The sequence below is a fragment of the Pedobacter sp. MR2016-24 genome (assembly GCF_026239655.1).
In the GTDB taxonomy this organism is placed as follows: Bacteria; Bacteroidota; Bacteroidia; order Sphingobacteriales; family Sphingobacteriaceae; genus Pedobacter.
Map to the genome: position 1 here is coordinate 461372 of NZ_JAPIVO010000001.1, position 57671 is coordinate 519042.

The 57671-nt window shown below is 39.5% G+C and carries 59 protein-coding genes (2 of these 59 running past the window's edge); 38 read left to right on the top strand and 21 right to left on the bottom strand.

Annotation, left to right across the window (positions count from 1 at the left end):
• The 10 genes from cyoE to OQX62_RS02120 form a co-directional block, all read left to right on the top strand.
• On the top strand, positions 1-670 hold the 3' portion of the coding sequence (gene cyoE, locus OQX62_RS02075; protein WP_265829729.1) for a heme o synthase. The gene continues 233 nt to the left of window position 1, outside the view; only the last 670 of its 903 coding nucleotides appear in the window; its start codon lies off the left edge, out of view; its stop codon occupies positions 668-670.
• Positions 671-677: 7 nt separating this feature from the next.
• Entirely contained in the window at positions 678-1268 is a 591-nt protein-coding gene (locus tag OQX62_RS02080; protein ID WP_265829730.1) for a cytochrome c oxidase subunit 3, read from the top strand.
• A 29-nt stretch (positions 1269-1297) separates the two neighbouring features.
• Positions 1298-2005, top strand: coding sequence for a cytochrome c oxidase subunit 3 (locus OQX62_RS02085; protein ID WP_265829731.1), 708 nt, complete (start codon positions 1298-1300; stop codon positions 2003-2005).
• 19 nt (positions 2006-2024) lie between these two features.
• A complete protein-coding gene (locus OQX62_RS02090) occupies positions 2025-2378 on the top strand; it encodes a cytochrome C oxidase subunit IV family protein (RefSeq protein ID WP_265829732.1) in 354 nt (117 codons plus the stop codon).
• Between the two features lie 3 nt (positions 2379-2381).
• Complete coding sequence (locus OQX62_RS02095; protein WP_265829733.1) at positions 2382-3089, top strand: SCO family protein; 708 nt, start codon at positions 2382-2384, stop codon at positions 3087-3089.
• A gap of 15 nt (positions 3090-3104) precedes the next feature.
• On the top strand, positions 3105-3677 hold the full coding sequence (locus OQX62_RS02100) for a DUF420 domain-containing protein (RefSeq protein WP_322973667.1): 573 nt from the start codon (positions 3105-3107) through the stop codon (positions 3675-3677).
• A gap of 125 nt (positions 3678-3802) precedes the next feature.
• On the top strand, positions 3803-4042 hold the full coding sequence (locus tag OQX62_RS02105; protein ID WP_265829734.1) for a hypothetical protein: 240 nt from the start codon (positions 3803-3805) through the stop codon (positions 4040-4042).
• On the top strand, positions 4042-4440 hold the full coding sequence (locus OQX62_RS02110) for a DUF983 domain-containing protein (protein WP_265829735.1): 399 nt from the start codon (positions 4042-4044) through the stop codon (positions 4438-4440). The genes OQX62_RS02105 and OQX62_RS02110 overlap by 1 nt, the downstream gene beginning before the upstream one ends.
• A complete protein-coding gene (locus tag OQX62_RS02115) occupies positions 4437-5099 on the top strand; it encodes a DUF2461 domain-containing protein (RefSeq protein WP_265829736.1) in 663 nt (220 codons plus the stop codon). Before OQX62_RS02110 ends, OQX62_RS02115 begins: the two co-directional genes overlap by 4 nt.
• Positions 5100-5105: 6 nt before the next feature.
• A complete protein-coding gene (locus OQX62_RS02120; protein ID WP_265829737.1) occupies positions 5106-5948 on the top strand; it encodes an OmpA/MotB family protein in 843 nt (280 codons plus the stop codon).
• A 64-nt stretch (positions 5949-6012) separates the two neighbouring features.
• Here the strand turns inward: OQX62_RS02120 and rfbC are convergent, their stop codons facing one another.
• Genes rfbC through OQX62_RS02135 form a run of 3 tightly spaced genes read right to left on the bottom strand, consistent with a single transcriptional unit; the run spans position 6013 to position 8696 of the window.
• Positions 6013-6567 carry a dTDP-4-dehydrorhamnose 3,5-epimerase gene (gene rfbC / locus OQX62_RS02125; RefSeq protein ID WP_265829738.1) on the bottom strand — a complete coding sequence of 185 codons (555 nt, stop codon included), beginning with the start codon at positions 6565-6567 and terminating at the stop codon, positions 6013-6015.
• A gap of 5 nt (positions 6568-6572) precedes the next feature.
• Complete coding sequence (locus OQX62_RS02130; RefSeq protein ID WP_265829739.1) at positions 6573-6875, bottom strand: DUF4286 family protein; 303 nt, start codon at positions 6873-6875, stop codon at positions 6573-6575.
• Positions 6876-6890: 15 nt separating this feature from the next.
• Positions 6891-8696 (bottom strand): tetratricopeptide repeat protein, encoded by a 1806-nt coding sequence (locus OQX62_RS02135; RefSeq protein WP_265829741.1) that lies wholly within the window; start codon positions 8694-8696, stop codon positions 6891-6893.
• A 196-nt stretch (positions 8697-8892) separates the two neighbouring features.
• Here OQX62_RS02135 and OQX62_RS02140 point away from each other — a divergent pair, with 196 nt between their 5' ends.
• The 3 genes from OQX62_RS02140 to OQX62_RS02150 are packed head-to-tail and all read left to right on the top strand — an operon-like array spanning position 8893 to position 13156.
• Complete coding sequence (locus OQX62_RS02140) at positions 8893-10785, top strand: S9 family peptidase (RefSeq protein ID WP_265829742.1); 1893 nt, start codon at positions 8893-8895, stop codon at positions 10783-10785.
• Positions 10786-10793: 8 nt separating this feature from the next.
• Positions 10794-12461 carry a sensor histidine kinase gene (locus OQX62_RS02145; RefSeq protein ID WP_265829743.1) on the top strand — a complete coding sequence of 556 codons (1668 nt, stop codon included), beginning with the start codon at positions 10794-10796 and terminating at the stop codon, positions 12459-12461.
• A 5-nt stretch (positions 12462-12466) separates the two neighbouring features.
• Entirely contained in the window at positions 12467-13156 is a 690-nt protein-coding gene (locus OQX62_RS02150; RefSeq protein ID WP_265829744.1) for a response regulator transcription factor, read from the top strand.
• 56 nt (positions 13157-13212) lie between these two features.
• Here OQX62_RS02150 and OQX62_RS02155 read toward each other — a convergent pair whose 3' ends face one another.
• The 8 genes from OQX62_RS02155 to hemW all read right to left on the bottom strand — a co-directional run bounded on the left by OQX62_RS02155 (position 13213) and on the right by hemW (position 21764).
• On the bottom strand, positions 13213-14469 hold the full coding sequence (locus OQX62_RS02155) for a metallophosphoesterase (RefSeq protein ID WP_265829745.1): 1257 nt from the start codon (positions 14467-14469) through the stop codon (positions 13213-13215).
• A gap of 20 nt (positions 14470-14489) precedes the next feature.
• Positions 14490-15989 (bottom strand): sigma 54-interacting transcriptional regulator, encoded by a 1500-nt coding sequence (locus OQX62_RS02160; RefSeq protein ID WP_265829746.1) that lies wholly within the window; start codon positions 15987-15989, stop codon positions 14490-14492.
• A gap of 18 nt (positions 15990-16007) precedes the next feature.
• On the bottom strand, positions 16008-17105 hold the full coding sequence (locus OQX62_RS02165) for a vWA domain-containing protein (RefSeq protein WP_265829747.1): 1098 nt from the start codon (positions 17103-17105) through the stop codon (positions 16008-16010).
• Between the two features lie 124 nt (positions 17106-17229).
• Entirely contained in the window at positions 17230-18114 is an 885-nt protein-coding gene (locus OQX62_RS02170; protein ID WP_265829748.1) for a cupin-like domain-containing protein, read from the bottom strand.
• 80 nt (positions 18115-18194) lie between these two features.
• On the bottom strand, positions 18195-19076 hold the full coding sequence (locus OQX62_RS02175) for a cupin-like domain-containing protein (RefSeq protein ID WP_265829750.1): 882 nt from the start codon (positions 19074-19076) through the stop codon (positions 18195-18197).
• Between the two features lie 144 nt (positions 19077-19220).
• Positions 19221-19772: a fasciclin domain-containing protein gene (locus OQX62_RS02180; protein WP_265829752.1), complete on the bottom strand. Its 552-nt coding sequence runs from the start codon at positions 19770-19772 to the stop codon at positions 19221-19223.
• 48 nt (positions 19773-19820) lie between these two features.
• Positions 19821-20609 (bottom strand): SDR family oxidoreductase, encoded by a 789-nt coding sequence (locus tag OQX62_RS02185; RefSeq protein WP_265829754.1) that lies wholly within the window; start codon positions 20607-20609, stop codon positions 19821-19823.
• Between the two features lie 15 nt (positions 20610-20624).
• The gene (hemW, locus tag OQX62_RS02190) at positions 20625-21764 is read right to left on the bottom strand and encodes a radical SAM family heme chaperone HemW (RefSeq protein WP_265829755.1); all 1140 of its coding nucleotides are present in this window, start codon (positions 21762-21764) and stop codon (positions 20625-20627) included.
• Between the two features lie 427 nt (positions 21765-22191).
• Between hemW and OQX62_RS02195 the strand changes: the two genes are divergently transcribed.
• The 6 genes from OQX62_RS02195 to gldN all read left to right on the top strand — a co-directional run bounded on the left by OQX62_RS02195 (position 22192) and on the right by gldN (position 28841).
• The gene (locus OQX62_RS02195; protein ID WP_265829757.1) at positions 22192-23175 is read left to right on the top strand and encodes a DUF4271 domain-containing protein; all 984 of its coding nucleotides are present in this window, start codon (positions 22192-22194) and stop codon (positions 23173-23175) included.
• Positions 23176-23184: 9 nt separating this feature from the next.
• Positions 23185-23955, top strand: a complete 771-nt coding sequence (locus OQX62_RS02200) for a uroporphyrinogen-III synthase (RefSeq protein WP_265829758.1) — start codon at positions 23185-23187, stop codon at positions 23953-23955.
• Positions 23956-24145: 190 nt separating this feature from the next.
• Positions 24146-25507: an SUMF1/EgtB/PvdO family nonheme iron enzyme gene (locus OQX62_RS02205; protein ID WP_265829760.1), complete on the top strand. Its 1362-nt coding sequence runs from the start codon at positions 24146-24148 to the stop codon at positions 25505-25507.
• Between the two features lie 58 nt (positions 25508-25565).
• Positions 25566-26378 (top strand): gliding motility protein GldL, encoded by an 813-nt coding sequence (gene gldL, locus OQX62_RS02210; protein WP_265829761.1) that lies wholly within the window; start codon positions 25566-25568, stop codon positions 26376-26378.
• A gap of 45 nt (positions 26379-26423) precedes the next feature.
• The gene (gene gldM, locus OQX62_RS02215; RefSeq protein WP_265829763.1) at positions 26424-27962 is read left to right on the top strand and encodes a gliding motility protein GldM; all 1539 of its coding nucleotides are present in this window, start codon (positions 26424-26426) and stop codon (positions 27960-27962) included.
• 6 nt (positions 27963-27968) lie between these two features.
• Positions 27969-28841: a gliding motility protein GldN gene (gene gldN, locus OQX62_RS02220; RefSeq protein ID WP_265829764.1), complete on the top strand. Its 873-nt coding sequence runs from the start codon at positions 27969-27971 to the stop codon at positions 28839-28841.
• Between the two features lie 32 nt (positions 28842-28873).
• Here gldN and uvrC read toward each other — a convergent pair whose 3' ends face one another.
• The 3 genes from uvrC to OQX62_RS02235 are packed head-to-tail and all read right to left on the bottom strand — an operon-like array spanning position 28874 to position 35670.
• Complete coding sequence (gene uvrC, locus OQX62_RS02225; protein ID WP_265829766.1) at positions 28874-30670, bottom strand: excinuclease ABC subunit UvrC; 1797 nt, start codon at positions 30668-30670, stop codon at positions 28874-28876.
• The gene (locus OQX62_RS02230; protein WP_265829767.1) at positions 30671-32896 is read right to left on the bottom strand and encodes a penicillin-binding protein 1A; all 2226 of its coding nucleotides are present in this window, start codon (positions 32894-32896) and stop codon (positions 30671-30673) included. It lies immediately after the preceding gene.
• A 2-nt stretch (positions 32897-32898) separates the two neighbouring features.
• Positions 32899-35670, bottom strand: coding sequence for a tetratricopeptide repeat protein (locus OQX62_RS02235; RefSeq protein WP_265829768.1), 2772 nt, complete (start codon positions 35668-35670; stop codon positions 32899-32901).
• Positions 35671-35774: 104 nt separating this feature from the next.
• Between OQX62_RS02235 and OQX62_RS02240 the strand changes: the two genes are divergently transcribed.
• The 10 genes from OQX62_RS02240 (at position 35775) to OQX62_RS02285 (ending at position 42661) form a co-directional block, all read left to right on the top strand.
• Positions 35775-35993 (top strand): AtpZ/AtpI family protein, encoded by a 219-nt coding sequence (locus tag OQX62_RS02240; RefSeq protein ID WP_265829769.1) that lies wholly within the window; start codon positions 35775-35777, stop codon positions 35991-35993.
• 46 nt (positions 35994-36039) lie between these two features.
• Positions 36040-36426: a hypothetical protein gene (locus OQX62_RS02245; RefSeq protein ID WP_265829770.1), complete on the top strand. Its 387-nt coding sequence runs from the start codon at positions 36040-36042 to the stop codon at positions 36424-36426.
• 17 nt (positions 36427-36443) lie between these two features.
• The gene (gene atpB, locus OQX62_RS02250; protein WP_265829771.1) at positions 36444-37574 is read left to right on the top strand and encodes a F0F1 ATP synthase subunit A; all 1131 of its coding nucleotides are present in this window, start codon (positions 36444-36446) and stop codon (positions 37572-37574) included.
• Between the two features lie 34 nt (positions 37575-37608).
• Positions 37609-37809 carry an ATP synthase F0 subunit C gene (atpE, locus tag OQX62_RS02255; protein WP_090555667.1) on the top strand — a complete coding sequence of 67 codons (201 nt, stop codon included), beginning with the start codon at positions 37609-37611 and terminating at the stop codon, positions 37807-37809.
• An 82-nt stretch (positions 37810-37891) separates the two neighbouring features.
• Positions 37892-38386: a F0F1 ATP synthase subunit B gene (gene atpF, locus OQX62_RS02260; RefSeq protein WP_265829772.1), complete on the top strand. Its 495-nt coding sequence runs from the start codon at positions 37892-37894 to the stop codon at positions 38384-38386.
• A gap of 24 nt (positions 38387-38410) precedes the next feature.
• Positions 38411-38959, top strand: coding sequence for an ATP synthase F1 subunit delta (gene atpH / locus OQX62_RS02265; protein WP_265829773.1), 549 nt, complete (start codon positions 38411-38413; stop codon positions 38957-38959).
• A gap of 45 nt (positions 38960-39004) precedes the next feature.
• A complete protein-coding gene (gene atpA / locus OQX62_RS02270) occupies positions 39005-40579 on the top strand; it encodes a F0F1 ATP synthase subunit alpha (RefSeq protein WP_265829774.1) in 1575 nt (524 codons plus the stop codon).
• A 24-nt stretch (positions 40580-40603) separates the two neighbouring features.
• A complete protein-coding gene (gene atpG, locus OQX62_RS02275) occupies positions 40604-41482 on the top strand; it encodes an ATP synthase F1 subunit gamma (RefSeq protein WP_265829775.1) in 879 nt (292 codons plus the stop codon).
• 88 nt (positions 41483-41570) lie between these two features.
• Positions 41571-42353 (top strand): 5'-nucleotidase, lipoprotein e(P4) family, encoded by a 783-nt coding sequence (locus tag OQX62_RS02280; protein WP_265829776.1) that lies wholly within the window; start codon positions 41571-41573, stop codon positions 42351-42353.
• 92 nt (positions 42354-42445) lie between these two features.
• Positions 42446-42661, top strand: coding sequence for a hypothetical protein (locus OQX62_RS02285; protein WP_265829777.1), 216 nt, complete (start codon positions 42446-42448; stop codon positions 42659-42661).
• A gap of 55 nt (positions 42662-42716) precedes the next feature.
• Here the strand turns inward: OQX62_RS02285 and ruvC are convergent, their stop codons facing one another.
• Entirely contained in the window at positions 42717-43280 is a 564-nt protein-coding gene (ruvC, locus tag OQX62_RS02290) for a crossover junction endodeoxyribonuclease RuvC (protein WP_265829778.1), read from the bottom strand.
• A gap of 45 nt (positions 43281-43325) precedes the next feature.
• Between ruvC and OQX62_RS02295 the strand changes: the two genes are divergently transcribed.
• Genes OQX62_RS02295 through OQX62_RS02325 form a run of 7 tightly spaced genes read left to right on the top strand, consistent with a single transcriptional unit; the run spans position 43326 to position 50238 of the window.
• Positions 43326-44303 carry a hypothetical protein gene (locus tag OQX62_RS02295; protein WP_416276553.1) on the top strand — a complete coding sequence of 326 codons (978 nt, stop codon included), beginning with the start codon at positions 43326-43328 and terminating at the stop codon, positions 44301-44303.
• 31 nt (positions 44304-44334) lie between these two features.
• Positions 44335-45417 carry a glycosyltransferase family 2 protein gene (locus tag OQX62_RS02300; RefSeq protein ID WP_265830150.1) on the top strand — a complete coding sequence of 361 codons (1083 nt, stop codon included), beginning with the start codon at positions 44335-44337 and terminating at the stop codon, positions 45415-45417.
• Complete coding sequence (locus OQX62_RS02305; RefSeq protein ID WP_265829780.1) at positions 45417-46523, top strand: ABC transporter permease; 1107 nt, start codon at positions 45417-45419, stop codon at positions 46521-46523. Before OQX62_RS02300 ends, OQX62_RS02305 begins: the two co-directional genes overlap by 1 nt.
• A gap of 31 nt (positions 46524-46554) precedes the next feature.
• Positions 46555-47166: a ribonuclease HII gene (locus OQX62_RS02310; protein WP_265829781.1), complete on the top strand. Its 612-nt coding sequence runs from the start codon at positions 46555-46557 to the stop codon at positions 47164-47166.
• Positions 47167-47184: 18 nt separating this feature from the next.
• Positions 47185-48387, top strand: coding sequence for a glycosyltransferase family 4 protein (locus OQX62_RS02315; RefSeq protein ID WP_265829782.1), 1203 nt, complete (start codon positions 47185-47187; stop codon positions 48385-48387).
• Positions 48388-48429: 42 nt separating this feature from the next.
• Positions 48430-49509: a glycine cleavage system aminomethyltransferase GcvT gene (gene gcvT, locus OQX62_RS02320; RefSeq protein ID WP_265829783.1), complete on the top strand. Its 1080-nt coding sequence runs from the start codon at positions 48430-48432 to the stop codon at positions 49507-49509.
• Positions 49510-49524: 15 nt separating this feature from the next.
• Entirely contained in the window at positions 49525-50238 is a 714-nt protein-coding gene (locus OQX62_RS02325) for a 2-phosphosulfolactate phosphatase (RefSeq protein ID WP_265829784.1), read from the top strand.
• Positions 50239-50240: 2 nt separating this feature from the next.
• Here OQX62_RS02325 and OQX62_RS02330 read toward each other — a convergent pair whose 3' ends face one another.
• Positions 50241-51017: a patatin-like phospholipase family protein gene (locus OQX62_RS02330; protein ID WP_265829785.1), complete on the bottom strand. Its 777-nt coding sequence runs from the start codon at positions 51015-51017 to the stop codon at positions 50241-50243.
• 22 nt (positions 51018-51039) lie between these two features.
• Complete coding sequence (gene gldB, locus OQX62_RS02335; protein ID WP_265829786.1) at positions 51040-52068, bottom strand: gliding motility lipoprotein GldB; 1029 nt, start codon at positions 52066-52068, stop codon at positions 51040-51042.
• A gap of 54 nt (positions 52069-52122) precedes the next feature.
• Between gldB and OQX62_RS02340 the strand changes: the two genes are divergently transcribed.
• Together OQX62_RS02340 and OQX62_RS02345 are read left to right on the top strand one after the other, a co-directional pair.
• Positions 52123-52797 (top strand): porin family protein, encoded by a 675-nt coding sequence (locus tag OQX62_RS02340; protein ID WP_265829787.1) that lies wholly within the window; start codon positions 52123-52125, stop codon positions 52795-52797.
• A 4-nt stretch (positions 52798-52801) separates the two neighbouring features.
• Positions 52802-54442, top strand: coding sequence for an NAD+ synthase (locus OQX62_RS02345; protein WP_265829788.1), 1641 nt, complete (start codon positions 52802-52804; stop codon positions 54440-54442).
• Here the strand turns inward: OQX62_RS02345 and OQX62_RS02350 are convergent.
• The 4 genes in view from OQX62_RS02350 to rsmI are tightly spaced (at most 30 nt apart) and all read right to left on the bottom strand, a layout consistent with a single transcriptional unit that may run on beyond the window.
• Positions 54439-55065 (bottom strand): Pr6Pr family membrane protein, encoded by a 627-nt coding sequence (locus OQX62_RS02350; RefSeq protein ID WP_265829789.1) that lies wholly within the window; start codon positions 55063-55065, stop codon positions 54439-54441. The two genes, OQX62_RS02345 and OQX62_RS02350, sit on opposite strands and share 4 nt — an antisense overlap.
• 2 nt (positions 55066-55067) lie before the next feature.
• Complete coding sequence (gene lnt / locus OQX62_RS02355; protein ID WP_265829790.1) at positions 55068-56702, bottom strand: apolipoprotein N-acyltransferase; 1635 nt, start codon at positions 56700-56702, stop codon at positions 55068-55070.
• 13 nt (positions 56703-56715) lie between these two features.
• Entirely contained in the window at positions 56716-57363 is a 648-nt protein-coding gene (locus OQX62_RS02360) for a PH domain-containing protein (RefSeq protein WP_265829791.1), read from the bottom strand.
• Positions 57364-57393: 30 nt separating this feature from the next.
• On the bottom strand, positions 57394-57671 hold the end of the coding sequence (gene rsmI, locus OQX62_RS02365; protein ID WP_265830151.1) for a 16S rRNA (cytidine(1402)-2'-O)-methyltransferase. Its footprint extends 433 nt past the window's final position; 278 of the gene's 711 nt are visible here — the last part of the coding sequence; its start codon lies beyond the right edge, outside the window; it ends in the stop codon at positions 57394-57396.

A 57671-nucleotide genomic window follows, 5' to 3' on the forward strand; every position in this document is an offset into this window, starting at 1 on the left:
GACGCGGACAAAAGATCGTCCGATGCCGGCAGGCAGAATGACTACAGGACAGGGTTTGGTTCTTGGACTGATTATGGGAATGCTGGGTACCTGGTTATTAGGGAAACTTAATTTGGAAACGGGTTTATTGTCAGTATTTTCTATTCTGTTATATGCATTTGTTTATACGCCTTTAAAGCGCAAATCACCTATTGCTGTTTTCGTTGGCGCTATACCCGGTGCATTACCACCACTGATTGGTTACCTGGCTGCTTTAGGTCATATTAAACATTTCATGCCGGTTGATTATGAGATTGCTGGTATTCTTTTCCTGGTTCAGTTTGTTTGGCAGTTCCCGCATTTCTGGGCAATAGCATGGGTACTCGATGATGATTACAAGAAAGCCGGATTCAGATTATTACCGACCAAAAAAAGAGATAAGGTAAGTGCCTGGTTTGTTTTTTTAAGCACATTGGTATTGATACCTGTTAGTTTAATGCCAACTATTTATGGATTTGGCGGTTATTATATTGCCGGATTTTCACTTATAGCAAGTCTGGCCTTTACCTGGTTTGCATTTAAGCTGCTGGTAAAAATGGATATAGAAAGTGCCAGGGGAGTAATGTTTTGCTCTTTCTTTTATATTCCTTTAGTACAATTGATTTTATTATTTGATTTTATAGGTAAATAGGTTTTATATGGTACACACACTTAAACAAGAAGATTTAAAACAGGAGGCAGATCCCTCACTCAAGGCAAGGAAATTTGTGCTTTGGTTATTTGTAGTATCCTCTACAATTATGTTTGGGGGCTTCACAAGTTACTATATTGTGTTTGCGGCATCTAAGGGTAAGGGACATGGTCTGGTTCTTCCGGACGTGTTTATGTACAGCACTGCAGTACTTGTACTGAGCAGTGTTTGTTTGTTCTTAGGGGCTAAGGCAGTACGCAAGCAGAACATTCAGCAGCAAAAGATGTTCCTTTGGGCGGCTGTTGTATTGGGACTTGGATTTGGTTATCTGCAGGTAGATGCCTGGTCGGCCCTATTCCAGAGTGGTGCGGCATTGGTGAACAATAATGCGGCAATCTCAATTATTTATATCGTTTCGGGGATGCACCTGCTGCATATATTTGGGGGCTTGGGTATTATCGGCAACAGCTTATGGGGAGCTTATACGAATGTTTCTCATGAAAAAGCAGTGTATCGCATAGAAATAGCCTCTATATTTTGGCATTTTATAGATATATTGTGGATATATCTTTATGTTTTTTTACTTTTGAACAGTTAGACTTTTTAACAAACAATTACAATTTTAAAATGGATTCATTATCACAATTAGATCAGGTAAAAACTACTCCATGGAGTGGAGGCCGTTCACCGTGGTCGGTAGAATACGGAAAAATAATGATGTGGTTTTTCTTGCTATCTGATGCATTTACATTCTCTTCATTATTGGTATACTACGGAGCACAACGTTTCACTAAATTCACATGGCCTGATCCTGATTTGGTTTTCCAGTCTATCCCTGGTGTGGTTGACTCTGGTGCGCCATTGGTATTTGTAGGTATCATGACCTTTATTCTGATCATGAGTTCCGTAACCATGGTTCTGGCTGTTGAGGCAGGACACAGACGTGCTAAAAAGGAAGTTATAGGTTGGATGATCGCTACAGTAATTGGTGGTTTCATGTTCCTTGGCTGCCAGGCATTAGAATGGACGCACTTACATCATGAAGGTTTCTGGTGGGGATCTATTCCTGAGCCGGAAGAATTAAAACATTTTTTCAATGGCCCGGTATCTGACGTAGCTGCGCAACAGTTTGCTAACTTATTTTTCACGATTACAGGATTTCACGGATTCCACGTATTTACAGGAGTACTGTTAAATATCATCATTTTGTGCATGACCATTAATGGTACGTTCGAAAAACGCGGACATTATCTAATGGTAGAAAAAGTAGGTCTGTACTGGCACTTTGTTGATTTGGTTTGGGTATTCGTATTTACCTTCTTCTATTTAGTTTAATCCCTAGAATAATATTATTATGTCTGAACATAACATACACAATACAGAAGAGCATGCACATGATGAGCATGCTGGCTTAAGCAAAGCGAAAATCTGGCAGGTATTTTTTATCCTGCTGGGAATAACTGTAGTAGAATTCGTTATCGCATTAGTGATCTTACCACAAGGTATGGTTTCACATATGGCGGGTAATATCGCCTATATTCTGCTTACACTTTTAAAAGCATATTATATTGTTGCCTTCTTCATGCACCTTAAGTTCGAGAAGACAGGTCTGCAATTGTCTTTAGGCCTCGCGTTTATTTTTATCATCTATTTTATTACGCTGATGTTAATTGAAGGCGGTTATCTGCATACACACATGACCCTTTAATTCATGAAGCTAGCTTCAATAAAAAAAGTATTAATCCTGGTAGCCATTTTAGCGGTACCGGGATTTTTATATTATGAACTTGTTGAACAGGGTAAAAACCGGTATAAACCTTTACCTTTTTTCGGTCCCAAGAAAGTGGCCTCAACATTTCATAGTAAACGTGGAAAGCAGATTCCCGATACCATATACCATCAACTGGCAGATTTCAGATTTATCAATCAGCAGGCAGATACGGTATCATGGAATGACTATAAGGGAAAGATCATTGTATTGAATTTGTTCTATACAAAAGGCAATAACTATGCAGTTAATTTCGCCAATAAGGCAATGGGTGTATATGGGAATACCTATCGGAAAAACCCGTTGATTCACTTCATCGGCTTAAGTATAGATCCTGTGACAGATACGCCGGCGGCATTATTGCCATACGCCGCCAAATTGAATGCTAAAGCCGGTAAATGGGACTTGCTGACGGGAGATAGTACTGCCGTATATAACTGGATCAATAAAAGCCTTTATATTGATGCACAGCAACAAATTGATAAAGGGGAACGGAAGTTTACTTATAGTAATCTTTTTGTGCTTCTTGATCCGCAGCACCGCATCAGAGGTTATTATGATGCTACCAATCAGGAAGCATTAACTAAGCTGGATGACGAAATCAAAGTTCTTGTAGCCGAAGAGCTGAGAAATGTAAGAGACGGCCGATAGTACAATTTATTTATAATGAAACTGAACGATAAATTCTTTTTACGACTCATCTGGATCGTAACCGCAGTAGTTTTAGTGGTGGTAATTGCTTTAAAAATCGTACCGCCGCCGACTTACAAACCTTCTTTTATTTATATGCTGCCGCATATCATTGGTGGAATCAATGCTACCTGCGCTGTTCTGCTGGTGCTGTCACTTATTTTTATCAGGCGTAAAAACATCCAGGCGCATAAAATAACGAATGTAATTACTTTCATTTTGTCTGCCTTGTTTCTTGTTTTCTATATCCTTTTCCACCTTTATGAAAAGGATACTAAATATGGAGATATTGATCACAATGGAATACTTTCTGCGGCAGAGCTGGCATCAGTTGGTGTTTCAAGAATGATTTATTTTGTCATCCTGGTAACGCATATTATCCTGGCAGTAGTGGTACTCCCCCTGATCCTGATCAGCTTTTTGCGTGGATTCAGCATGCAGATTGAGCGTCATCGGAAAATAGTAAGATGGGCCTATCCGGTTTGGCTTTATGTAGCTGTGACAGGGGTAGTCGTCTATCTGATGATTTCTCCCTATTACAATTTTTAGATAAGTCATACGCTTTTCATTTGTAGAGAGGCAAGGCAATTGCGCGGAGGATTTTACGTTTTATCTGTATATTTGCAGGCAGCTGAAAATAATGAAAATGCTTCATAAAAATTAAATTTCCAATAATGAAGAAAGCACTGATAATATTCTTTTTAATCATCTCTGTATTTGCAGAGAGCGGCACTCAAACAGCATCTGCTCAATGTGCAATGTGTGCAATAAGTGCTGAGCAGGGTACTAAAAATGGAAATACACAAGGTAAAGGAATTAATTCCGGTGTGATGTACCTGATGGCCATTCCTTACCTGCTCATTGGTGGCTTAGGATTACTCTGGTACAAGAAATTCCGCACTTCAAAATCATAATGCAAAAAACATCTAAACTGTTTGCCCTGGTAAATGGCAAGTGCCCGCATTGCCGCAGGGGTGATATATTTACAGGAAGTTTATACGGTTTCAATCTACAGCGTACCAATGAATTCTGCAGCCACTGCGGACAGCGTTATGAAATTGAACCGGGTTATTTTTACGCTTCCATGTATGTAAGTTATGCGATGAATGTATCAGAGATGATTGCTGTCGGAATAGCCACTTATGTGCTTTCTGGTGGTAACCTTGAATTCGATTCCTTATGGCTCTATGTGACCTGTATTTTTAGTGGATGCTTTTTGCTTGCGCCTTTTAATTACAGATATTCACGGGTCATTTTATTACATTGGCTCTCACCAAAAATTAGTTATAACGCATTTTACGACCGACCATGATTAAGCCTGAAACACTCGCTTTTTTAACAGAGATAGTAGAAAACAACAACCGTGAGTGGTTTGCGGAAAACAAAGAACGTTACGAAACTGCCAAGGCAGATGTCCTGGGTTTCGTTGATCAGCTGATTCCTGTACTGGCAGCGACAGATCCTGAGTTTCCTTTGGAGACACAGGCAAAAAAGTGTTTAATGCGTATCTACAGGGATATCAGGTTTAGTAAGAATAAAGCACCGTATAAAAATAACTACGGGATATCTTTTGCCGTAAGGAACAAAAATGGTGGCGGACCGGAATACTATCTGCATCTTCAGCCGGGTAAATCTTTTTTCGCAGCCGGTTACTGGATGCCGGAAGCGGATAACCTGAAGCGTATCAGGGAGGAAATTGATTACAATACAGATGAGTTTCTGGAAATTACAAGAGCTAAAAGCTTCAGTAAGCTATTTGAACTGAGTCGTGAAGACACACTGAAAAAAGCACTAAAAGGATATGACACGGAACATCCGCATATAGAACTGTTAAAGTTAAAGAGTTTCATTGCCACATTTCCTATACGTGATGAGGAGTTATTCAAACCAACTATTATAAATCATTTAAAAAAGGCTTTTGCAGGCGCTTATCCGTTTGTTCAGTTCCTTAGAAAAGCCATAACGCAATAAATAATTATGAAGAAACTTATTTTGTTTTCGGCCATTATTTTACTGGCCAGTGCATTTAGTTCATGTGTAGTCTTATCGCCTAAAAAATACAAGGCATTATTGGCGAGACAGGATTCACTCAATACGGGCTGGAGCGGATCACAACTATCGAATGAAGAATTACAAAATGCAATATCGAGATTGCAAAGAGATACAGCAAACCTGAGCGGAAAGTTAAATGAGCTTAATGGTAAATATAACGAGATTGACGGCAATTACGCCAAATTAAGGACTAACAGCTCATCTGAGATCAATAAACTGTCTGAAGACCTTAAAAAACGGGAACAACGTTTAAAAGAGGTAGAAGATGTATTGCGGAAGAGAGATGAAGCATCTAATCAGTTAAAGGAGAAATTGCAGGAAGCCTTGCTTGGATTTACTAAAAGCGGGCTTACGGTAGAGATGAAGGATGGTAAAGTATATGTTTCCCTTACAGATAAGCTGTTGTTTCCTTCGGGAAGTATTGTGATCGATGAAAAGGGCAAACAGGCTTTAGCTCAGTTAGCTAAAGTGTTAAAAGAGCAGCCGGAAATCTTTATTGCTGTAGAAGGGCATACTGATTCGCAGAAAATAAATAACCTTGGACAGATAAAGGATAACTGGGATTTAAGCGTGTTACGTTCAACCTCTGTAGTGCGTTACCTTACAGAAGTTGAAAAGGTGCCGGGTATCAGGCTAACTGCTACTGGTAAGGGTGAGTTCCAGCCTCTGGGATCTAATGCTAACGCGGAAAGCCGTAGTAAGAACCGCAGGATTGAAATTGTATTGTCGCCTAAACTGGATGAACTCTATAATTTAATAAAGAAATAATAAGCTACAAAAAACGGGCGTATCATTTATTGTGATACGCCCGTTTTTTGTGCAGGTAGATTTCCTAAAAGGGACTTACGAAGTCTTTAAAAGAAGGAAGAACCAAATCTTTATCAGACAGCAGCAGCTCCTCTTGCGCAAGGTCTTTGCTCCAGTTAATGGCCAGATCTGGATCGTTCCACATGACGCCAACTTCAGCATCCTTATCATAATAGCTGGTCACTTTATACGTGAAAATGGTATCGTCCTCAAGCGTTAAAAATCCATGAAGAAAACCGGGCGGTACCCAAAGCTGTTTGTGATTTTCGCCACTGAGTTCAACACTGTAATGCTGCCCGTAAGTAGCTGAATCTTTCCTCGCATCAACAGCGACGTCCAAAACGCGTCCCTGTATCACACGTACAAGTTTTCCCTGAGCAAATGGTGCTTTTTGTGCATGTAAACCACGCAGCGTACCTTTTTGAGAGAAGGACTGGTTATCCTGTACAAAATCAGCCTCAATGCCGGCAGCTGTAAAAGCCCGTCCGCTAAAGCTTTCGTAAAAATAGCCACGGTTGTCTTTCCAGACTTTAGGCTCAATCAGGAAAAGATCAGCAATAGGTGTTGGTATAAAATTCATATTTATTAAGCTATATATTCCATTATAGTTCTGAAAGAAACGTATTTGTCTTTGAACTTTAGATCTGATTCGTGTTGTAAGGCAGGCTCGAAATTGTCACGATAGTTAGTGTAATCTTCCATTGTCTGTACAACATATTGTGTGCAAAAAGTTACGCCTTCGTTAGGTGATTCAAGGACTCGTAATAATCTGTTGGAGACAAACATTCCGGTGTCCATTATTTTTGGTATCTGTTCCTCTACCATCCAAAGCAGCCATGCTGCAGCAGATTCATCTTCAATGATTACGGTTACATTGTATAATAACATTTTGCAAAGATATAATTATGACCCCATATTATCTCCCCGAAGTTTTCTGAAATGTTTGCGTGCCTCGGCAACGTACATGCTACCCGGGAAATCAGTTATGAGTCGCTGGTAAAGGATTTTAGCCTGCTCAGGATTGTTTAGCTGTACTTCATTTAATCCGGCAAGCATAAATAATGCGTCATCTGTCCAGATATTTTTCTGTGGGTGTGCAATGAGCTGGTTGAGTAACACTGCAGCTTTATCAAATTCGCCATTCCTGATATAGATGCGTGACCTGGTCATTAATATATCATCAGCAAGCGTATTCTGAGGGTATTTGATAGTGATGCTGTCTAATCTGGCCAAAGCAGGCAAAGATAGATTTTTAAACTGCAGTAATTCTGCGGAGGCGAACATCTTTAATGCGAGTGTATCTGTACCTGTTTCAAGATGATCTGATAAGAGCAAGCTTAGGTTCATGGCATCATTAGCAATTAATTGTGCGGTTGAAGCCTTTAACACATCGGCCTGAGATTTTGCATAAGTAAAATTACCCTGGTAAAATGAGAGTCTGGCCGATCTGTATTTGGCTTCATTGCCAATGTTCTGATTTTCGAATTCTTTCGCAACCTGCTCATACATCAATATGGCTTCCCAGGGTTCCTGATTGAGTACATATATATCCCCCAGTTCCAGTTTCATTTCTCCAATTTCAACATTCGATATACCAGGGAATTTTAAGGCTGCTTCGAGTGACCCTTCTGCTTTATCCAGGTCATGCAGGTAATAAGCCTGAATGTTGGCTAGTTTTCTGATTGCAAAAAGTGTTCTGGCATTTTGTCCGTATTCGGTAAGAATAGTCTGAAACTGATCGGCAAGTATGATTATATCTTCTTTTTTTGATCCGCCCAATAATAACAGCTGATACCTTGCGTCTATCATCGCTAATTTAGCAGGTAGAAAATATTCGTTTTCCTGCCCTTTGGTGAGCAGATAAGTATAGGCCTTAATGGCGGTTTCATAAGCTTTATTTGCCATAAAGGTTTGTGCATTTTCAAATAAGATTGCTCCATTATCCTTAATACGTTTGTCCTGTGCGATTAACTGGCGAAGCGCCATCTCATACTCTTCCTGCTGCAAATATTGCCAGGTTAGTAATTTAGCGTACGATTCATTCTGGGGTTCCCTCTGTATTTTTTTGAATAAGGCATTCTGGAGCATCAGGTAATCTGAATTACCTTCGAATATGCTGGAAAATACGGTTTCGGCCTGTTGAAGCATTTGTGGCATCGTAGACAATGCATTCAAATACTCCTCGATGAGCATGTTTTTATCTTTTTTATAGCGATATAAACTCAGGAGTTCGAAAGTGAACATCTGCTCATTTTTGAATATTTTTCTGCCCTGCGTAAAAACATCCAGAGCGGTGTCATATTCACCCATCTGGTAAAGGTAGTTGGCAATTTCCCGGACTTTAGATTCTTCTTCAGGAAGTAAATTGACCAGCTGACTGAATGTTTTACGTGCATTTTCCAGCTCTCCTTTCTCCTTTTTTGTCTTACCAAGTGCAGCCAGGTATCTGAGGTCATCAGGCTGTTGTCTGACCAGCTTACTGGTTACTTTCTCTGCTTCGTCGAAACGTCTGGACTTTAATAATGCATTAAAATATAAATCAAAATAAGCTTCATTTCTGGTTCTGGAATATAGTTTTTCCATTACAACAGCAGCTTTCTCAAACTCTCCATCCTGGTAGTACTGCATAGCAACCTCATTTTCCTCATTGTATTGAGCAGCTAAGAAGAAGGGAACACACAAGAATAAAATAGTAATCAATGCTTTCATTAAATTGTCTTATCCCACTAAATTAACAAAGATTTATGATTGACCGTATTTTAATTGTTACTCGTATTTATTTCAGTAATGAGATAATATATCTATTTTGAAAGGCTTTCTTTCCTGTTGCCGTTTAAAGTAACAATGTTAGTGTATAGCACGTTTAGACAAGCGGTGTTATGTATTTTTGTCTGCTACTCATACTATGACCGAATTTAAAAAATATTTATGGTTGATGCTGATTGTTGTGCTTGCTGCTTGTCAGCAAAAAACGACTGTCAAAGTTATTCCTGTTGCTGATTTTTTCAGATCGCAGGACAAAGCTTCCTATGCAATCTCTCCTGATGGTAAAACATTATCTTATTTAAAGCTGCAGGGAAAAAAGCAAAACTTGTTTGTAGAGGACCTGGAGACAGGCAAATCATTACAGATTACACAGCTGGATCAAAAGAAGATCAATTACTATTTTTGGGTAAGTGATGACGAACTGATTTATTATAAAGAGAAATCTGGCGTAGAGCGGCTTTCAGATATTTTTATCATTAATAAAAACGGCAGGAACGAGCGTCAGCTAAGTGACAATGGTAAGAGCCGGATTCGGGTATTGAAAGATCAGCTGGTAGATAAACAGTTTATTCTCGTTTCTTCAAATAAGCGGGATTCCACAGTTTTTGATGTTTACAGGTTAAACGTCAGGGATGGCAAAATGGAAATGGCAATCAAGAATCCCGGCAATATTACAGACTGGATTACCGATGCGCAAGGAAAATTGCGGCTGGCTACGTCAAGTGACGGTGTAAATGAAACCTTATTGTATAGAGATAAAGAAGGGCAGCCCTTCCGGCCGGTGATTACAAATAATTTCAAGACTACTTTTAAACCCATTGCACTGTCGGAAGACCGACCGAATATTGTCTATGCCATTTCTAATGTAAACCGTGATAAAAATGCACTTGTGGAGCTTGATTGCGCGACAGGGAAAGAGGACAAGGTACTTTTTAGCAATGACACGCTTAATGTGGTAGAAGCACAGTACTCTAACGTTAAAAAAGGAGTTACGTTTGTGGTTTGTGAAACATGGAAAAAAGAGAAAGTTTACCTTGATGCCTCAGCGAAGAAGGTTTATGCCAGACTTGATGAATTATTACCCGGCACAGAATCTAAAATTATTGATAAAGACAGGGCTGAAAATATTTTTATTGTCAGGACCTTTACGGACAAAGATCCGGGTTCTTTTTATGTTTATTTTGCTGATAAGGGAACGATCAGAAAACTAAGCGATTATAATCCATCCATTAAAGCGGCCGAAATGTGTGAGATGAAGCCTATTACTTTTAATTCCAGAGACGGACTTAAAATTCATGGTTATCTGACTATGCCCGCTAATCAGGCGTCACAGCACCTCCCTGTTGTAATTTTACCCCATAATGGACCTGGTAACCGAAATTCATGGGGTTACAATGCCGAAGTACAGTTTTTGGCAAACAGGGGTTATGCTGTATTTCAAATTAATTACAGGGGCTCTTCCGGTTACGGTAAATCATTTATGGCTGCCGGGTTTGGGCAATGGGGCGGAAAGATTCAGCAGGACATCAGTGATGGCGTAAAGTGGCTTGTAAATGAAAAGATTGCGAATCCGAAAAAGATCGCTATTTACGGCACAGGTTTTGGGGGTTATATTGCACTGAATAGCTTATATTCGAGTCCTGGAACATTTGCATGTGGAGGATCAAATTCCGGGGTAATTAATTTATTCAGTTATTTAAAATCTATTCCTCCATTTTTAAAGACCAACCTGCAGATGTATTACGAAATCATTGGGAATCCTGTTACAGAAGTTGATTACATGCGTCAGGCATCGCCTGTATTTCATGCAGATAAGATCACTGTCCCGGTATTTCTGGCACAGAGTCCAAAAGATCCGAGGAGTAATGCGGGCGAGGCCATTCAGTTTGTTAAGGAACTGAAAAAGCGCAATGTGAATGTGACGTATCTGGAGAAGGAGAATAATGAATTTTCGGCTCAGGGAGAAGAGGTGAGGCAAAAGCTTTATACTGCACTGGAGCAATTTTTATCTGCTAATTTATTGAAGAAATAGTAATATGCATGGCTTCAGAAAGATATAGCGGTTACCGTAAGAATTTTGCATTGATCCTGACATTTATTGTATTGATCTCTGTGCTGTTTATCCTTTCACTTTTTTTGGCCTATAACTTTAGCAAAAAGTTTATTGAAAACGAATTTGTCTCAGAAAAGGTTAAAGTTCTGGAGGAGAGTATCAAGCCTTATAATGAGTTTTTTCAAAATAAAGTGCCGGAAATCTCTTATTACAACGGGTATCTTGATTCAGCTACTACAGCAAAATTTGTAGATACGGTGCTGAATACTTATCCCTTCGTTTCCAAAGTAGTTTTTTATGATTCTCAGGTAAGCAATAGCTATGTTAAGGATGGATTGAATACAGGATATTTTTCTTTTGGTCCGAATTATATTTACCAGTTTGGAGATTTGGTGCCAATGGATTCGGTAAAGCTCTTTTCTAAGGAGGATACTAAGAAATTTACCAGGGGAGATGATTTCAATGCCTTGGGAATCAAGCTGATCTCTTATATTGAGAGTCTGGACACTACAAAGATCCCGGGTCAGGATGAGCTTTTTACTAATTTCAGTAATATCCGCTCCAACAAAATTACCTACCTGAATATTCCGCGGATGGAAGATTTGAAGGTTTATAAACAGATGTTAAGGGAAAAGCTTGATCCTTCACCAATTTATAAGCAGGATATGCTTTCATTTTATCTGGATCCCTATAAGATCAGGATAATTAATTCACGGCCACTTTTATATCAGAATATCAGGATTGAGCCCCTTACTTATGATCCGCTGAATACTTCAACGGAATATATTGCAACAGAAATCACATTACCAGGTCCGTTTTCTGATTATAAGCTATATTTTATATCGGCAAAATCATTTGTCGACAAAGAGATTCTGAGTTATTTCCTGCCTATAGCATTTGTGATGCTCCTGTTCTACGGTATTTTGGTGCTGGTGGCTTTTCTGATCTACAGGAACCTGAATATCAATCATAAGATGTTTAAGCTGCAGTATGACTTTGTGAATAATCTTACACATGAATTTAAGACTCCGGTGAGTGTGATTAAAATAGCCGGTAATAATATTAAAAGTGCAAATTCTCTTACAGAGAAGGAGTTGAAACTGTATGGTAAAATTCTGGACGAAGAAGCAGACAAGCTGAACGGGCTGATGAATAAACTACTGGCTTTTACACAGATTGAAAATAAGGCGATTGAGCTAAATCAGGATGAGATTTATATAGAGGATTTTATAGAAAGTACTGTAGAGTCCCATAAACTGAAGCATCCCGATTTTAACTTTACGTACGAAGTTTCGGGTTTTACCACATTTATTACTGATCCTGTTTTGCTGGGTAGCTTATTTGATAACCTAGCTGAAAATGCATATAAATACTCACCGCCGGAGCGTAAGCGACTTCATATTACCGCCAGAATGATCAGGAACAAAGTTGTTTTCAGGTTTACTGATCAGGGGATAGGGATTCCGGCATCAGATATTAACAATGTTTTTAAGAAATTTTACAGGATCCAGAACCAGTACAATCAGAATGGCAGTGTTGGATTAGGCCTGGCTTTTTGTAAAGAGCTGACGAATTTCATGAAAGGCGATATTACGGTGAAAAGTAAAGTAAATAAAGGAACAGAATTTAAAATAGTACTTCCATATAATAATTAATAGATATGTCTAAAGGAATTAAAATACTTATAGTCGAGGATGATGAAAACTTAAGGTTTTTAGTCGTACACCGTTTAAAGGCAGAGGGCTATGATGTACTGGAAACAGGTGACGGTGAAAATGCGGTAAAAACTATAATGAGTGAAAAACCGGATATTGTTTTATTAGACTGGATGCTGCCTGGCAAGCAGGGCGCTGAAGTATGTGAAGATGTACGCAGACAGGGGTTTGAGAACCTGGTGATTATGATGACTGCGAAGGCACAGGATGTGGATAAGATAGATGCCTATAATTTCGGTGCTTCAGATTATGTAACAAAGCCTTTCAATATGGATGTTCTTGTGGCAATGCTGGATAGTAAGGTAAAGTTTCTGCTCAATAATGACCGCTCGGAGATACACCGTTTTGGTGATATGGAACATCATCCGAATATTCATACCCTATACAGGAATGAGCGCAAAATTGAGCTGACCATACTAGAAAACAGGATCCTGTTGTATTTCCTCAGAAATCCTCATAAAGTGATCAATCGTGACGAACTCATGCTGGTGGTATGGGGTTATAATTCTGATGTAAATACCAGAACGCTGGATATGCACATCGTGAGGCTAAGAAAGAAGATAGAACTGAATCCTGATAACCCGCAGTTACTGCAAACAGTGAGAGGTATCGGTTACCGTTTTAACGCAGGTTAAGAGATTTATAATATAAAGGGCCGGCATGTATCATAACGTGCCGGCCCTTTCCAATTTTATGCTCTTTTAAGCGTGAATATCGTGATTTCTGGCAGGATGCCTACTCTGCCCGGGTATCCCAGGAATCCGTAGCCTACGTTAACGTAAAGCTGCTGCTTTTGCTCCTGATATAAGCCGGCCCATTCTTTATAAATATATTGAATCGGACTCCATTCAAAATTTTCTGTACGGACGCCAAACTGCATACCATGGGTATGGCCGCTAAACATTGCGTCTATCTGTGGATATTTTGGCAGTACTTCTGCGCGCCAGTGGGAGGGATCGTGAGAAAGTAATAACTTTACAGGAAGATCATCTGTATTTTTCGTTGCGAGATCCATGCGACCGTATTTGGGGAACCGGCCCATACCCCAGTTCTCTATTCCCAGGATACCAATTTCTTCCCCGTCGACTTTTAATCTCCGGTTTTCATTCATTAAAAGATCCCAGCCCATTAACTCATGGGTTTTAATTACGTCTTTCAGATTTTTAACCTTTGCAGGAGATGATTCTTTGCCAAAATGATAGTCTCCGTAATCGTGATTGCCTAAAGAAGAAAACACACCTAGTGGTGCCTTTACCTTACTGAAAATGTCCTGGTAATCCCGCATCTCAGTCGCCATATCATTCACGATATCGCCTGTGAAAAATATAAAATCAGGTTTCTCACCGAGTAACATTTCTACTCCGCCTTTAACTGCCGTAGGATTATAAAAACTTCCTGAGTGTATATCCGATATTTGACCCATAGTGATCCCGTCAAAAGCGGCAGGAAGGTTGGGAAGAATCAATGTTTTTCTTCTTACCTGATAATCATATGCACCAGAAGTAATACCCCATGTGAGTGATGTTAGTGGCACTGCAGCCGCAACCAGCCCAGCTTTAACGATAAAAGCAGACCTGCTGATAGGTTCCCCGGGATGTTGTGCAGTTTTGACCGGATCCTCCTTTTTGGCTTTAAGCGATCTGAACAGGCTGATGGCTAACCGGCGCAGGTCATCCACCAGCAAAAATGGCAGCATTACTATCTTGCAGGCCGTGATCAGGAAAAATGCCACCATGATCACGGCACGTAGTGATAAAAAGATGTTGATAAATATACCCGCAAATATGCCGATAATCAGCAGAAGGGTAACTGACCAGTATATAAAAGAAAAACGTCTTTTTGCTTTTGCGCTCCAGGTTTTAAATACGGATAAAAGTGCCGTCAGGCAATAGTAATCAAATGCAAGAATCAGGAGGCATCCTGCAATTAAAAAGGGTAATCTTCCCATTGGATAAATAGAATTTTTGGTTATCTGAAATCAATGTCATCCTCTTCATCTTCTCCAAGCTCTGTATTAAACAGGCTGTCGAACATGTCAGAAAAACCAAAACCACTCTCCAGGTATTTTTTATTGAGCTGAGAATATTCTGCCAAACCATGTAATACAAATTCCATTAAAAGCAATGTCTGATTTGCACTGAGTTTAGGGTGGAATTTTTTCACAAGATCATACAGTCCTTCTACCTGCATTAATTCTTTTTTATACTGTGCGGCAGTCAGGTTATCAGCAATATCTAAGGTGTTTCCGTCCGTGAACCAGTCAGTTATTTTTAAATATGGATTTACAGCTTTGCTTTTCTTAGCTTTCTCCGGATCAGGGAAGTAGCGGCCGAAGAGACTTTTTATGGCTTTACCAATTAACGTATTGGCCACTTTAGCAGGTCCTTCCAGTTCGCCTTCATACACCAGTTCAATTTTTCCCGTTACTGCCGGAATTATACCTGTAAGGTCAGACAATCTGACGAAAGTACTTTTTTCCCGGTTGATTAACATTCTGCGCTCTGCAGAACTGATCAGGTTTTCATATGCAGAGATTGTTAGCCTGGCGGATACGCCGGACTTCTGATCTATGAACTCACTTTTACGCGCTTCAAAAGCGACCTGTTCAACAAGATCTTTAACCAGTCCGTCTGCTTCAACTGTTAGCTTCTGATCTTCTGTGATTTTTGCTTCCTGGAACGTGATTTTCCTAGAAATAGCAATGTTTTTAGGATAGTGGGTAAGAATCTGACTTTCAATCCTGTCTTTTAGTGGTGTTACAATAGAACCCCTGTTTGTATAATCTTCCGGATTGGCTGTAAATACGAATTGAACATCCAAAGGTAAACGCAGTTTAAAACCTCTGATCTGGATATCTTTTTCCTGTAACATATTAAACAATGCTACCTGGATACGCGCCTGGAGATCGGGTAATTCATTGATAACAAAAATGCTGCGGTGTGCCCTTGGTATGAGTCCGAAATGGATCACGCGTTCATCATTATAAGTTAATTTTAATGTAGCGGCTTTGATAGGATCAACATCACCAATTAGGTCGGCCACAGTTACATCCGGAGTAGCCAGTTTCTCTGTATAACGATCAGAACGGTGTTGCCAGCTAATTGGCGTATTGTCACCATGCAGCGCAATTTCCTGATGTGCAAACCATGAAATTGGATTCAGTGGATCATCGAATATTTCACTGCCCGTTACATAAGGAATGTATTCATCCAACAGGTTAACCATTAATCTGGCTATACGTGTTTTAGCCTGACCACGTAAACCTAATAACAGGATGTTGTGCCTTGATAAAATAGCAGTTTGTAGTTCGGGAATAACAGTTTCATCATATCCTAAGATACCTTCAAAACCTGCATCTTTATTTTGCAGCTGAAGGATAAGATTTTTACGTAATTCATCTTTTACAGTTAATGAGATATAGTTTGAGGCCTTTAATTCGCCAAGAGTTTTGATTGAGTTGTGCTCCATATGATTGATCTGTCCGGATTAGCGAACTGTTTTTCTTCTGTTTTTTATATAATCTTCAAAAATATATTCTCCAAGGCCGGTTAGAGAACTGTAGAAGGCTCTTCCGCCATTTGTTTGTGTGAACTCTCGTACAAATTGCTGCAGATAAGGGTCCTGTGCAATCATAAACGTAGTGATAGGTATTTTTAGACGTTTACATTGGGCGGCCATGTTTAGGGTTTTATTGATCACCTTTCTATCCAGACCCATACTGTTCTTATAATAACGGCCATTTTCTTTCAGGCAGGTTGGCTTGCCGTCCGTAATCATAAAAATTTGTTTGTTATGCGTTTTACGACGACGAAGTAAGTCGGCCGCCAGCTCCAGTCCCGCCAAAGTATTGGTGTGATACGGGCCTACCTGCAGATAAGGAAGATCCTTAACCGTGATCGGCCATGCATCATTACCGAATACCACAATATCAAGTGTGTCTTTAGGGTAACGCGTTTTAATCAATTCGGCAAGTGCCATGGCAACCTTTTTGGCAGGTGTGATACGGTCTTCACCATACAAGATCATAGAGTGAGAGATGTCTATCATCAATACCGTGGAAGTCAGTGTTTTGAAATCTTTTTCTTCTACTTCCAGATCCCTTTCTGTTAATGTGAAGTTCCCTATCCCATGGTTGATCTGCGCATTCTGTATAGAAGCGGTCATATCAATCTGATCCAGACTGTCGCCAAATGAATATTCACGGCGATCGGCATTTTTCTCTTCACCAATTCCGGAGGTATTGCTATTGTGATTACCCTTGCCCGCTTTTTTAAGCTGGCCGAAGATCTCTTCCAATGCCGATTTACGAATGGTCTGCTCTGTTTTGGAAGTAATCTCAACTCCGCCATCCTTTGAATTTTCTTTGAGATAGCCCTTTTCTTTAAGGTCATCAATAAAATCGCCCATTCCGTATTCGCCGGTGGTAAATTTGTATTGCTTATCCAGTTCATTCATCCAGGCGAGCGTTTCACCCGCATCGCCGGCAGTATAATTCAATAACTGCGTAAATAACTTGAGCAAGTCATCGAAGCCACCCTTAGGGAGGTCATCAGGCTGATAATTAGAAAAATGGAAACCTTTCATATCTTTATATTAACGGAATACCGAAGATAAAAGTTTGTAGAAGGACTAATGTTACTTACTTGTCAAAATACGAGGGTAAAAAAAAGACAAATGCCTTTTAGCATCACCATTGTGCTTATTTTCTCTAAACTTTCGGATAACCTTTGGCAAGCGCCTCATTCGCCCTTTTTACGGCTAATTTTTCTCTGAATTTAGCATAGGGTGCTTTCAAAGCCATTTTTAATATACTATCCAAACCGCCTTTTATGGCCAGGTTAAACACACTCTGGGCTTTTCTGACTAATGAAGCATCCCATGCCCTAAGGCTTAGGGAAAATGAGCCATCCAGGTATTTCATCCAGTGCCACATTCCTGTAGGCATAAAAAGTGTGTCTCCATGTTCCAGAAAAACTTCATAACCCTCCACTCCCCTTAATGCCGGGAATTTGTCAAAATCAGGGTTGGCAACATCGTAGTCCTCCAGGGCATAAGTGGCATTAGGGATACAATATAAGCGCTCTTTCCATTTATTGTCAAACAATATAATGTGCTTTCTGCCGCCAAAATGGGTGTGGAACAGGTGGGGCAGATCGATATCATAATGCAGAAAGGTTACAGAATTAGATCCTCCAAAGAACATGGCGGGCATACTCTCAATGAAACCACCCATTAACTCCTTAGGGAGCACAATATCTTTAATGAGCGAGGGAACGTGCTTAAAAAGATTAAAGAAAAATATGCGGAGCTCTGTAGGTTCTGATTTAATCAGGTCCAGATATGCTCCGAAACGCATGTGTGCCGCTGCAGAATTGATCGGTTTTGAAGGGTCGACTTTGGCATTATCATACAGCGGGACTTCGAGTTCCCCTGCTATTTCTTTTAGATAGTCTGTAGTCCATTTCTCTCTGGCAGGCCAGTTTCTGGTGAGTCCTTTAATAATTAAAGGTTTCCTTGGGCTTAAATAATTTTTTTTAAAATCTTCAGGACTGATGTTCTCAACGGTATCTACCGGCTTTAGTATAAAGCTCATAATAAGAAATGCTCTTGTTTGAGAACAAAAGTGTAAATTAATTATTACTTATTAACATAAAAAGGGAGCAGGAGATCCTTTTATTCGGGAAGATGATTTTGAAGTGCTTTATTAGCCCGTTTAACTGCCAGCTTTTCTTTCCATGTCATATATTTTTCCCTGAAATTGGCTTTCATGAAATCATCAAATTTGCGCTGTACTGTCAGGTTAAATAAACTTCTTGCTTTTACTGCCCAGGATTTATCCCATGCCCTCAGGCTGATCGAAAATGAACCGTCCAGATATTTCATCCAATGCCAGTAACCAGTCGGCATAAAGAGCGTGTCGCCATGTTCCAGGAAGCCCTCCACGCCTTTAATCCCTTTTAATGCAGGAAATTTGTCAAAGTCAGGTTGCTCAATATCATAATCTTCCAGTGCATAAGTGGCATATGGAATTTGATAAAGTCTTTCTTTCCACTTGTTTTCAAATAGAATGATGTGTTTTCTGCCGTTAAAATGAGTGTGAAAAATATGTGCAAGGTCGATATCGTAATGCAGGAAGGTAACTGATCCTTTACCCCCGAAAAACATATTTGGATAGCTGTCAAGAAAACCGCCCATCAGACTTTTTGGAGCAATGTAATCTTTCAGTAAGTCAGGCGCATGTTTGATGGGGTCAAATAAAAATATACGAAGGTCTGTTGGCGTGCTGCTGATCAGGTCTATATAATCGGTAAATTTCATCTCTGCAGCAGCAGCATTAATCGGCTTTGAAGGATCTGCTTTAGAGCTATCATATAAAGGGACCATTCTATCACCCACAACACTTTTCATATAATCCATGGACCATTTTTCATAGGCAGGCCATGTTTTGGCCATGTTTTTAATGATCAAGGGCCTGCGCGCTTTCAGATAATTTTTTTCAAAATCTTCTTTAGAAATGTTATCTACGCAATCAATTTGAGCTAAATCAAACTTCATGTTATGTTAATATAGTGTGAATTCAACGTAAAATTATGCAAAATACAATCTGGTATCCTATTAGGTTCCAATAAATATGGAATTCTGACAATAAAAAAACACAGCGGGTTGCTGTGTTCTTTTGTATTATTAAAGAAGGATGAATTAGTTTGGCATCAACACTGTGTCTATTACGTGGATTACGCCATTTTTCTGCATTACGTTAGCAATTGTAACTGCTGCGGTACCACCTTTTTCATCAGTCAGAATGAGTTTACTGCCCTGCATAGATGCCCATAATTTGCCTCCGCTAACAGTTGTCAATTCGGCTTTTCCGTTTCCTGCTTTGATCGCTTTTGCGATTGTCTTAGCATCCATTTTCCCGGCTACCACGTGATAGGTAAGAATTTTTGTCAGCATCTCTTTGTTTGCCGGTTTAAGCACTGTCTCAACTGTGCCTGCTGGCAATTTATCAAAAGCAGCATTTGTAGGTGCGAAAACAGTAAATGGGCCAGCTCCTTTTAAGGTTTCTACAAGACCTGCAGCTTTAACAGCAGCAACCAAAGTAGTGTGGTCTTTTGAATTTACGGCATTGTCAACAATGTCTTTTGCAGGATACATTTCTGCGCCACCAACCATAGGGTTTTTTTGTGCGTAAACTTGTGTGGAAAATGCCATAGCTACTAAGGCAATTACAGATAGAATAGTTCTTTTCATTTCTCGTTTTTATACCAGGAGATACGAAGAAGAACTGGTATCGGTTTTTTACAGGTTTATTTTCGATTTTCTGATATATTTTGAAAATCTTAAGGGGAAAAACCTTTTAAACAAAACGCCTTTTATCTCTTTTCCGCCGATATATACTTCTTCTTTATTGTTTTTAATGGCGTCAATTATCTGACTGGCACAGGTGGCAGGTGACATGCCATTTTCCTGGTTTTGGTCCATCACATCATGTTTACTGCCGTCTGCCGTTAGCGCATTTAGTGATATATTAGTTTTGATATAGCCCGGGCAGATGAGTGAAATATTGATGTTCTTATCGGCCACCTCTGCGCGTAAAGAGTCGAAATAACCATGTAATGCATGTTTTGACGCTGCATATGCAGAACGGTGCGGAGTGCCGAATTTCCCCACAACACTGCTGATACATGCTATCTGGCCATTTCCTTTTGCGATCATGCCAGGCAGTACAGCTTTACTTAAGGCTACTGTGCCCCAGAAATTGATGTTCATAATTTTCTGTTCAACTTCAATAGCTGTTTCCAGTGCCAGGGCACGCTGGGTAATGCCGCCGCTATTGATCAGTAAATCAATTTGTCCGAATATTTTTTCCGCCGCCGCTGCTTTATCGACCAGCTGACCTGTCTCTTCCAGATCCAGTGAAAGTACATGAACATTGATCTGGTTTTTGCAATTCATTTTTACCCTGAAAAGCTCGTCTCTGTTTCTTGCGGATATAATCAATTTTGCACCAGCACTGTTATAGGCGTATACCAATGCTTCTCCGATGCCTGAAGAAGCGCCTGTGATCCATACTACTTTATTCTTCATGTAAATCTTATTTAATTAAGAGGATTGCTCGTCGATCATAAACAGCTCTGAAGCAATGTAATCTGCGAATAACTTTCCTTCCTGAGTCAGAATTAGTTTGTCATTCTCGTTATTCAGCCACCCTCTTTGTATAAAAGGTTTGATATTTTTCATTGTATCCGAGATAAATACTTTCCCGAAATCATTTGCTATTTTATGTAAATCTGTGCCCCACATGGTCCGAAGGGAAGTCATCACGTACTCATTAAATCTATCGTAGATATTTAGCTCCTCAGTTGTTTCCGCTAATTGGTTTAGTGCAAGCTGCTGCAGGTATTTCGCATTATTCGCAATATTCAGATACCTGATATTACTATTAAATCCGTGTGCAGAGGGACCTATGCCCAAATATGGAACACCTCTCCAATAGTTTGTATTGTGGATGGCATGTGATCCGGGCAAACTAAAATTAGAGATTTCATAGTGATCAAAGCCTGCTCTTCCCAGCTGATCAATCAAATAAATAAACTGAGCTGCACTTTGCTCATCATTTACCGGGATTTGTTTCCCTTTTTTTATGGCAGCAGCAAGTGCTGTGCGCGGTTCTACTGTTAATGAATAGGCTGAGATGTGTGGCGTTGCCAGGCTAATAGCTTTATTGATGTTTTGCTGCCACTTCTCATCTGTAAGCAGTGGATATCCGTAAATGAGATCAATGCTAAGGTTTTCAAAACCTGCATCCTGACTTCTTTTGATACAGGTTTCTGCTTCCGTAGCGTTATGAGCCCTGTTCATCCAGACCAGATCTTCGTTAAAAAAAGATTGTACTCCTATGCTGAACCGGTTTACCGGTAACTGGCGTAACTCTGCTATTTTCTTTGCATCAAGATCATCCGGATTGGTTTCAATCGTGATCTCCGCATCAGCGGCTATGGAAAAATGTGTAGTAAGGGTGTTAAATATTTTATCAAGTGAAGCTTTTGGTAAGACAGACGGGGTGCCACCGCCCAGGTATATACTCCCCACCTGTTCCGTGATCCTATTTTTCTTGAGTATAATTTCCTTGCAAATCGCATCCGTCATTTCATCAACGTATTTAAGAGAAGTACTGAAATGAAAGTCGCAGTAAGTACATGCCTGCTTGCAAAAAGGTATATGGATGTAAATTCCTGCCATCTGCCAAAGGTAAGTTATAAAAATAAATTTTAAGATAAAGGATAAGTAAGGTCATCGATTTACTTTTATAGGTCTTTTGTAAACCTACACCTTTACTTATCGTTGAACGCTGAATGATTATATGATATATGTAAGATGATATCTTCGTCAGGGAATAACATGACATTGAAGTACCATTAGTTTGTTTTACCAAACCAGTATCAAACCAATGTCTGGCCAATGGCAGACCAATGTGTGACCAATATAACCGCGAGCCCCGATCTTAGACCAAATCTGTGTCTTCTCTTAAATAATAAATACCCTGCAATCAAATATAGACTACTGTATTTTACCCGATAATTTCAATTTTGCGTTGTCGGATGCTGTATTTAAACATAAATAATGCCTTAATTTGTACAAAATATCCCGAACAGTAGCGATCTGATCAATGTATAAACACTTTTTTGTTTTTTTTCTTCTGTACGTTATAGGATTTAGCGATTGCTTTGCACAGCAGGTACCGGTTTCTGCGGATTCTGTAGTTGCGCCAAGAGTTTACAAACCACGCTTCCGGCGCGATTCGGCATTTCTGGTCAGACAGAAGTTCGTTACAGATTCAATTATGACCCATACCTGGATACTGCCGGATTCATTAATTAACAAACACTATCTGATAGACAGTATTCTTAAAGCTAATGTTTTCGAAAAGCTGGATCTGGATGCCTGGTTCAAAAAGTATGGGAAATATAAAAAAGAAAGTAAATTCAGGATAGGTAATACACTCGTTAAGGGAAAGGTTTGGGTTTTAGGATTTATCGCATTGTTATTGGTGGTATTTGCGATATTGAGAATTTCGTTCGCAAAACAGTTGCAGGGAATTGTGCAGGCCTTTTACAGTAACCGGGGATTAAATAATCTGAATAAGGAGGATAATGCATTTACATCCTGGCCGTTTTTATTGTTATTCATTCAGTTCGGCTTTACAATAGGTATGTTTTTTTACCTTGTTGCACAATATTATCAGCTGGCTTATGTTCATCAGGGATTTAGTTTTTTTGTCAGTATTTCTGTCCTGATTGTAGGCTTATATGCGCTCAAGATCATACTGCTCAGGGTACTCGGACACCTGTTTAATATCCAAAAACCAGTGCATGAATACATCTCTATATTATATTTGAGTTATTTTAACATTTCTTTAATCTTCATTCCCCTGGTGGTTGCTTTTGCCTTATCACCACTCAAATATGGTATATATTACATAGTTATCTCGTTTGTGCTTCTTGCACTAATCTTCACCTTCCAATTTATTAGGGCGGGAGTAAATATTTTATCTCATTATCGGTTTTCAAAAGTCTATTTATTTATGTACTTTTGTGCCCTCGAAATATGTCCTATTTTGATATTAATCAAGGCAATAGGATTTGAGCTGTAACTAGGTAAAATGCAAGAAATGACAGAAGATAGGTTGCGTAAAGTAAAAAGTATACTGATAACTTTGCCCAAACCCGAAACAGAGAAATCCCCTTATTTTGATTTGGCAAAGAAATATAACTTAAAAGTTGATTTCAGGTCATTTATCCATGTTGAAGGGATTCCTGCAAGAGATTTTAGGAAAGACAAGATCAGTTTAGGTGATTTTACTGCTGTGGTTTTCAGCAGTAGAAATGCAGTAGATCATTTTTTTAGGATTTGTGAGGAAATGCGGTATGAAGTGCCTGCGGATTTGAAATACTTTTGTATTTCAGAGTCTACAGCATTGTATCTTCAGAAGTATATTCAATACCGGAAGCGTAAGATCTTCTTCGGTAAGCAGACTGCTGCAGATCTTTCTGAAATACTGAAGAAACATGCTGCAGAAAAGTTTCTGTATCCATGTTCTGATGTCGCTACAGAAGATACGATGAATTTTCTGGTAAAAAACGGGTATGACATTACACCCGCGGTTTTATTTAAAACTGTGGTGAGTGATCTTTCAGATCTTGCTGATGTAACTTATGATATTATCGCATTTTTCAGTCCTTCGAGCATCCAATCATTATACATAAATTTCCCCGGTTTTCAACAGAACAATACACGTCTGGCTGCTTTTGGTGTAAACACACATAAAGCGGTTACAGATAAGGAATTGATTGTAGACATTGCAGCTCCATCTCCGGAATCTCCGTCAATGATCATGGCTATTGAAAACTATATCAAGAAATCGAACAAATAGATAACTGTTGATGTAGTTGCACGTTTTGGGGAATCTCCCGTAAAAGAGTAAAGATTTAATTCCGATAAGCAAGATGTTACTAATATGTTAACGTCTTGCTTATTTTGCATTTAACTCATATTTTTATCACGTAATAGTTGTAATTATCAATCCTAATTGATAAAATTGTGTAAAATTGCTGTTGGCGTATATGAGGAAATTTTACACACTAGGTTTTATTATAGTTGCGGCTTTGTTTTCTGGCTGCGGAAAAGGCGGACAGGGAGAGCTGGTTGGCGTATATAACAGAAAATTCAACAATAAGAAAATGCCGCTTGGCATGGTTTATATACCACAGGGAAAAACACTCATCGGGATGTCTGATGAGGACATCAACAATTCTCAGACTTCTCCGGCAAGAATGACCTCATTCAGTGCTTTTTACATGGATGAAACGGAGATTACAAATGCAGAATACAGGCAATTTGTAAATTGGGTAAGAGATTCTGTCGCACTGACTTCTTTAGGACCCGGTGCCGCGCCTACTTTTTTTATCAATGCTAAGGCAACTCCGGGAGGAGCCACACTTTCTTCACAGAAAAATATTGACTGGAAAAAGGTTGGCAATGGCTCAGCACTCTGGAGCGGTAAAAATAGTTTGAGCAGCAAACTGAAAGATATGTATTACAGCGGTGACGATGCTCTGCCTGGCCGTAATGAATTAGATATAAGGAAATTCAGATATTCTTATAGTTTTGTGAATCTTGACCTGGCTGAGGCTGGCAGAAAAGATCCGAGTAAAAGACGTAAAGATTTTATAGAGAGTTATGTAGATTCTCCTGACAGAAATAATCCGAACCAGTTTCCATCGGTGAGCGTTTATCCCGATACCATGGTTTGGAAGGTTGATTATTCGTATTCTCAGAATGATCCAATGGTAAAATCATATTTCAATCACCCTTCTTATGATAATTACCCGGTAGTAGGTGTTTCATGGGAACAGGCAAATGCTTTTTGCGTTTGGCGCACACGTTTGTATGAGCCTGTTGCGGCTTCAAGAAAAATACCTTTGAGTTCAAGACCGGAATACCGGTTGCCAACAGAGGCAGAATTTGAATATGCTGCAAGGGGAGGTAACGTAAAAACTAAATATCCATGGGGTGGACCTTATGTAAGAAATACTAAAGGATGTATGCAGGCAAACTTTAAAGTAGGAAGAGGAAATTACTCTGATGATGGCGGTTTGTATACTGTAAATGTGAAATCTTACTTCCCTAATGATTACGGATTATATAATATGGCAGGAAACGTTTCCGAATGGACTGTAACTGCTTATAACCAATCTGCTGCACCACTTTTACTGGATTTTAATCCAAACTTCACGTATGTAGCTAAGGGTACTGACAGTAAATACCTGAAGCGTAAAGTAGTAAGAGGGGGATCCTGGAAAGATATAGGATTCTTTTTGCAGAATTCTGTAGGTACTTATGAGTATCAGGATCAGGCAAGATCTTACATAGGTTTCAGATGTGTTTCTTCATTTGCAGGAACTGACATCAATTTCAAAAACTAAGCGGCGACTCAGTTCGCTAAAAGCACATCTAAAAATTAACATTATATCTATCAAAACAATGGCAGCAAAAAAGAAATTTGACTTTTTACACGTAGCAATATCATGGGGCGCGAGTATCGTAATTATTGGAGCATTATTTAAGATCCTTCACTTAGGTGGCATCTGGGGAAATTATATGATCGGGCTTGGTTTAGGTGTTGAAGCATTTCTGTTCTTTTTAACAGGTTTCTTTCCACCAGCACCGGAACCAGCATGGGACAGAGTATATCCTGAATTAAGTGATGATTTTAATGGCGAGTTGCCTAAAGTTTCAGCGAGAGCTGCTGCGGCACCTGCTGCACCATTTTCATCTTCAGCGGCATTGGATAAAATGTTGGTTGACGCTAAAATTGGTCCTGAACTGATTGAAAGTCTTGGTAATGGCCTGCGTACTTTTGGAGACAAAGTAGCTACTATTTCAAACGTTGCTGATGCATCTCTTGCTACTAATGAATTTACGGGTAAAGTAAAGCAGGTATCTGCAAGCTTTGATAGCCTGAACGGAGCCTTCGGTAAAGCAACAGCACAGTTAGCTGAGCTGGGAGATAGCCATACTGATTCGAAAGCTTACCATGAACAAGTTACTTCTCTTGCAAAAAATCTGTCTGCTTTAAATGCGGTATATGAATTGGAATTGCAGGATTCCAGCGCTCATTTGAAGTCGATGAATAAATTTTACCAGAACTTGTCATTAACAATGAATAATTTCAATGAGTCTATGGAAGATTCGAAACAGTTCAAAGATGAGGTGGGTAAACTGGCTAAAAATCTTTCTTCGCTGAATGCGATTTATGGTAATATGCTGACGGCAATGAATCAGCCACGCATTTAATTAGGTAACAGATTATTTAATCATTAACCAGAGACCTACGAAATAATGGCAGGAGGAAGAGAATCAGCAAGGCAGAAGATGATCAATATCATGTATTTGGTATTGTTGGCTATGCTAGCTTTAAACGTATCTGATACGATATTAAACGCATTTAAGAATATCAATGATAGTCTTGAATCATCAAGAACAAATGTTAACACCAGTGTTGATCAGCTGTTCTCTGCGTTTGAAAACACAAAATTAAAAGAAGAACCGGCAAGGGCTCAGCCTATCTATGATAAGGCCAAAAAAGCCAAAGCATATGCCGATGAGCTTAACGGTTATATTGATAAATTAAAGCAGCAGTTTAGTGTTGCAGGTGGCGGGATCAGTCCTGAAACCGGAGATCTGGTAGAAAGAGGAAACCTTGATATTGCTCAGGGGATTATGATTAACCAGAAAGAAGGTGAAAAACTGAAAGCTAAAATCAATGAAACGCGTGAGAAATTAATCGCCCTGCTGGATGCTAAGGATCAGAAGCAGGTTTCTTTCTCTTTAGAAGCGAAAGATGCAGAAAAAAATGTCAGCGGTAAAAAAGCATGGGAAGATATTAACTTCGGTGAAGGTACGCCCTTAACAGCTGCGAATACCGTATTGTCAAAAATACAAGCAGATACTAAAAATGCAGAAGCAGAGATCGTGAAGAAATTATTCGGCAACATGGATAAATCTTTAGTGAATCTTGATCAGTTTGCAGCAGTGGCGGTAGCACCTACATCTTATGTGATACAGGGGCAGCCTTACACGGCACAGGTGTTCTTAACGGCAAGTGATTCGAAGTCAAGCCCTGAGATTTCAGTTGGTGGTGGTAAATTGGCTACTAAAGATGGTAAAGGTACATATACCGGCGGTACCAGTTCTGTGGGTGTTTTTAAATGGGTAGGTACTATCCGTGTAAAACAAACTGACGGGCAGGTTAAAGAGTATAAAACACCAGAACAGACTTACCAGGTAGCTAAGCCTTCTGCAACGGTATCACCGGATAAGATGAATGTGATTTATGCAGGAATTGCGAATCCTTTCTCTGTATCTGCAGCAGGATTTCCGTTGGAAAGTGTTAAAGCTAATATTTCAGGCGGATCTATCAAAGGCGCTAATGGTAAGTTCATGGTTAATGTTGGTGCTGACCAGGTAGGTAAAGTAGTGAACATTACCGTATCGGCCAGCAATGCCGGCAAAACGATCAATTTAGGTGCACAGCAATTCAGGGTTAAAGCATTACCTACACCAAAAGCCTTTGTAAAAGGAAAATCGGGTGGAAGTGTTGATGTGGAGTGGCTGGAAAGATCAAGCTTAATGGAGACTGAATTGGACGACTTCGTTTTTGATATCAAATATAAAGTAATCAGATTTTCTGCAACATTGATCAATCCGCGATCAGACGCTGTTACTATTCAAAATAGTGGTGCTTCGTTCAGCGGACAAATCAAAGGAGCTTTAGGCTCTCTTAAACCAGGTGCTACAGTTATCTTTAAAGATATTATTGCTGAAGGACCTGATGGCAGACAGAGAAATCTGGATGGAATAACATTTACAGCTAAATAGATTAAGATGAAAAAGGTTTTATACACTATCATTCTCCTGTTTTTTGGAACAGCGTCTTTCGCTCAGACTACGCCGGTTACTGCACCTGTAGTGAAGAAATCTAAAATAAAAACCCCTCCGAAAGATGGTTTTTATGCAAGAAAAGATGTAGATAGTAGTGTGATGGTTCCCCTGCCTGATGTGAGGGAAGAAGATGTATTTTACTCCAAAAGGGTTTGGCGTGAAATCGATCTGCGGGATACGATTAACTCTGTACTGAAGTCTGAAAGCTCCAAATTGATTGAAATCTTAATGGAGGCCGTGGCCAATGAAGAACTGACTGTATATTCTCCGAAAGATACTACAGCCGGTAAATTACTGGAAGATAATGATTCATTCAAAATTGCCTTAAGTGCTAAGGATGCGCTACAGAATGCCCGTGGAACTGCAGAAGGTGAAGCAGATGCCAGTGGCAAAATTGGTGAACCTACATTAAAAAGACTGAGACCAGACGAATTTCTTAAATACAGAATTAAAGAAGACTGGATCTTTGATGTTAAAAGATCTGTTTTTGAACCGCGTATCATTGGGATCGCACCTATGAAAATGGTAGAAGGTAACTGGCAGCCGGTTTTCTGGATTTATTATGATGAAGCCAGACCCTTGTTAAGCAAATCACGCCTGGTTAATCCTGGTAACGATGCTTCGGTACTTACTTATGATGACTTCTTCATCAGACGTTTGTTTGCAAGTAATATTGTTAAAGAAACGAACCCGGCTAATAAAACTATTATAGAGATTCTGAATCAGACAGATCCCAAAGATCCAAGGAAACTTTACGAATCTGAACGGATCAAAAAAGGTATAGCAGACTACGAACAGAGTTTGTGGGAATATTAAAATCAACCCGGTTATTAAACAGCCGGGTTTTTTTATGCCTTAAAATAGTTGAGCAGGGTAAGGACCTGTGCTTTATTTAATATCTGTGCTAAATCAGCTTCGGTAGCTTCTTTAATCTTTTTAACGGATTTAAACTGACGCAGTAATTTATCGGCCGTAGTTTTACCAATACCCGGGATAGCTTCAAGCTCCGTTTTTAACGTACCCTGATCCCTTTTCTTCCGGTGGAAGGTAATACCAAATCTGTGCGCCTCATCACGTAATTGCTGAATCACTTTAAGCGTCTCTGATTTTTTATCCAGGTGCAAGGGATAGCTGTCGCCGGGATAATACAATTCTTCCAGACGTTTGGCGATTCCGATCACTGTTACTTTTTTATCAATACCCAGTTTTTTTAAGCTGCTTACTGCAGAGGATAGCTGACCTTTACCACCATCTATGATAATCAGCTGAGGCAATGTCTCTTCTTCTTCTAACATGCGCTTATATCGCCTGTAAACGGCCTCTTCCATCGTCGCAAAATCATTTGGACCTTCAACCGTTTTTACATTAAAATGCCGGTAATCTTTTTTAGAAGGTTTGGCGTCTCTGAATACAACTATAGCTGATACAGGATATTGCCCCTGGAAATTAGAGTTATCAAAACATTCAATATGCACAGGGAGCTGAGTAAGCATCAGATCCTTTTGCATCTGGGTTAAAATACGCTCTGATCTTAAGTCAGGGTTTAATTTTTCATATTGATTTAACTTCTCCCGTCTGAAAAACAAAACGTTTTTATGGGAGAGTTCAAGCAGGTTTTTCTTTTCACCCAGCTTGGGAACTGTAAACTTCAGGTTTTCGTCGGATAAGGTAATATCAAATGGTACAATCACTTCTTTGGAAGTACTGTTAAACTTGGTACGGAATTCTGTGATGGCTATGGTCAGTAATTCCTCGTCAGATTCATCCAGTCTTTTCTTGATCTCTATGGTTTGCGCCTGGATGATACTTCCGTTCATTATCTTCAGGTAATTGACAAAAGCATAACGTTCATCAGAAGCAATACTGACTACATCTACGTTAGTGATGGAGCTGTTCACTACGGTCGACTTACTCTGATATTTTTCGAGTACCAAAAGTTTGCGCTGATACTGATGAGCATATTCGAAGTTCAATTCCGCAACAGCATTTTTAATAATCTGCTTAACATCCCGGATAACGTTACCGATTTTACCATTTAAAATCTCTTTGATTTCTTCTATATTCTTATCGTAGTCGACATGTGCCTGATAAGCCTGGCATGGTCCTTTGCAATTCCCGATCTGGTACTCAAGGCATACTTTGAATTTTCCGGCATCAATGTTCTCGTCGGTCAGCGGTAAATTGCAGGTGCGTAATGGATAGGTTTCCTTGATCAGGTCAAGGATGGTGTGCATCATACCCACAGAGGCGTAAGGCCCAAAATAAGTGGAACCATCTTTTACCATCTTTCTGGTCCAGAATACTCTTGGGAAAGGTTCTTTTTTGATGATAATCCATGGATAGGTCTTATCATCTTTCAGCATGATATTATAGCGTGGCTGATGTTTTTTGATCAGGCTGTTTTCGAGCAGCCAGGCATCAATCTCTGTGTCTACAATGGTGAATGTGATCTTACGGATTTTGGAAACCAGTACTCTGGTTTTCCCATTCATCTGGTTATCCTGATTGAAATAGGAGCCAACCCGGTTTCTCAGGTCTTTGGCCTTACCAATATAAATGAGCGTATCATCCTGGTCCCAGTACTGATAGACACCGGGCCTGTGCGGTATATCGCCCAATGCCTTTTTATAATCGAAAGCACTCATTTAAAATCCCAGCTTCTGATCCAGTTCTGTTGTATCTGTTTGTTGTTGCTGATACTGATTACAATCGTACGTAATCGATACTCCATTTTTAGGTGCTTCGAAGTCGCCCTTACCTACTTTTAATTTTGGATTGGCATATACTTTTTTCAAAAATCCTCCAAAAACAGGTAAGGCAGTTTTAGCACCCTCTCCCTGACTGGTATTGATAAAGTGGAAAGCACGGTCTTCACAACCTGTCCATACCCCTGCAACAAGATCTGGAGTGATGCCGACGAACCAGCCATCAGAGTTGTTTTGCGTAGTCCCTGTTTTTCCACCAACCGGATTTTTAATCCCGAATTTACTGATTAAGCTGTAGCCATAACCATTTTTAACTACACCTTCCAGCATGCGCGTCATCACATATGCAACTTCTTCGTTCATCGCAGGATGTTTTTGAGGTGTTTGTGAAAATAGAACCACGCCATTTTTATCTTCAATTTTTAAGATATAGGTAGGTTGTGTCCAGATACCTTTATTTGCAAAAACAGAATAAGCGCCGACCATGTCAAATACAGAGGCATCAAAGGTACCTAAAGCAATGGAAGGGTAGGCTGGAACATTCGAAGTAATTCCCATCTTTTTTGCCAGTGTTGACACTGCTGTCGGGCCTACTTGTTTCATTAAATAGGCGGCAATAAAATTCTGTGAATAGGCTAGTGCTTTTTGCAGCGTAATGTAGCCAGGCAGGGTGCCGCCCGACTTTGGCGTCCACGGTGCACTGCCCGGCACTTCAATAGTAACCGGCTCATTTAATACCTGATAACATGGAGAGTAACCATTTTCTATTGCTACCGAGTAAGTAAATGGTTTTGCTGTTGAACCCACTTGTCTGGTACCCATTTTTACCTGATCATATTTAAAATGCTCGTAATTGATGCCACCAACCCATGCTTTTACATAACCAGTTTTAGGATCCATAGCCATCATTGCATTTCTAAGCAACAATTTATAATACTTAACAGAATCGATAGGCTTCATTAAAGTGTCAATATCACCCTTCCAGGTAAAAATGCCCATTCGTACAGGCGTATTGAAATCAGCCTTAATTTCTTCTTCAGATTTTCCTTCCAATTGAAGTGCTTTGTAGCGGTCGGACCTTTTGATCCCCTGTTCAATTTGCAGTTCTTTACCTTTAAAAGGATTTTTTCCTCTCCAGCTGCTGATAAACTGCGCCTGCAGCAATTTCATTGCTTCTTTCTGGGCAGCTTCTGCATACAGTTGCATATCGTAATTGATGGTGGTTATAATCCTTAATCCATCTCTGTCAAGATCGTAAGGAGTGCCATCGGCTTTTAAAATTGAACGTTCCTGAAAGATCCGTCTGATATCATTTTTAAGCACAGCCCTGAAATATGGCGCAATACCATCGTTCACCGTTGCTGCACTAAATTTCAAGCCAAGAGGTTTTGATTTTTCCTCTTCATATTGCTGTGCTGTCAATACCTCTTCCTTCACCATATTGGCCATCACAGTGTTCCGGCGTGCGAGTGAACGTTCCGGATTCCGTGTAGGGGAATAGCGGGTAATTCCTTTCTGGAGGCCGACTAAAGTTGCCGCCTGTGCCACTGTAAGCTGGTCTGGTGTAGTATTAAAATATACCCTTGATGCTGATTTGATACCATATGCCTGGTTACCAAAATCTACTGTGTTCAGGTACATGGTGATGATTTCTTCTTTAGTGTAATTTCTTTCCAGTTTTACGGCAACAATCCACTCCTGGAATTTTTGCATCAAACGTTTGAAAAAATTACGCTGACGACCTTCTTCAGAGAATAGATTAAGCGCTAATTGTTGTGTAATGGTACTTGCACCTTGTTTTTTACCAATAAGGTTGTAAAATATAATGGTAAATGTACGCTTGAAATCGATTCCTGAATGTTCCTTAAAGCGGGTATCTTCAGTTGAGATCAATGCATTGATCACGTTTTGCGATATTTCAGGATACGTAACATTGGACCTGTTCTGAACGAAATATGTACCTAAAACCTTTTTATCTTCTGTTAAAATCTCAGTAGCCTGGTTACTTTTGGGGTGTTCAATATCACGGAAAGAAGGCAGCGTTCCGAATACACCGAAACCCAGTGCAACGATAAATAGAGAGAATAAAATAATAGCTCCAATTAATAACTTCCAGAGTGTGAGGTTATAACTTTTTATCTCTGCAGCTGAAATATTTTTGGTCATTTTTAGTAGTTGTTTTTGTAGAATTCTAAGTAATTGGTTACGAGCTCTTTGTTTTGAAGTTTTTCGAAATTCTCTTTACTGATGATAAACGTAGTGTAAATATCTTCAGGAACTTTCATGATCTGCTTCAATTGCGGAGTTATTCCATTCGCGTAACTTTTTGCTTCTGCAAAACTACTAAAGTTCCCAACATATATCAGTTGATCATTGTCAAATTCTGTTAATCGGTGCTTTAGTCCGTTTTCTGCATAGTTCCCTCTGTTGAACTGTCCGATACCGAACCTGGATGAACTCAGCGTTAAACTGGCATCTGCCACATCTATCACAAAATAATAAGTATCTGATACGGCTTTACTGAATATGTCGGCAGCAACTTTTACAGGTGATGGAGTAATAACGGTAGCAGGTGTTGCTGTCTCTTTTACTTCAACAGGTGTTTCTACGATTTCTACAGGTAGTTTCTCTGCTGTTTGTACCGGCTCTGGAATATTTGGTAAAGGGTCAGAAGTAAACAAGCGGGGTTCGTTTGGATCGAAATCCGGGAGCGCAATCTTTCTTTTGCTGTAATCACCCATATGTGATGACAGGTAAGCCAGGTGGTCATTCACCAGTGGCACAATGACTTTATCATCAGGATAAGTTGTGCTGATGTTTTTAAATGCAGTAACCAGGCTGTCTACATGTTGCGTCCTGCCAATGGAAATTGCCTTCAGATAAGCTAATTGCGGATTCAAGATATTGTCTGGATATTGCTGTTTGATTGTATCTGCTTCCCTGATAACTTCACGAAAAGATTTTCTTTCATACTTATTGAATACTTTATTGTATTTCTGAATGACTACTGCTTCTATTTCGGACTGTTTAGCGGAAAAGTTGGGATCCTTGATTGTTTTTGCATAAACGCTGTTTGGGAACTGGCTCAAAACAAGGTTTTTGTATTTTGTGCTGTTGGCGGGATCATTATCTTTATAACCTAAATGCAGGCTGTAGTAAATGGCTGGCAGACGATTGTTTTCAGGGAAACGCGATAAGATGAGCTGATAAATTCTCGCGGCTTCCTGCTGATCATCCAGTTGCTGCTGGTAAAAATTAGCAATTTCATAGTATGAATCGATGATCTTCTGATCTGATGCCTTTAGCAGCTCAGGTGTTACAGGTATATCTTTTAGATACTTAGCCAATGCGGTGTTGGAATTGTTGCCCGCGACTGAGTCCGGACCTTTGCCGGTTTTATTCCCGTTATCTTCAACCTTAGCTATGCTTTCGGCTGTAGTTTGTGATGAAGACTTTATACTTTGTCGCCAGTTATCTTCGGGCTTTCTATTGCCCCACCGCGTTAAAAAATCTGTATAACCTCTGCTTACTGCCATCGCATTACTGAAATAAAAGGTACCAGATGAGGTTCCGGCACTATTTTCTCTGTTTCTGGATTCGAGGAAAAGATTATTCTGGTTTATAGTTGTAGTAGCGATTGTTTTTGCAATAACAGGGGTAATGAGCTGTTCAGCTCTCGCTGCACGTTCCTGTTCAGGAAGTTTTGCCAGCATTTGAAGTGTGTCCTGCAGTGCTACTGCATCATAACGTTCTGTGAGATATTCCAGATTCTGACTTTTTTTAACAATCTGTTCATAACCGGGATAATTTTTTGGCAATGTGTTTACTGTGCTGTCATAATATAATTTTGCTTTCAGAAAGTCCCTGGTGTTCTTAAAATTCAGGTCGGCAATACGCAAATAAGAGATACCTTTCTGGTATTTATTTTTTGTGCTTTTCCGCGCTGACAGTTGATAATATTTTTCTGCTTCTGCAAAATTTCCATCTTCTGCATAACTTTCTGCAACCTGATAATAGATCTGATCTGTATAATCAAAATTTTTATCGTCCCTCAGAAGGATCAGCAGCTGCTTTTTTCTATCCAGTTTTTCGCCATTCAATAATCCGGTAAGCTTAATCTTATTCAAATTGGCATTGAAATACAGTTCAAAAGCGGCATTACTTTTTTGGACTTTCACATAATTGCGCAGTGCTTCCTGATAATTTTTCTGTTTCTCATAAAGCTGGGCAAGTATGTAGGTCCAGCGGATCCTGTTACGCTTTAGATGGCTCAGCTTTACGGCGCTTTCCAGCAGAGGAATAGCTTCATCAATCCTGTCCTGATAGATATACATCTGCGCGATAGTCGCCCTCGGTTCAGCGCCGCGTGTTTTAATCATCGACAGGTTGGTATATACTGTATCCAGTATCAATGCTGCATCTTTCAGGTTATTCAATTGCATTAAACTTCTTGCCTTCCAGTTGAGCGCGCTCATTACCACATCAATATTGGTCTCATAAGTTTTAGCTGCATAGTCGAAATATTCTTCGGCAATAAAGTAGTCGCCCTTAAAATAATAAGCCTTACCCAGTAAAAGATAGGAGTCATCTATATAGTTACTAAATGATTTATCAGCAATGATTACCTGTGCTTTTGCGATAATCGCATTGAGTGCTTTGTCATTAACAGGTGTTGTTGTTGTGATCTGGCTTGTATTAAATTTTTCCGGAGCTGTATATACTGGTAGGATTTCACTGTAATTATCCGTATATTCCTGATACAGATCTTCTTCGTAGTTATCCAGAATGACATTGGAGTTGTAGATGTAATTATACCTGGCAGTAAGATTCTGCATTCCCCTGCTCATGGCAGTATCTTTTTGACTGCCACAGGCGATAAGGAAGCTGATTCCTATGCAAAATAACAGTAACTTTAAATTTGGCTGGTTTAAATTCTTCAAAGGCTGAGTTTGAGTCAAAAATAAATTATAGAATATATGCAAAATTATTTTTATTCGGCAATATTCTCAGTAAATATCTTAAATTATTTGTAACAGGTAAGACAATGAGTGCTAAGGAGAAAGATAAAAACACGACTAACTTTGTAAAATATTCCGGAATGGGTTTCCAGATGCTCGCAACCATTGGTCTGTTCACATTTGCAGGTTATAAAATTGATACTTACAGGGAATCACATAAACCGCTTTTTGTTGCCTTGCTGGGTGTTCTGGGCGTGATTATTTCTCTATACCAGGTGGTTAGACAGCTGAATAATAAAAAGTAGGCTACAATTCAGGTGGTATTTTATTACTTTTGTGAAAAATACCATTTTGAGCATACCAAAATTTACCTTATTTTATTTGTTATATAGTTTACTCCTTGCGGGAGTGGCTTTTTTATTGCCTTCACTATTTCCGCAGGTCACCTTATTGGCCGGGAAGTTCTGGCTGGTCTTCTGTTTTGTGGGGGGACTTACTTATATAGCCTATATAGTCGCCTATTATGGCATTAAACTGGATCCTGAATCCGGTGTAATGGCGATTATGGGGTCTATAGTTTTGAAAATGATTTTTTCTATGGCTTTTGTACTGATTTACAGCCTGAACAGCAAGGAAAAGGGTTTAGTTTTTGCCCTCAATTTTTTTTCTTTATATTTATTGTTCAGCTTCTTTGAAATATACTCCCTGTTACGTAACTTGCGCCACCAAAATAAATAGTAAAAATCTGCCAGTAAATGGATTGTAGCCACGTTTTTGATTTTAAAGTTAATAGGTTAATTGTTGTTTTTACGCTTTTTTTAGCGTTATTCTCTGTAACACCCTCGTTATATGCGCAGGAAGACACATTGAAAACAACATCAGCCGCTCATGCCGAACCAGAGGCAGAGAAGAAGTTCAATATTGGTAAGTTCGCCTTACATCACGTAGCTGATTCACACAGCTGGCATGTAATTGGCGATTACTATATCGGTCTTCCCGTAATCCTGTATACTCAGGTTGGATTTGTTACCTTTAATTCGGGTGACTTTCTTCATGATGATGAGGCTAAAGTAGTTGTTGAACGTTATGGACAACGCTTTGTTAAGATGCATGAAAAGATCTATTATGCTTCTGCCACTGCGAATGAGCATGGTCAGTATGCAGATTTAGATGAAGCGCATCACGTTAAGAATGCCCGTCCTCTTGATATTTCGATCACTAAAAACACTTGTACATTATTGCTTTCCATTGTGGTGATTCTTGCTGTATTCCTTAAAGTAGCTAACAGTTACAAAAAGAATGCTGGTAAATCTCCTAAAGGAATCCAGTCATGGATAGAGCCGATTATCATTTTTGTTCGTGACGACATAGCCAAACCAAACCTTGGCCACAAGTATGAGCGCTTTATGCCTTACCTGTTAACTGTATTTTTCTTTATCTGGTTTAACAACATGCTTGGTCTGGTGCCGTTTCTTCCCGGAGGAGCGAACTTAACAGGTAACACAGCAGTAACTGTTGTACTTGCGTTATTGACGCTGATTCTTACCGTTACGAACGGTAACAAATATTACTGGAGACACATATTTGCACCAGATGTTCCATGGTGGTTATATATCGTTCTTGTGCCGGTAGAGATCATTGGTATTTTTACTAAACCTATTGCATTGGCCATTCGTTTATTCGCGAACATTACAGCTGGTCACATTTTAGGATTAGCATTAATCGGACTTGTATTCGTATTTAACAGTATATATGTTGCTCCGGTATCTATTGCATTTGCATTGTTTATCAATGTGATTGAGTTGCTGGTAGCATTTATACAAGCATTTATTTTTACAATTCTATCTGCACTGTTCATTGGAATGGCGATAGAGGAACATCACTAATTTGAATTTTTAACAATTAATATAAACAATCATGATTACAGGAAGTATTGCTGCAATTGGTGCTGGATTAGCTGCTATCGGAGCTGGTATGGGTATCGGAAAAATCGGTAGTTCAGCTATGGAAGGTATTGCTCGTCAGCCGGAAGCAGCCTCTAAAATTCAAACTGCGATGTTAATCGCTGCTGCATTCGTTGAAGCAGTTGCATTATTCGCGGTAGTAGTTGCATTAGTGTAACTAAAAATGGTAACGTACTTTGTAGGATTGCTACAAAGTACGTTCTATATTAAGAAATAAAAACCTACATATATATACTTAAATGGAATTATTAGTACCGGAAATTGGTTTAGTTATTTTTCAGACAATAGCATTTTTATTGTTAATGTTTGTTCTGGCTAAGTTTGCATGGAAACCTGTATTGGCTGCGATTAAACAGCGTGAGCATGATATTGATGAAGCTTTAAATAAAGCTGAATTAGCAAAACAGGAAATGGTTCGTTTAGCTGCTCAAAACGAGGAGTCGATGAAAGAAGCCCGTGCAGAAAGAGATCTGATTCTTAAAGAAGCTAAAGCTTTGAAGGATTCAATCGTAAATGAAGCAAAAAGCCAGGCACAGACTGAAGGAGCTAAATTAATTGAAAAGGCAAAAATTGAAATTGAGAATCAAAAGAAAGCTGCTTTGGCTGAATTGAAAGATCAGGTTTCAACATTATCAATTGATATCGCAGAACGTGTATTGCGTAACCAGTTAACTGATAAAGCCAAGCAGCAGGATTTAGTTGCGGGTCTTTTGAAAGATGTTGAATTAAACTAGTTCTTGTTTTCAAATTAAAGAAAAATGTCACAAAATAAAGCAGCATCAAGATACGCCAAATCATTAATTGATCTTTCTACTGAGCAATCTGCTCTGGAGGAGATTAAAAATGACATGGCACTTATTGAGCAGACTATTGATCAGAACAGTGAATTGGAGACGATTCTTCAGAACCCTGTTATTCCTTTGAGTAAGAAAGCTGGAATTTTAGACGATGTTTTCGGTACAAAGGTTCATGCAATTACCAGAACTTATCTGAAGCTGGTAGTGAGCAAAGGCCGCGCTGCTATTTTATTTGATACGGCAAAGTCTTTTGTTGCTCAGTATAATACGATCAAAGGTATTATTACGGCGGAGGTTTCTTCAGCTGTAGCACTTACTGATGAGAACAGGGCGCAGATCATTGCTGTAGTTAAAAAAGAAATAGGTGCGAATGAAGTTGTCATCAAAGAGAAAGTAAATGAAAATCTTATTGGTGGTTTCATCCTTAAAGTTGGTGATAAACAATTTGACGCGAGTATTTCAGGTAGCTTGAATAAATTAAAAAAGGAATTATCCCACGGACTGGTTTAATTCAAATTAACAGTATAAGAATTACAAAAGAAATAATATAAAATTATGGTAGAGGTAAGACCAGACGAAGTATCGGCAATTATCAGGCAACAATTGTCGGGCTTCAAATCAGAAGCCGAACTTGAAGAAGTTGGTACCGTATTGCAAGTGGGTGATGGTATTGCCCGTGTATATGGTTTAACTAAAGTTCAATCAGGTGAGCTAGTTGAATTTGAAAACGGCTTGCAGGGTATTGTTTTGAACCTTGAAGAAGATAATGTTGGTGTGGTTTTATTAGGCCCGTACAGCAGTATCAAAGAAGGTGATACGATTAAACGTACTAAGAAAATTGCCTCTATTAAAGTTGGTGAAGGTATGTTAGGCCGTGTTGTAAATACACTTGGAGAACCTATCGATGGTAAAGGACCAATCGTTGGTGAGACTTACGAAATGCCAATTGAACGTAAAGCTCCAGGAGTAATCTACCGTCAGCCAGTTAACGAACCTCTTCAGACAGGTATCAAAGCGATTGATGCGATGATTCCTATCGGACGCGGTCAGCGTGAGTTGGTTATCGGTGATCGTCAGACCGGTAAAAGTGCTGTTTGTATCGATACGATTATCAACCAAAAAGAATTTTATGAAGCAGGTAATCCTGTTTTATGTATATATGTTGCTTGTGGTCAGAAAGCCAGTACAGTTGCAAACGTTGTTCGTACATTAGAGGAGAACGGTGCAATGGCTTATACAGTAGTTGTTTCGGCTTCTGCTGCAGATCCTGCTCCATTACAATTTTATGCCCCATTCTCTGGTGCAGCTATTGGTGAGTACTTCCGTGATACTGGTCGTCCTGCACTGATTGTTTATGATGATTTATCTAAACAAGCTGTAGCATACCGTGAGGTTTCTTTATTATTGCGTCGTCCACCAGGACGTGAGGCATATCCGGGTGATGTGTTTTATCTGCACAGTCGTTTATTAGAGCGTGCGGCTAAGATCAATGCTAACGATGAGATTGCACGTAATATGAACGATTTACCAGAATCAATCAGAGGAATCGTAAAAGGTGGTGGTTCACTAACTGCTTTGCCAATTATCGAAACTCAGGCTGGTGACGTATCTGCTTATATCCCTACTAACGTAATTTCAATTACTGACGGACAGATCTTCTTAGAGTCTAACTTGTTTAACTCTGGTATTCGTCCGGCTATTAACGTAGGTATCTCGGTATCACGTGTAGGTGGTAATGCACAAATTAAATCAATGAAAAAGGTTGCTGGTACATTGAAACTGGATCAGGCGCAATACCGTGAATTAGAGGCTTTCTCTAAATTCGGATCTGATTTGGATGCAGCTACTAAATCTGTACTGGATAAAGGTGCCAGAAACGTTCAGATTTTAAAACAAGCGCAGTTCTCTCCAATGTCTGTAGAGAAACAGGTAGCAATTATATACATTGGTACCAAGAACCTGATGCGTTCTGTACCTGTAAATAAAATCAGGGAATTCGAAGCTGAATATCTGCAACAACTGGAATTGCGTCACCCACAAACATTGGCTTCTTTAAAAGCTGGTAAACTGGATGATGAGATTACAGGTGTGTTAGAAACAGTAGCTAAAGAATTAGCTGGAAAATACTAAGTAAAGAAGGAAGATTAATAAAGAATGGCAAATTTAAAAGAAGTAAGAATTCGTATATCGTCGGTTCAATCTACGCAGCAGATCACCAAGGCCATGAAAATGGTTTCGGCAGCGAAGCTGAAACGTGCAACCAATGCTATTGTACAGTTACGTCCGTATGCTACGAAGCTTAAAGAGATCTTAGGAAATCTTTCTGCCAACCTGGAAGGATCTTCTTCACCTTTTGTACAGGAGCGTGAACCTAATAAAGTTTTAATTGTTATCGTTTCTTCCAATCGTGGTTTAGCTGGTGCGTTCAATATGAACGTGATCAAAGCAGCAAATAACCTGATCAGTGATAAATATAGTGAGCAGTACAAAAACGGAAACGTAAGCATTATATCTATCGGTAAGAAATCTCAGGATTTTTATGAGAAAAGGGGTTACAATATCATTGGAAATAACAACGAGGTATATACTGCATTAACGTTTGAGAATGTAACTAAAATTACGGAATCAATCATGGCAGGATTTAAAAAGGGTGAGTTTGATAAGGTAGAATTAGTATATAACCGTTTTAAAAATGCGGCTATGCAGATTATCACTACTGAACAATTGTTACCATTGCCGAAAACTGAAAATGTGAAGGCTTCCAAAACTCAGGTAGACTATATTCTTGAGCCTACACAAGAGGAAATTGTTAAGGAATTAATTCCTAAATCAATTAAAATACAATTGTATAAAGCTGTGCTGGACTCTCATGCTTCTGAGCATGGTGCAAGGATGACTTCAATGGACAAAGCGACTGAAAATGCAGGTGATTTGTTGAAAGCATTGAAATTATCATACAACCAGGCCCGTCAGGCTGCAATTACAACTGAACTTTCAGAGATTGTAAGCGGAGCTGCTGCATTGAATGGCTAGTGCATCAAAATTATAAGATTAAGGCCCTTATCATCTCCATGGTAAGGGCCTTTTTAATTCCTATCCTTTAAATATCAATTTCATCTTTATGAAGATTTTTTCAGTTTTAATCACACTTCTGTTGCCACTACATTTACTCGCGCAAAATAAACCTTCTGTAAATGCAGCTAAAGATTACACCATGGCTGTAGCCTGGCAACAGCATTCTGGCGAGTATAAGGCACTTTGCTTTCAGGCTTATAACTTTGCGAGGCTATCTTTAGATTATCGTTTAAAAATGGCAGATACATCAAAGCGTAACTGTATAGTGGTGGATATTGATGAAACGGTTTTGGATAACTCGCCTTTTCAGGGACATGAGATAAAAAATGGGGTTAGTTATGATCCTAAAGACTGGAGCGACTGGACGGGTAGAAGCGCAGCAGACACGGTGCCGGGTGCATTGAGCTTCCTTAATTATGCCAGGTCGAGAAAAGTAGAGACTTATTATATTACGAACCGGGAGCAATCTGATTATACCGCGACACTGAAAAATTTACAGCGGTTTGGATTTCCAGACGCTGATGATGCGCATTTACTGGTGAAGACTACCACGTCCGATAAAGAGGCCCGCCGGCAGAAAGTTTTGGAGCGGTATCATATCCTGTTACTTTGTGGAGATAATCTGAGTGATTTCTCGAATGTTTTTTATAGAGAGGGCAAGAATACAGGGGAGCAGGTATCAAAATTCAGTGAGGAATTTGGCAGTCATTTTATAGTCCTGCCTAACCCAATGTATGGCGATTGGGAAAAGTTACTTTATAGGGGAGAACATTTGAATGAAAGCGAAAAAGCTAAGCAGCGTGCGGAAGGATTAAAAGGTTATTATTAAAGTCGCCGCAAAAAGAGAAATTATTCTCCATTCAACATGCGGTTTTTATATAAATAATCTTAATTTTGTGCAGCAATTTAAAAAATAAAAACATGGAACAAACTCCAAATCACAATACTAAAAGCATGCAGACTGCGAATGAGTCATCAATATACAAACTATTGATTGTTGGTGTAGTTGTCAGCCTTGTGGGTGTATATTTACGCTTTGCTTTTGATTCCAATATGTTATCATTAGTTTCCTGGATCATTTTATTCTTAGGTGCGTTTATCTGCTTCAAAGCAGTATTCAAAATATTGGGCGCTTAATAAGTATATAAAAATATATAAGAGCCTTCAGTAGCCTTTGCTGCTGAAGGCTTTTTTATTTTAATCTTTTTTGATTGTCTTTGGCAAAAGCAGACCATCCTGAATAAGATTTGCCACTGCCGCTTGTGCTTACTCTTTGAAAAGAATGACAAACAGCAACAGCAAGTCCATCTGTAGCATCAAGAAATTCTGGTGTTTCTTTGAAATTAAGTAGTCGCTGTAACATAGCTGCCACTTGTTCTTTACCTGCACTTCCATTACCTGTAATAGACTGCTTAATCTTTCTTGGCGCATACTCTGTAATAGGCACATCTTTAGACAGCGCAGCAGCCATAGCAATCCCCTGAGCTCTCCCCAATTTCAGCATTACCTGAATGTTTTTGCCATAGAAAGGTGCTTCAAGCGCCATTACATCTGGTTTATATTGTTCCACCAGTCCCACTGTCTTTGCAAAAATACGCTGGAGTTTCAGAAAGTGATCATCCAGATGATCCATACGTACGATGCCCATGCTGATCAGTTCGATTTTATTACCCTTCTCCAGTATTACTCCATATCCCATCACAGAAGTTCCAGGGTCTATACCCATAATTACCCGTTCCTTTTTTTCGACCAACATAGAACAATATTAAGCATATTTGCACAGAGTAAAAGCATAAAAAAATTGATTAGCAGATACAAGCCAATATTTTCATTATTTCTAAAATCGGCAATTGTATTATTTGCCATGTGGTTTATTTACAACAAACTGGTTGCCAATACAAACCTGAAAGACTTTAGGAACATCTTATCCCTTATCCCGGCGGCAGAAATAACGGCAGTGCTTTCGCTTGTTATCTTATTGATGCTGGTGAACTGGGGACTGGAAGCTTTCAAATGGAAGCGCCTTGTGCAGCAAATAGAAAATATATCGATATGGAAAGCGGTGGAGTCTGTATTCTGCGGTTTAACCTGGGCTGTGTTTACACCAAATAGAATTGGTGAATATGGAGGTCGGGTATTCTTTCTTTCTCCAAAGCGCAGAATTGTGGGTATAGTGGCCATGGCAGTAGGTAATATTGGTCAGATGGTGCTCACAAATATCTTTGGAGCTGTTGCGCTCAGCATTTTTATTTATCGTTTTATGGCTTTAGATTACCGGTTGAATTATGCATTAATGGCACTCTCGGCGATGTTTTGTGTATTCTTCCTGATTTTCTTCTTCAATATCCGGTGGTTAAATGGTTTATTGCTGTCCATGCGGTTCACCCGTAAATACAAAAAATTTTATAGTATTCTTGGCAGGTATCAGAAAAAAGAACTTTTTAAAATCCTGCTCTTCTGCCTGGCCCGCTATGTGGTATTCAGCACGCAGTATTTTATTATGTTTTACTGGCTTATTGCCGATATCCATTATCTGGATATATTGATGATGGTATGTATCTTATTCTTTGTACAGTCCACATTACCCTCTCTGGATTTGTTTGATATTGGTATCAGGAGTGCTACTGCCTCTTATTTTTTTAGCTTTGTTACGCATCAGGATGTTGCTGTTATTGCATGTACTGCAAGTATATGGCTGATTAATATTATTATTCCTGCTATATTAGGCTCTTATTTTGTTTTTAAATTAAATTTTTTTGGAAGTATACAGCGTAGTTAGTTGCCTATCATTATTTTTAACCATTCTCTATCTGGTAGTTGTGACTACATTTATAAGAGGCTGGCACCGTTTAATTCCTTTTCAGTATAAAACTGCTACGGCAGTTACACCTGTATCTATTATTATTGCTGCAAGAAATGAGGCAGAGCAGATTCATGAAACAATAGAGGCGTTGCTGGCGCAGGACTACGATAAAAACCTTACGGAGATTATTTTTATAGATGATCATTCTACTGATGCTACGGCTGCGATTATCCGGTCTTATGCGGACAGAGGAGTGAGGCTGATTTCTTTGAAAGAAGACAGGGCACTTAACTCTTACAAGAAGAAGGCTATACAGACTGCTATAGCGGGGGCAAGCGGAAGGCTGATCATTACTACAGATGCCGACTGCCGTATGGGCACAAGATGGCTTAAAACGATTGTATCGTTTTATGAGGAGAATGACTATAAAATGATCTCTTCACCGGTAGCGTATGATCAGGAGAAAAGCTTTTTTGAACGTTCGCAGTCCCTGGAATTCCTTTATTTGATAGGTCTGGGTGCATCAACGATAGGAAACAATCAGCCCTCAACCTGCAACGGGGCAAATCTTGCGTATGAAAGGGATGCTTTCTATGAGGTTGGCGGTTTTCAGGGTATAGATGATCTGGCGTCGGGAGATGACGAATTGCTGCTGCATAAAATTGCAGCGAGATATAATAATCAGATCGGTTTTTTAAAGAATACTGATGCCATAGTTTATACCCATGCCAAACCTAATTTAAAAGAATTTTTGCAACAACGCAAACGCTGGGCTTCGAAGAGTACACGATATAAAAATAAGGCAATTATTGTGCTGGGTGTCTTTATCTGGTTTTTCAATGTGAGTATTCTACTGAATCTTTTAACCGGTTTATTTCTGATCACTTATCTTAAAATAGCACTCCTGCAGCTTGTTTTAAAGATCGTTGCAGAGTTGATATTTCTTATCGATGTAACGGGATTTGCCAAAAGAAAAGAATTGCTGATCTTATTACCCGTACTTAATATTTTCCATGTACTTTATATTATTTATATTGGTATAGCCGGTAATTCGGGCAAGTACAATTGGAAAGGTAGAATGGTCAACTAATGAAATCTAATCACAATCCTTCAGCCCAGGTATGGAAAAAGTTCAGGAAAAATAAACCGGCTTTGGGAGGATTGATTTTCATTTTACTTTTAATGATGATGGGGATTCTGGGCTACCTGATTACACCAGATCAAACACCCTTATCAAACACAATGCACTTGCAGCTGAGTAACAAAAAGCCGGGACGCAGCTTCGAATTTTTTATTGTCAGCACCAGGAAAGTAGAGCAGGTAAATTTTCTGCATAAGATGTTATTTGGTCAGGAGGCTTCTTACAGAAGTATCCCTGTCACCTCTTATAGAGTAGCGGGGAACCGGATTTTTGTAAAAGAATATATAGGCGATGATGAAGAGGCGGCAGAAACCAGTTTCCCCATTGCACAAGATGGTCGGAAAGCTATTGACCGGCTCATTTATAAACAAACATTTCTACTTGGAACAGATACCTATGGCAGGGATTTATTGAGCCGGTTAATTACAGGCATCCGGGTCTCTTTGTCAGTTGGACTAATTGCTGTCATTATTTCTCTCACTATTGGTATCACATTGGGCGCCGTTGCTGGTTATTTTGGTGGTAAAGCAGATACCTGTATCAGCTGGCTGATGAACGTGATCTGGTCATTGCCCTCCTTGTTACTGGTGATCGCTATTTCTTTTGCATTGGGAAAAGGATTCTGGCAGATATTTATTGCGGTAGGACTATCTACCTGGGTGGATGTTGCGCGCTTAGTACGTGGGCAGGTAAGGGCACTAAAAGAAGTAGAGTTTGTGGAAGCTGCGAAGGCACTGGGATTTTCTTCTTCACGCATTATCATCAGACATATCTTACCTAATATTGCCGGGCCGGTGCTGGTCATGGCTTCAGCTAATTTTGCTTCCGCTATTTTGCTTGAAACAGGTCTCAGCTTTCTTGGTTTCGGTGCTCAGCCGCCAATGGCGAGTTGGGGCAGCATGATTAAAGAAAACTACGGTTACATTATTATGGACGCAGCATACCTTGCTATATTGCCTGGTTTAGCTATTATGTTCACCGTCTATGCATTCAATCTCATTGCGATTGGATTGGGTGATGTATTTGATGTGAAAGCACAAAACGTAACTGTTTAGATCTGTCTCCTAATTTTATTAAATTTGTGCCATGTTATTGAATTGTTATCAACTGGATTTTTTAGAAGCAGGTTGCGATGAAGCCGGCAGAGGTTGTCTGGCTGGTCCCGTATATGCTGCTGCAGTGATCTTACCGCCTGACTTTGTTGCTGGTGTATTAACGGATTCCAAACAGCTAACGCACAAACAGCGTGTGGTATTAAGAGAAATCATAGAGAAGGAAGCTGTTGCATGGGCTGTGGCCGCAGTAGATAATCATGAAATTGATGAGATCAATATTTTAAACGCTTCATTTCTGGCAATGCACAGGGCGATAGAAAAATTAGCTGTCAAACCTGAATATTTAAGTATAGACGGGAATCGATTTAAAGCCTATCCCGGAGTGCCTCATTCCTGCATTGTAAAAGGGGATGGGAAATATTTGAATATAGCTGCTGCATCTATCCTGGCAAAAACTCATCGCGATGAATACATGGAGAACCTTGCGGTATCTTATCCGGCATACCAGTGGCATCAGAATAAAGGCTATCCAACCAAAGTCCATCGCCTTGCGGCACTGAAAGAAGGGCTTACGCCATTTCATCGTAAAACTTTTACGATCAGCAATCCTGAGCTTACACTCTTTTCTGAAATCGAGGTATAATTTGTATTTTCACATGATTTGAAAACATTAATACTAAGTAACAGAGTTCCCTTTCCACCCAATAGCGGTTATCCGATTGTAGTTTACAATACTATAAAAGGGTTGTTGAAGTTGGATGTGGATATTACTTTGTTTAGTATTAATACCAATAAACACCGGATTGATGTTGATGATATCTATGATCCGGTTTTTGAGAGTATCAAGTTTCATTCTTTTGATATAGACACGGAGGTCAACCTCATGGGTGCATTCCTGAATATATTCTCTAACGAATCTTATAATGTATCCCGGTTTTATGATGATGATGCGGCAAAGTTATTAGAGAATATCCTGCGGGAAAATGAATTTGATATCATTCAGTTTGAAGGCCTGTTTGTGGTACCTTACCTGGATGTCGTGAAGAATAACAGTAAGGCCAAGCTCATTTATCGTGCGCACAATATCGTTTTTGACGTGTGGGAGCGATTAGCCAACTCCGAACGTTTTACGCCCAGAAGGAAATACCTTCAATTTCTGGCAAGAAGGTTAAAAGTTTATGAAACAGAGCAAATTAACCGGTTCCACCAGATTTTTGCAATCAGTGAACCGGATCGCCAGAGTATACTTCATTTTGGATGTGAAACCTGTTTAGATGTGTTTCCTGTAGCACTGGACTTCGAAAAATATGTTATTGATACATCTAAAACGAGTTTTCCTACGCTGTTTCATCTTGGAGCAATGGACTGGCGACCAAATAAGGAAGGACTGGAATGGTTTATAGATGAGATCTGGCCGGATATTGAGAAACTCAACAGTGAACTCCGCTTTTACGTTGCGGGTAAAAGTATGCCTCAGCATTTTTATAATTATGATTCAGATAATCTGGTTGTAGAAGGTGAGATTTTTGATGCGGTAGAATTTATGAATTCCAAAGCCATCATGATTGTTCCCTTATTATCAGGTAGCGGAATGCGTGTGAAGATCATTGAGGGTATGGCGATGAAGAAGTGTATCATCGCGACCAGTTATGCTGCCGAAGGAATCAACTGTAAGAACGGTGTTGATATCCTGATTGCGGATACGCCGGATGAGTTTTACCGTTCCATTCTTCAATGTATAACAAATCCGAACCGCTGGCGTGAGATTGGCGAGAATGCGAGAAAAACGGTTGAGCGCGACCATCATATCAGCACCATTTCTGAAAGGATGTTAAGTGTTTACCAGCGACTGGTAAATGGTTAAATTTTATGTACTTTTGCCCTCGATTTTTAACCGCAACAGTAGATGAATAATACCGCATTAACAGAAAAACACATTTCCCTCGGTGCCAAAATGGTACCCTTTGCAGGCTATAATATGCCTGTTCAATACGAAGGTATCAACGCAGAACATGCTACAGTCAGAAAATCTGTAGGGGTTTTTGATGTAAGTCATATGGGCGAATTTATCCTTAAAGGTGAAAATGCTTTAGACCTGATCCAACGTGTAATCAGTAATGATGCAAGTAAGTTATATGATGGAAAAGTTCAGTATGCATATCTGCCGAATGAAGACGGTGGTATAGTTGATGACTTGCTGGTCTACAGAATTGATGAAAAAACTTATATGCTTGTAGTGAATGCTTCAAACATAGAAAAAGACTGGAACTGGATCAGTAAGTTCAATACGAAAGATGTAGAAATGCATAACATTTCTTCAAAAACGTCACTTTTAGCTGTTCAGGGTCCTAAAGCTGCAGAAGCATTGCAAAGTTTGACTGATATTGATCTGGCCTCAATGGAATATTATAATTTCACAAAAGGTACTTTTGCAGGTGTTGAAAATGTAGTTGTATCTGCAACAGGTTATACTGGTGCAGGCGGGTTCGAGATTTACTGTGACAATGAACATGCTGAAAAGGTTTGGGATGCTGTTTTCGAAGCAGGGAAACCTTTCAACATCAAACCAATTGGTTTAGGTGCACGTGATACTTTACGTTTAGAGATGGGTTTCTGTTTATATGGAAATGATATTGATGATACAACCTGCCCGATTGAAGCAGGTTTAGGATGGGTAACTAAATTCACTAAAAACTTTACGAATGCGGAAGGACTTGCGGCTAAAAAAGAAGCAGGTGTTACACGTAAACTCATTGGATTTGAAATGATTGACCGCGGTATTCCACGTCACGATTATGAGATTGTTGATGCTGCAGGAAATGTAATTGGCAAGGTAACTTCGGGTACTCAGTCGCCATCTCTTCAGAAAGCGATAGGAATGGGTTATGTGACTAAAGAACATACAAAAGAAGGTGCAGAAATTTTTATCAGTATCCGTAATAACAGTATCAAAGCTAAAGTCGTTAAATTCCCTTTTTACAAATAGTCTGTCCCGGTATTCATGCAAAGAAAAATAGAAGTCTGCCTAACGCCCGCACTCATTAATTTATATACTATTGAAGATAGTATTGTAGTTGTAATTGATATACTGAGGGCAACTTCATCTATCGTTTATGGAATTGATAACGGAGCTGAGGCGATTATTCCCGTAGCTCAGGTAGAAGACTGCCTGAATTACGCGGATAAAGGATTTCTGTTAGCAGCAGAAAGAAATGGGGAAGTAGTAGAAGGATATGACTTCGGTAATTCCCCATTTTCTTATACTGCAGATAAGGTTGCCGGAAAAACGGTAGTGCTGACCACAACCAATGGTACCAAGGCTTTACACCTGGCAAAAAAAGCACATCAGGTAGTAATTGGCTCTTTCCTTAATTTACAATCACTCTGTGAATGGATTAAACTACAGGATAGAAACGTGCTGTTGTTATGCGCAGGCTGGAAAGATCAGTTTAACCTGGAAGATACACTTTTTGCAGGGGCGGTAGTACAGCAGCTACGTTCCTCGTTTGAATTATATGACGATGCAAGTGTGGCAGCAGAGGATTTATATACGCTCGCAAAAGATAACTTAAGGGCATATGTAGGAAAATCATCCCATAGCCACAGAATGGTTGCCCTGAATATTGAGGAAGATGTAAAATTTTGTCTGCAATTGAATATCTGTGAAGCCATACCTGTTCTGGTTGGCGACAGTCTGGTTGCCCTGGAAAAATAAGCTTAGTTTTTATTTAACAATTCTTTCAGCTGCTCATTATTTTTGATGGTCTTCAGGGTTTCCTCGTAAGCCAGCCAGTAAATTGTTTCTGCCTTTTTCATGTCGAATGTGCTGATTTCACCCATACCTTTGGGTTCTACCAATACATTGCAAAAGGCGGCTTTCTGCTCCATATCCTTATTGATAGACATCACACCTGCTCTTGCCATGAGGGAAGTAATCTTAGTAATACTTTGTACAGGTTTTAAATGATTGCAGGAAGAACCGATAATAAAGTCGCAGTTATTCAGCAGTGGTTCCACCGGGAAATTATTGAGAATACCCCCGTCTACATACATTTGATTATCGATCATGATTGGTCTGAAGATTCCGGGAATGCAGCTTGATGCCTGAATGGCACTGATCAATGGTCCTTTTGTAAAATAAACCAGTTTTCCTTCGCTAAAGTTTGTCGCTGCTATTGTTAGCGGTATTTTAAGGTTTTCGATTTTGTTGTCAGGAAAATATTCCTTCAGTAAATTGGAGGTATGTTCGATGTTGATCAGTCCTAAGGAGCCTACAGCAGGTCTGATAAAGCGTAATAATTTTGTTTTTATAAAGATATTGAGTCCTTCTTCCGGGTCTATGCCGGCAGCATAAAATGCACCTGCGATGGAGCCTGCACTGGTTCCGCTAATGTGACTAAAGGTAATTCCTGCATTGATAAAAGCTTTTAATACGCCGAGATGCGCAATTCCCCTTATTCCTCCGCCTGATAATACGATTCCAATTTTAGTCATGCTGTTCGATTTAACAGGGTAATTATTTCGGTTTATATTTTGCTGCACTTAATATTTTTTGTGCATCCTGCTCTGCCATCAGTTGCTGTAAAGTAATATCAGGATTTTCTTCCATATATTTTTTCACAATCTGCCAGCCCGTCCATATACCCAATTTGGGAGCTGATTCGTTCTTTTCACCTAATCCTGGTGTAAAAGGAGCTTCGCTTACATACATCTGGATCTTTTGAAAGTCGGTCTCAAAAAGCAGATCGTTCTGCATAAAATAAGCCCAGATATCACCCTGATACGTTTTGCACCAGTTGAGCTGTTTATCTGTATAACCAATTTTTACGGCATCAGGTGTTTTATCATCTAATACACGGTCCATAAAATAAAGGATTTTACCATTCTCTATCATTTTTGAAAGTAAAGACCGGTTTTCATCTTTTTGAGGGAAAAGCTCCTCACGGGCATAAGTTTCTGTTAGTCTTGGTACAATATATTCAGGTGTAAATCTCCTGGAAAGGTACAAGGGAACACTTTTGACAATGGCTTTGTAAAATTTACTGTCTTTTCCCAAAAACATATCGAGACCAATTCCCATATAGTCATCACCAATAGGGGTCTGCACAGCAAACCCTGAAATGAAAGAGATAAATTTGGGCACACGTATTTTCGGATAATAATACTTGATATACTTAAAGGTCTGTGTTAAGGCTGCTTCGGTAGGGGCCATATCTTTAAATACACTATCGGCTTCCTGATTTAAATCTTTGTAAGCCTTGTCTTTATATAATGTAGCTAATATCTCCTCATTGGTATAACTCAGGTCCCCAACCATTCTATGTACATAGTCATCATAAAATGCGCCGTATTTTTTTTGTAGTAACTGGTCTGTTTTTACAAGCGCGGCGGACTGCCCATCAGACAAGTCCCGGTCAAATCTTTCAATTTTAATCGTCAGATCAATACCCTCAACATCAGGTTTATTACCCTGTTTACAGGAAAAAAATAAGGATACACACAGAAAAAATAGATAAATTTGTCGATGTTTTGCGTTATATGTCATTATAGCAAATATAAACAGATCAGGATTGAAAAATCATTAAACAAACATATGATAATGAAAAAAATATTTACGGCGATAGTATTACTGGTTTTAACTAAAGGTGGATTTGCACAAAATGGTCCGGAGCCTTATTACGGTTTCAGACTGGGTTTGACGGCACATCCGACAATTGGCTGGGTAAAACCTGAAACGGGTAAAAGCAACGGCGTAAACCTGGGGTTTTCGTATGGTCTGATTGGTGATTTTAATTTCACGGAGAACTATAGTTTCTCCACAGGACTGACTATAACTACGATCAACGGGAAGAGTACAGAGATCAATCCAAGTCCTTATCATGATGCTGCGGCGAATCCAAACCCTACTGCATATGATCTGAAATACATGCTTCAGTATGTTGAAATTCCACTAACCCTGAAATTGAAGACAGAGAAAATAGCCAATGCGAGATGGTATGGTCAGTTTGGACTATCCAACGACTTTAATATAGGTGCAAGACAGGATGTAGCGCTTGCCGGAAAGAACGTGGTTAAAGATATCAGTATCAAAAAAGACATTAATTTTTACCGTGCCGGATTAATTATTGGTGGCGGTTTGGAATATGATGTGGCAAGAAGTACGAGCATCACTATGGGACTAACTTATAACAATGGTTTTACAGATATATCTGATGATAAAGGCAGAAGTGTGCGTAACCATTATTTAGGTATCAATTTCGGCGTTTTCTTTTAAAATTATGAAGATAGCATTAGCACAACTCAACTACCATATCGGTAATTTTGAAAGTAATACAAAAAAGATAATTGAGCATATTGCTTTGGCAAAAGCGAAGGGGGCAGACCTTGTTGTTTTTGCCGAACTGGCTGTATGTGGTTATCCTCCCCGTGATTTTCTTGAATTTGAGGAATTTATCTCCCTTTGTGAAGATGCTGCAAAACAGATTGCCGGCCATTGCCAGGGAATTGCCTGTATTGTTGGTCTGCCTGTCAAAAATGAACAGGCAGCTGGTAAGGATTTATACAATGCAGCTTATTTTATAGCCGACGGACAAGTAAAAGCGGTAACGAGAAAGGCATTGTTGCCGAATTATGATGTTTTTGACGAGTACCGTTATTTTGAACCTGCTACCCAATTCAGCTGTATAGACTTTAAAGGAACCAGGATAGCACTGACTATTTGCGAAGATTTATGGAACATTAACAATAATCCATTGTATGTTTCTAACCCAATGGACGTACTCATTAATGAATCGCCCGATATCATGATCAATATTGCCGCCTCTCCATTCTCCTATCAGCACGATGATGAACGCAGGGCTGTACTATCGGATAATGCAAAGAAATATAACCTTCCATTACTTTATGTAAATCAGGTAGGGGCCCAAACTGAGATCATTTTTGATGGTGGTTCTATGGTATTTGACAGTAAAGGTAATCTATTGCATGAAATGCCTTATTTTAAGGAGCATTTAAGCGTGTATCAGCTATTGGATAATAAGATACAAGGTTTTTCTCCTGAGGAGCATCAGCCTGTGCCAGATATCGCCCAGATTCATGATGCACTGATTCTTGGCATTAAAGATTATTTCAGTAAATCCGGATTCTCCAAAGCGGTATTAGGTTTATCTGGCGGAATAGATTCTGCTATCGTTTGCGCACTGGCGTGTCGTGCTTTAGGACCTGAAAATGTGATGGCGGTATTAATGCCTTCAAAATATTCTTCAGATCATTCCATTAAGGATGCATTGGATCTGGTAGAACATTTTGGTTGCAAACATGAAATTATTCCTATTGCGGAGGCGGCTGACGCTTTTGACAGCATGATGTCTAAAGCTTTTACCGGTCTTTCCTTTAACCTTACTGAAGAAAATATACAGGCAAGAAGCAGAGGTATAGTCGTGATGGCAATGTCCAACAAGTTTGGCTATATTCTTTTGAATACTTCTAATAAAAGTGAATGTGCCGTCGGTTATGGTACACTGTATGGCGATATGTGTGGAGCAATAGGCGTAATTGGAGATGTGTATAAAACCCAAATCTATGAACTCGCCCACTATATCAATAAAGATGGAGAGGTAATACCTGAAAATACAATAGTGAAACCACCATCTGCAGAGCTGAGACCGGGTCAGAAGGATTCAGACTCATTGCCGGATTATGATACGCTGGATGCTATTCTCTATCAGTTTATTGAATTGAAAAAGAGTTCGGCTGCAATCATTGCATTAGGCTATGATGAGGCATTAGTGAGAAGAATTATAAAGATGGTGAATGCAGCCGAATTTAAGCGCTACCAGACGCCTCCAATTTTGAGAGTTTCTCCAAAAGCTTTTGGTATGGGCAGAAGGATGCCTATCGTTGGAAAATACCTGGCTTAATCTTCTCCGGTATATTTGCTGATCAGTTTGCCAGTGCCTATCACCAATAGAGAAAGAACCAAAAAGATAATAAATAGGCCGGCGCAATTAATAAGGACGGCGTTGTAGCCTGATTCACTCACATCGACAAATGGATAGGGGTAGAAATCTGAAAAAGTGCCTCTTATTAAAACGAGTATAATATAGAGCAATGGAAAGAGTAGCCATGCAAATGCATTCTTCCATTGCAGCTCATTTTTGGGAACACGGAACAGCCAATGCGCAACAAATAACATGGGCATAGTACTGTGTAATATGACATCCACAATCTTTTGCAATCCTTCCGGATTCCATAACTGGCGAAGTACAAGGTTGTACACGGCACTCACAACGATAATATAAACCACCGTTCCGGATATCACTTTGGAATGAGTGAATATTCTGCCCCATGCAGATTTTGGCTTAACCAGCAGGGCTGTAAAACAAAGTGCAACCAGTATATTACTGAGTATGGTAAAATAGCTGAAGAACCTGAATAATGTTTCAGTTAAGGAAACTGTACGGTTGATGATGTAGAGCACAAGTTGAGCAATGACGGCAAACCATCCCAATAATACGCTGACTGCAATAAACAGATTCTTCATCTTTATTTTTTTACCGGTTTCTTTTTGAAAAAAGCGTAGTATGGAATAAACAACGCCATAATGAAGCCTGTAATACTTAATAGTTGCGCTATCAGATCGCCGCTTTTGGTATAAAAAGTAAGCTGGTCATTCAGGTTGACATCCATTTTAAGCGCATCGCGGGTCCACCATTGTGATTGTTTGACGATATCGCCACGCTGATTGATAAAGCCTGATATTCCTGTATTCGCAGACCTGACTACCCACCTTCTGTTTTCTATGGCTCTTAATTTCGCATATAGGAAATGCTGGTCTTTGCCATAGGTATTCCCCCACCATCCGTCATTTGTGATGATGGCGATAAACTGAGCACCATTTTTAACAGCACCAGCTATCCAGCTGCCCCATAATGATTCATAGCAAATTACCGGTGCTACACCAACTCCGCCCTGGGAATAAAAGACACCAGGTTCATCCTGCCATCCCCATCCTGAGACTGTACCGCCTAAACCTGAAAATACAGGAGCAAGGAAAGCTAATGTTTTCGGGAAAGGCATCTTTTCAACCCCGGGCACCAATTTAGATTTGTGGTAGAAATCTACCTTTGCAGAGTTCTCCACCTGCATCGCAGAATTGAAATTATCATAAAATCTGCCTCCATTTCCATCTTGTTTGGCCGATAAAGTTATTTTCTCATTATAAAACTTTACACTTTCTATTCCTGTGATCAGTGTTCCGTTTTTGTACTTGTTTAAAAAATGCTGCGCATCGATGAATTCGCTGGTATTTCTGATATTGTCTTCATCAGCAAAACTCGGGATCGCTGTTTCAGGCCAGATAAAATATTCTGTATTTACCTGTCCGACAGAATCAGATAAAAGTGTTAGCGTTCGCAATTGCTCTGCCGGTGTTATACCTCCGTTTTTCTCATAGGGGTCTATGTTTGGCTGCACTGCGACCACATTAACCGGAATTGTTTTTTCTTTATATCCGTAATATTTAATCAGTGAAATCCCTGCCGGGATAACGATCAGTAACAGCCATGCTAATCCGGTCCTGATTTTCAGGTAACCCGTTTTGGACTTAAAGCTTTTATAAGCTTCGAATGCAAGGATATTGCTGAGCATAATCCATACCGTACCTCCATACACACCTGTGGTTTCATACCATTGTGCCAGCTGATGCATTCCTGCAAAGCCATTTCCCAGGGTCATCCATGGAAATGCGAGATCCCAGGTTTGGTGAAGATATTCCATGCTTACCCAGAAACTGATTAAGGCAAGGTAAGCTATGTTTTTACTGCTTACCACTTTGCTGAAACGGTAGTAAAGCCAGAAAGCAAAGGTCATCAATAAGGCACCGAGTCCAAAAGGAATCAGTGATATAGGCAGCGCTACCAAAGGACTGTTATAAGCACTGATCGCATTGTATACCCAATAAATGCAAGCTGTATTCCATACCAGAAATGTCAGGCCCGCAGTGAGAAAAACCTTTTTGCCGGTTTTTTTCTCATTGCCCTGCATGAGCTGTTCCAGTGCAATAAACAGAGGTACCAGTCCGATTAGTAAAATTGGAGCGGCAAAGGTATGCGGCGGCCATGCCAGCCACATTAAGAAAGAACTTAATAAGGCAAGCAGGAGAGGGGCTTTGTTTTTCATTAATAATATAGAACTAGAAACTATCTAAAATATCGGCCTTTTTAGCCTCATACTCATCCTGAGTAATCAGTTGTTTATCGTAAAGTGTTTTTAATTTTCTTAATTTCAGTGTAGTTTCATCTTCCGGTTCCTCAACAGGAGTTGGGGACGTGTAAACAGGTACTACAGGTGTCTCACTTACATTATTTTCAATTACCGCCGGCTCGGGAGCAGGAGCTGGAACAGGCTGTTGTGCTCTTCTGTCTTCCAGGTCTGACTGTCTCTGCTGCTCTTTAAAGCCTTCCAATTGTTCGTAAGCAGCCTGATACAATTTCCTTGCCTGTACTTTTGGAATATATTCCGTAATGATGTTTTCACCATGCTGCGGTACACAGATAAATTTCGAACCAAATAATTCTTCTTTGAAAGAAACCTCTTTGATACTTTTCCAGGAAATATCCTTAAAATTCATCGTGATACCGAAATTAGCTGGCTCACAGTAGAAAATCCTTTTATTGCTCACTACGATACAATCAGGCAAAAGGTTGACTGCAGGTTTTTTCTGTACGGCAAGATAAATCAACTCTTCATTAGCCGTCAGCATGTCATTCAGCTTTCCTAAGACTTTTTCTACAGCTTTAGGATCCTGTTCGTCACTTAAAAATCTATCTATTAAAATCATATTATTTTATTTTATGGATTGATGAAAGCATTAATCTTTTTCATAAGTCCGTTTTTCCTTTTTGGTTTCTTCTTTACCAGCAACACAAATTACGAATTCGCCCTTTAAGATATTGTTTTCAAAGTGTGATTTTATTTCCGCTAATGTGCCTCTGACAGTCTCTTCATAAAGTTTAGTTAGTTCCCGGCTTACCGAAGCTTGTCTTTCTTCGCCAAAAAACTGCATAAATTCCTCCAGTGTTTTTAAAAGGCGATGAGGACTTTCATATAGAATTATAGTCCGTTCTTCTTCTGCAAGCTTTTTCAAAC

What these genes read in the sequence shown, in the direction of transcription:
- OQX62_RS02080 (WP_265829730.1), top strand. Translation starts at nt 678, where the DNA reads ATGGTACACACACTTAAACAAGAAGATTTAAAACAGGAGGCAGATCCC.
- OQX62_RS02085 (WP_265829731.1), top strand. Translation starts at nt 1,298, where the DNA reads ATGGATTCATTATCACAATTAGATCAGGTAAAAACTACTCCATGGAGT.
- OQX62_RS02090 (WP_265829732.1), top strand. Translation starts at nt 2,025, where the DNA reads ATGTCTGAACATAACATACACAATACAGAAGAGCATGCACATGATGAG.
- OQX62_RS02095 (WP_265829733.1), top strand. Translation starts at nt 2,382, where the DNA reads ATGAAGCTAGCTTCAATAAAAAAAGTATTAATCCTGGTAGCCATTTTA.
- OQX62_RS02100 (WP_322973667.1), top strand. Translation starts at nt 3,105, where the DNA reads ATGAAACTGAACGATAAATTCTTTTTACGACTCATCTGGATCGTAACC.
- OQX62_RS02105 (WP_265829734.1), top strand. Translation starts at nt 3,803, where the DNA reads ATGAAGAAAGCACTGATAATATTCTTTTTAATCATCTCTGTATTTGCA.
- OQX62_RS02110 (WP_265829735.1), top strand. Translation starts at nt 4,042, where the DNA reads ATGCAAAAAACATCTAAACTGTTTGCCCTGGTAAATGGCAAGTGCCCG.
- OQX62_RS02115 (WP_265829736.1), top strand. Translation starts at nt 4,437, where the DNA reads ATGATTAAGCCTGAAACACTCGCTTTTTTAACAGAGATAGTAGAAAAC.
- OQX62_RS02120 (WP_265829737.1), top strand. Translation starts at nt 5,106, where the DNA reads ATGAAGAAACTTATTTTGTTTTCGGCCATTATTTTACTGGCCAGTGCA.
- rfbC (WP_265829738.1), bottom strand. Translation starts at nt 6,567, where the DNA reads ATGAATTTTATACCAACACCTATTGCTGATCTTTTCCTGATTGAGCCT.
- OQX62_RS02130 (WP_265829739.1), bottom strand. Translation starts at nt 6,875, where the DNA reads ATGTTATTATACAATGTAACCGTAATCATTGAAGATGAATCTGCTGCA.
- OQX62_RS02135 (WP_265829741.1), bottom strand. Translation starts at nt 8,696, where the DNA reads ATGAAAGCATTGATTACTATTTTATTCTTGTGTGTTCCCTTCTTCTTA.
- OQX62_RS02140 (WP_265829742.1), top strand. Translation starts at nt 8,893, where the DNA reads ATGACCGAATTTAAAAAATATTTATGGTTGATGCTGATTGTTGTGCTT.
- OQX62_RS02145 (WP_265829743.1), top strand. Translation starts at nt 10,794, where the DNA reads ATGGCTTCAGAAAGATATAGCGGTTACCGTAAGAATTTTGCATTGATC.
- OQX62_RS02150 (WP_265829744.1), top strand. Translation starts at nt 12,467, where the DNA reads ATGTCTAAAGGAATTAAAATACTTATAGTCGAGGATGATGAAAACTTA.
- OQX62_RS02155 (WP_265829745.1), bottom strand. Translation starts at nt 14,469, where the DNA reads ATGGGAAGATTACCCTTTTTAATTGCAGGATGCCTCCTGATTCTTGCA.
- OQX62_RS02160 (WP_265829746.1), bottom strand. Translation starts at nt 15,989, where the DNA reads ATGGAGCACAACTCAATCAAAACTCTTGGCGAATTAAAGGCCTCAAAC.
- OQX62_RS02165 (WP_265829747.1), bottom strand. Translation starts at nt 17,105, where the DNA reads ATGAAAGGTTTCCATTTTTCTAATTATCAGCCTGATGACCTCCCTAAG.
- OQX62_RS02170 (WP_265829748.1), bottom strand. Translation starts at nt 18,114, where the DNA reads ATGAGCTTTATACTAAAGCCGGTAGATACCGTTGAGAACATCAGTCCT.
- OQX62_RS02175 (WP_265829750.1), bottom strand. Translation starts at nt 19,076, where the DNA reads ATGAAGTTTGATTTAGCTCAAATTGATTGCGTAGATAACATTTCTAAA.
- OQX62_RS02180 (WP_265829752.1), bottom strand. Translation starts at nt 19,772, where the DNA reads ATGAAAAGAACTATTCTATCTGTAATTGCCTTAGTAGCTATGGCATTT.
- OQX62_RS02185 (WP_265829754.1), bottom strand. Translation starts at nt 20,609, where the DNA reads ATGAAGAATAAAGTAGTATGGATCACAGGCGCTTCTTCAGGCATCGGA.
- hemW (WP_265829755.1), bottom strand. Translation starts at nt 21,764, where the DNA reads ATGGCAGGAATTTACATCCATATACCTTTTTGCAAGCAGGCATGTACT.
- OQX62_RS02195 (WP_265829757.1), top strand. Translation starts at nt 22,192, where the DNA reads ATGTATAAACACTTTTTTGTTTTTTTTCTTCTGTACGTTATAGGATTT.
- OQX62_RS02200 (WP_265829758.1), top strand. Translation starts at nt 23,185, where the DNA reads ATGCAAGAAATGACAGAAGATAGGTTGCGTAAAGTAAAAAGTATACTG.
- OQX62_RS02205 (WP_265829760.1), top strand. Translation starts at nt 24,146, where the DNA reads ATGAGGAAATTTTACACACTAGGTTTTATTATAGTTGCGGCTTTGTTT.
- gldL (WP_265829761.1), top strand. Translation starts at nt 25,566, where the DNA reads ATGGCAGCAAAAAAGAAATTTGACTTTTTACACGTAGCAATATCATGG.
- gldM (WP_265829763.1), top strand. Translation starts at nt 26,424, where the DNA reads ATGGCAGGAGGAAGAGAATCAGCAAGGCAGAAGATGATCAATATCATG.
- gldN (WP_265829764.1), top strand. Translation starts at nt 27,969, where the DNA reads ATGAAAAAGGTTTTATACACTATCATTCTCCTGTTTTTTGGAACAGCG.
- uvrC (WP_265829766.1), bottom strand. Translation starts at nt 30,670, where the DNA reads ATGAGTGCTTTCGATTATAAAAAGGCATTGGGCGATATACCGCACAGG.
- OQX62_RS02230 (WP_265829767.1), bottom strand. Translation starts at nt 32,896, where the DNA reads ATGACCAAAAATATTTCAGCTGCAGAGATAAAAAGTTATAACCTCACA.
- OQX62_RS02240 (WP_265829769.1), top strand. Translation starts at nt 35,775, where the DNA reads ATGAGTGCTAAGGAGAAAGATAAAAACACGACTAACTTTGTAAAATAT.
- atpB (WP_265829771.1), top strand. Translation starts at nt 36,444, where the DNA reads ATGGATTGTAGCCACGTTTTTGATTTTAAAGTTAATAGGTTAATTGTT.
- atpF (WP_265829772.1), top strand. Translation starts at nt 37,892, where the DNA reads ATGGAATTATTAGTACCGGAAATTGGTTTAGTTATTTTTCAGACAATA.
- atpH (WP_265829773.1), top strand. Translation starts at nt 38,411, where the DNA reads ATGTCACAAAATAAAGCAGCATCAAGATACGCCAAATCATTAATTGAT.
- atpA (WP_265829774.1), top strand. Translation starts at nt 39,005, where the DNA reads ATGGTAGAGGTAAGACCAGACGAAGTATCGGCAATTATCAGGCAACAA.
- atpG (WP_265829775.1), top strand. Translation starts at nt 40,604, where the DNA reads ATGGCAAATTTAAAAGAAGTAAGAATTCGTATATCGTCGGTTCAATCT.
- OQX62_RS02280 (WP_265829776.1), top strand. Translation starts at nt 41,571, where the DNA reads ATGAAGATTTTTTCAGTTTTAATCACACTTCTGTTGCCACTACATTTA.
- OQX62_RS02285 (WP_265829777.1), top strand. Translation starts at nt 42,446, where the DNA reads ATGGAACAAACTCCAAATCACAATACTAAAAGCATGCAGACTGCGAAT.
- ruvC (WP_265829778.1), bottom strand. Translation starts at nt 43,280, where the DNA reads ATGTTGGTCGAAAAAAAGGAACGGGTAATTATGGGTATAGACCCTGGA.
- OQX62_RS02305 (WP_265829780.1), top strand. Translation starts at nt 45,417, where the DNA reads ATGAAATCTAATCACAATCCTTCAGCCCAGGTATGGAAAAAGTTCAGG.
- OQX62_RS02310 (WP_265829781.1), top strand. Translation starts at nt 46,555, where the DNA reads ATGTTATTGAATTGTTATCAACTGGATTTTTTAGAAGCAGGTTGCGAT.
- gcvT (WP_265829783.1), top strand. Translation starts at nt 48,430, where the DNA reads ATGAATAATACCGCATTAACAGAAAAACACATTTCCCTCGGTGCCAAA.
- OQX62_RS02325 (WP_265829784.1), top strand. Translation starts at nt 49,525, where the DNA reads ATGCAAAGAAAAATAGAAGTCTGCCTAACGCCCGCACTCATTAATTTA.
- OQX62_RS02330 (WP_265829785.1), bottom strand. Translation starts at nt 51,017, where the DNA reads ATGACTAAAATTGGAATCGTATTATCAGGCGGAGGAATAAGGGGAATT.
- gldB (WP_265829786.1), bottom strand. Translation starts at nt 52,068, where the DNA reads ATGACATATAACGCAAAACATCGACAAATTTATCTATTTTTTCTGTGT.
- OQX62_RS02340 (WP_265829787.1), top strand. Translation starts at nt 52,123, where the DNA reads ATGAAAAAAATATTTACGGCGATAGTATTACTGGTTTTAACTAAAGGT.
- OQX62_RS02345 (WP_265829788.1), top strand. Translation starts at nt 52,802, where the DNA reads ATGAAGATAGCATTAGCACAACTCAACTACCATATCGGTAATTTTGAA.
- OQX62_RS02350 (WP_265829789.1), bottom strand. Translation starts at nt 55,065, where the DNA reads ATGAAGAATCTGTTTATTGCAGTCAGCGTATTATTGGGATGGTTTGCC.
- lnt (WP_265829790.1), bottom strand. Translation starts at nt 56,702, where the DNA reads ATGAAAAACAAAGCCCCTCTCCTGCTTGCCTTATTAAGTTCTTTCTTA.
- OQX62_RS02360 (WP_265829791.1), bottom strand. Translation starts at nt 57,363, where the DNA reads ATGATTTTAATAGATAGATTTTTAAGTGACGAACAGGATCCTAAAGCT.